Genomic DNA, 55668 nt, shown 5'->3' with positions numbered 1-55668 from the left:
TCGACACCGTGGCTCAGATCAAGGCCGCAACCGGAAAGGGGCAGCCATGATCGTGCACTCGGCGCGCCGCTACACCGCCATCAAACCGTTTGACGAGGCATTGGCCTGGGCCCTGGCCCTGCTGCTGTCCATCAGCCTGGTGATGGTGTATTCGGCGTCGATTGCCTATGCCGAGGCCGATGTTGCCACGCAGAACCGTTATTTCTACCTGATCCGCCACATCATTTTCATGGTGATCGGCCTTTCCGCATCCTACGTGATGTTCCAGGTACCTACCCGCATCTGGCAGAAATACGCCGGCAAGTTGTTCCTGCTGGGCATCGTGCTGCTGGTGCTGGTGCTGATTCCCGGTATCGGCCGGGTGGTGAACGGTTCGCGCCGCTGGATCAACCTGTTCGTGCTCAACCTGCAGCCGTCGGAAATCATGAAGTTCGCCACGGTGATTTACGCCGCCGATTACACCGTGCGCAAAACCCACAAGCTGCACAGCCTGAAAGAAGGCTTTGCGCCGATGTTTGCCGCCATGGTGATGGTGGCCTTCCTGTTGCTGCGCGAGCCGGACTTCGGTGCCCTGATGGTGGTGATGTCCATTGCCATGGGCGTGCTGTTCCTCGGCGGCATCAATATGCGCATTTTCTCGGGCCTCGCGGTGATGGCGGCGGTGGCCATCGTGCTGCTGATCATTTCCTCGCCATACCGGCTCAAGCGGGTACTGGGTTTCATGGACCCGTGGGACGACCCGTATGGCAAGGGCTACCAGCTGTCGCACTCGCTGATCGCCATTGGCCGGGGTGAGTGGTATGGCGTGGGATTGGGCTCCAGTATTGAAAAGCTGTTTTACCTGCCCGAGGCCCATACCGACTTCATCATGGCGGTGATTTCGGAAGAATTCGGCTTTGTCGGCATCTGCGTGGTGATCGGCCTGTATGCCTGGGTGGTGCGACGTGCGTTTCACATCGGCGTGGAATCGAAAAAGCTGGAACGGTTCTTCCAGGCGCTGGTGGCGCAGGGCATGGGCATCTGGCTGGGTATTCAGGTGTTTTTCAACATCGGCGTGAACATGGGCCTGTTGCCCACCAAGGGCCTGACCCTGCCGCTGATGTCGTTTGGTGGTTCGGCCATGCTGATGAACCTCATCGCCATGGCCGTGCTGCTGCGGGTTGATTATGAAAACCGCCGCATCATGCGTGGCTACAAAGTGTAGTCACGCAGGACAAGCGCCGACAGGCGCGTAAGGGCGCAAGCCCGGTGGTGGCGGTTTCTGCGAGGCCGCAGGACGAAGCAAAAATCAGCGCATCATGCGCGGTTACAAGGTTTGATGAAGATGACGAACAGAACGGTCATGGTAATGGCAGCAGGTACGGGCGGACACATTGTCCCCGGCCTTGCCGTGGCCAAAGCGCTGCAAGCGCGCGGCTGGAAAGTGGTGTGGCTGGGTACCGAGCGCGGCATGGAAAACAAGCTGGTGCCGCCCACCGGCATCCCGCTGGAGCGGCTGGCATTCCATGGTGTGCGCGGCAAGGGCCTGATCGGCTCGCTCAAGGGCATGCTGCAGTTGTGCGGTGCGTTCGTGCGTTCGGCGCAGCTGTTGCTGCGTCATCGCCCGGATGTGGTATTGGGCATGGGCGGCTATGTCTGCCTGCCCGGTGGCGTGATGAGCGGCCTGCTGTGGAAGCCGCTGGTACTGGTGAATGCCGATGCCAGCCTGCTGTTGAGCAACAAGGCCTTGCTGCCGTTTGCCCGCAAGCTGGTGTGCGGTTTTGACGGCAGCGCAGCCAAGAGCGGGCCCAAGGCGCTGGTAACGGGTAACCCGGTACGCCAGGAAATCGAAGCCCTGCCGGCTCCGGCACAGCGTATGGCCGGACGCAGTGGCCCGCTACGGGTGCTGGTAGTGGGTGGCAGCCTGGGTGCGCGGGTGTTGAATCAGACCCTGCCGCAGGCGCTGGCACTGCTGCCAGAGGACAAGCGGCCGCAGCTGACCCATCAGACCGGGGAGGCGAACTTTGCCGAGGTGGAGGCAGCCTATCGTGCCGCCGGTCTGGAACAGGATGTGACGCTGTTGCCGTTTATCGATGACATGCCCAGCCGCCTGGCCGACTGCGACCTGATCATCTGCCGCGCCGGTGCCATTACGGTAAGCGAGCTGTGCGCAGCTGGCGTGGCCAGCATTCTGGTGCCGTTGGTGGTGTCCACCACCGCGCACCAGCGTGACAACGCCAAGTGGATGGCAGCGGAAGGCGCGGCCATCCATTTGCCGCAGCAGGAAATGACAGCACAAAAGCTGGCAGACGTTCTGGCTGGTCTTGACCGGCCCCGTCTGCTGGAACTTGCCAGCCATGCCCATGCATTGGCCCGCCCCGGCGCAGCTGCCCGGGTGGCCGATCTGTGCCAGGCGCTGGCGGACGAACAGTAATACGGCAGCCCCAAGCGGCCGGAAGCAACGAGAAAGAACATGAAACACAGGGTCAAACACATTCACTTCGTCGGCATCGGTGGTGTCGGCATGTGCGGCATCGCCGAGGTTCTGCTGAACCTCGGCTACACCGTGTCCGGTTCGGACATGGCCGATGGTGCCGCCACCCAGCGCCTGGCAAGCCAGGGCGCACGCGTGTTCTTTGGCCATGATGCAACCTATATGGAAGGTGCCGATGTGGTGGTGACTTCCACCGCAGTGAAGGCAGACAACCCGGAAGTCCTGCGCGCCCGCGAGCGCCGCATCCCGGTGATTCCGCGCGCCATGATGCTGGCCGAGCTGATGCGCTTCAAGCAGGGCATTGCCATTGCCGGCACCCACGGCAAAACCACCACCACCAGCCTGACGGCATCGGTGCTGGCGGCAGCCGGGCTGGACCCGACTTTCGTGATCGGCGGCAAGCTGACCGCAGCTGGCACCAATGCCAAGCTGGGTTCCGGCGAATTCCTGGTGGCGGAGGCCGACGAATCGGACGCGTCCTTCCTGCACCTGACGCCAGTGATGGCGGTGGTCACCAATATCGACGCCGACCACATGGACACCTACGACCACAGCTTCGACAAGCTCAAACAGGCTTTTGTCGACTTCCTGCACCGCCTGCCCTTCTATGGCCGTGCCGTGCTGTGCGTGGATGACCCGAACGTGCGCGAAATCCGCAGCCGCATCACCAAGCCGGTCACCACTTACGGTCTGGACGATTCGGCCGACATCTATGCCGACAACGTGGTTGCGGCCGGGGGCCAGATGCATTTTGACGTGGTGGTCAACAATGGCAGCCAACAGCGCTTCCCGGTGGTGCTCAACCTGCCGGGCCGTCACAACGTGCTGAATGCCTTGTCGGCCATTGCCATCGGTCTGGAATGCGGTGCGGATATTCCGTCCATCCAGCGCGGTCTGGCCGAATTTGCCGGTGTGGGCCGTCGCTTCCAGCGTTATGGCGAAGTGGCGCTACCTGACGGTGGCAGCTTCACTCTGGTGGACGACTACGGCCACCACCCGGTGGAAATGGCCGCCACGCTGTCCGCAGTACGCGGTGCCTTCCCGGACAAACGGCTGGTGCTGGCTTTCCAGCCGCACCGTTACAGCCGTACCCGCGATCTGTTTGAAGATTTTGTCAAAGTGCTGAACGGCGTGGATGCGCTGCTGCTGTCCGAAGTCTATGCCGCCGGTGAAGCGCCCATCGTGGCCGCCGATGGCCGTGCACTGGCCCGAGCGGTGCGCGTGTCGGGCAAGGTGGAGCCGCTGTTTGTCGAGCAGATTGCCGACATGCCGCGCACCATCATGGACATCGCCCGCGATGGCGATGTGGTGATCACCATGGGTGCCGGTTCCATCGGTGCGGTGCCGGGCAAGCTGGTGGCCGGCAAGCTGTAAGCGCCAGGCGAATTTTGGCGGGAGGGGACAGGCCCTCCCAGTAAGGAAGAGAAATGAAGCAGTACGGCAAAGTGGCAGTGATGATGGGTGGCAGCTCCGCCGAGCGTGAAATCTCGCTGATGAGCGGCAACGGCGTATTGAACGCGCTGCGTTCGCGCGGTGTGGACGCCCATGCCTTCGACCCGGCCGAAAAACCGCTGGCAGCACTGAAAGAAGAAGGCTTCGAGCGTGTGTTCATCATCCTGCACGGCCCGTTTGGCGAAGACGGCACTCTGCAAGGTGCACTGGAAACCCTGGGCATTCCGTATACCGGCTGTGGCGTGATGGCTTCGGCCATCTGCATGGACAAATGGCGTACCAAGCTGTTGTGGCGCGGTGCCGGCCTGCCGATTCCGGAGTTCGAACTGCTGGACGAAAACAGCGACTTTGCCGCCGTGGAAGCACGACTGGGCCTGCCGCTGTTCGTGAAGCCGGCGACCGAAGGCTCCAGCATTGGCGTGACCAAGGTCAAGCAGCCGGGCGAACTGAAAGCAGCGTTTGCGGAAGCCCGCAAGTACGACCCGCTGGTGCTGGCCGAGCGTTTTGTCGGTGGTGGCGAATACACCTGTGCCGTGATTGATGGCCAGGCCTATCCCACCATCAAGATCGAACCGGCCACCGAGTATTACGACTACCAGGCCAAGTATTTCCGCGACGACACGGTATACCGCTGCCCGTCCGGCCTGAGTGAAGAAGTGGAACAGCGCGCCCGCGCACTGTGCCTGCAAGCCTTCCAGGTACTGGGCGGTCAGGGCTGGGGCCGGGTGGATTTCCTGATGGATGAAGCAGGTGGCATTTACCTGCTGGAAGTGAACACCAATCCGGGCATGACCAGCCACAGCCTGGTGCCGATGGCCGCGCGCGCCCAGGGCATCAGCTATGAGGACCTGTGCCTGAACGTGCTGGATATGGTGCATGTGGGATAACCATCAGCTGCTGAAAGGCCTGGCCAATTTCCTGCTGGGTGCCTCGCTGCTGATGCTGTTGTATGCAGGTGGATTCTGGGTGACACACGCACCGGTGTTTCCGGTGAAGAAAATCCAGATCCAGGGACAGATGAAAAGAGTGACGCCGGAACAGCTGCGCTTCATTGCCGAGCACGAGCTGACGGGTACTTTCTTCACGCTGGACATCGACAAGACCCGGGCGGCGTTTGGCAAGCTGCCCTGGGTGCGGGACGCACAGGTGCGCCGGCGTTGGCCGGATGCACTGGAAATTGCAGTGGAAGAACATGTGGCGCAGGCGCGCTGGGGCGAAAACGGGCTGGTGGACAGCCACGGCGACCGCTTCGACGCCGCCAGCGACCAGCAACTGCCGGTGTTTCATGGCCCGGCAGGGGCAGAAAAGGACATGACAGCCATGCTGGCGCGTTTGCGTCAGGGACTGAAACCGACGGGGCTGGCCCCGCAGGAAATCTGGCTGTCACCGCGTCGGGCCTGGCAAGTGGACCTGGATAACGGCATCAAGCTGGACCTGGGTCGGGGTGACGTGGATTTGCGGGTGGAGCGATTCGCCCAGTACTGGAAAGACAAGCTGGCAGCGCTGCGTACCACATCGATTACGTGGACATGCGCTACCCCAATGGATTTGCTGTGCGGATGCCTGATTACAAAGCGCCGCCGGCACAAGTGAAAAAGTAATACCTAGCTGGAGCGACAGGTGAGCAAACCTAAGGAAAGCAAGAACATGCTGGTCGGCCTGGACATCGGAACGTCCAAGATCGTGGCGATTGTCGCGGAGGTCCTGGATGACGGCCAGCTCAACATCATCGGCATGGGCCAGACCCCGTCACGTGGTCTGAAGCGCGGCATGGTGGTGAATATCGAATCCACCGTGCAGGCCATCCAGCGTGCACTGGAGGAGGCCGAACTGATGGCCGACTGCAAGATTCACGAGGTGTTTGCCGGGATTGCCGGTTCGCACATCAAGAGCATCAACTCGCACGGCATGGTGGCCATCAAGGACCGCGAAGTCACCCAGATGGACATCGACCGCGTGATTGAAACCGCACGCGCCGTCACCATCCCGCCGGACCACCAGGTGCTGCACATCCTCACCCAGGAATACAGCATCGACGGCCAGGAAGGCGTGCGCGAACCGCTGGGCATGAGCGGCGTGCGCCTGGAAGCCAAGGTACACATCGTCAGCGGCGCGGTGTCTGCTGCGCAAAACGTCACCAAATGCGTGCGTCGCTGCGGTCTGGAAGTGTCCGACCTGGTGCTGCAACCGATGGCCTCGGCCATTGCCGTGCTGTCGGAAGACGAAAAAGACCTGGGCGTATGCCTGATCGACATCGGTGGCGGCACCACCGACATCGCCGTGTATGCCAACGGTGCCATCCGTCATACCGCGGTGATTCCGATTGCCGGTGACCAGATCACCAACGACATCGCCATGGCGCTGCGCACGCCTACCAAGGAAGCGGAAGACATCAAGATCCAGCATGCCGTGGCGCTGGTGAGCATGGCCGATCCGGGCCAGATGATCGAAGTACCGGGTGTGGGCGAGCGCGGGCCGCGCCAGATGTCGCGCGCCACGCTGGCCGAAGTGGTGGAACCACGGGTGGAAGAACTGTTCCAGCTGGTACAGCAGGAACTGCGCCGCAGCGGCTTCGAGGACCTGCTGTCCTCCGGCATCGTGCTGACCGGCGGTGCCAGCCTGATGCCGGGCATGGTGGAACTGGCAGAAGAAGTGTTCCACATGCCGGTGCGCGTGGGCGTGCCCAAGTATGTAGGCGGCCTGGCCGAGGTGGTGAAGACGCCACGTTTCTCGACCGGTGTCGGCCTGTTGTTGTACGGCAAGGACCAGATCCAGACCCATAGCGGACCCAAAGTGGAAAGCGCGGGTGTGGGCCAGCTGTTTGGCCGCATGAAGGCCTGGTTCGCCGGTAATTTCTAAGCAACGGCGGCCGGGTGGCCGCTGCTGTGATTTTTGTTTTTCGGGCAGCAGTAAATAGTGGAATGCAAGCTCATCTTAAACTTGAGGAGAGGCAAATGAGCGGAATGGTTTTTGAAGTAATGCAAGAGACCGCCAACGCGGCTGTGATCAAAGTGATCGGTGTAGGTGGCGGCGGTTGCAATGCCATCGACAACATGATCAGCAGCCATGTGCATGGCGTTGAATTCATCTGCGCCAATACCGACGCGCAATCCCTGCAGCGCAACAAGTCGCCGCAGAAACTGCAACTGGGCAACAACCTGACCCGTGGTCTGGGTGCCGGTGCCAACCCGGAAGTGGGCCGCAGCGCCGCGCTGGAAGACCGCGAACGCATTGCCGACGCCCTGCGTGGCGCCAACATGGTGTTCGTGACTGCCGGCATGGGCGGTGGTACCGGTACCGGTGCTGCCCCGGTGGTGGCTGAAGTGGCCAAGGAACTGGGCATCCTGACCGTAGGTGTGGTCACCCGTCCGTTCGAGCACGAAGGCAAGCGCCTGAAAGTAGCCCAGAGCGGTATCGAAGACCTGAAAAAGCATGTTGACTCGCTGATCGTCATCCCCAACGAAAAGCTGATGGAAGTACTGGGCGACGACGTGACCATGCGTGAAGCCTTCCGTGCCGCCGACGACGTGCTCAAGGGCGCAGTAGCCGGTATCGCCGAAGTGATTACCTGCCCCGGTCTGATCAACGTCGACTTTGCCGACGTACGCACCGTGATGGGTGAAATGGGCCTGGCGATGATGGGTTCTGCCTACGCCTCCGGCATCGACCGTGCCCGCGTGGCCGCCGAGCAAGCCGTGGCCAGCCCGCTGCTGGACAACATCACCCTGGAAGGCGCACGTGGCGTGCTGGTGAACATTTCCACCGCACCGGGTTGCCTGAAGATGAGCGAATACCGCGAAATCATGGGCATCATCCGTCAGTACGCCGACGAAGATGCACAGATCAAGTTCGGTACCGCCGAAGTGGAAGAAATGCCGGAAGACACCATCCGTGTCACCCTGATTGCCACCGGCCTGGGGCAGCAAAAGCCGGTACGCGAAGAGCGTCCGGAGTACATCAAGATCGTCAAGACCGGCACCGACGACCGTGCGGTGGAAGTCATCAACTACGACGATTTCGATACCCCGGCCATCATGCGTCAGGGCCGTCGCCGCGCTGCGCCGTCCACCGACTTCTCCAACCCGGAAGTGAGCGACAGCTATGACATTCCGGCCTTCCTGCGCAAGCAGGCAGATTAAGAAAGGTCTGCCAGGATAAATAGTTAAATACTATTAACGTGTGATTAGCAATCAATAAAGCATGGCGAAAGCCTGTGCTAGAATCGGGTTTTCCCGATTGCCTGAGAGCTTCACATGATATTCCAGCGCACGCTAAAACAAGCGATCAGCGCCACAGGTGTCGGCTTGCATTCTGGCGAGCGGGTGAAACTCACCCTGCTGCCGGCAGCGCCCGACACCGGCATCGTCTTTCGCCGAACCGACTTGCCCGAGCCGGTGGATGTGAAAGTCGAGCCTGCGCTCGTCAACGACACGCGCCTCTCCTCCACGCTGGTGACAGACACCGGCGTGCGTGTCGGCACGATCGAGCATTTGATGTCAGCCTTTGCCGGCTTTGGCATCGACAACCTTGTCGTCGAGGTGACGGCGGCGGAAATCCCCATCATGGATGGCTCCGCCGCCCCCTTCATTTACCTGCTGCAAAGTGCTGGTGTGGTCGAGCAGTCCGTGCCCAAACGCTTCATCCGGGTGAAACAGCCGGTGGAAATCGTCGAAGGCGACAAATGGGTCAGGCTGGACCCGCTGGACGGCTTCAAGATCACCCTGTCCATCGAATTCAATCACCCGGCTTTCAATCTGGCACCGCAAAAAGTCGAAATCGACTTTGCCAGCAGCTCTTATCTGGATGAAATCAGCCGCGCCCGCACCTTCGGCTTCATGCATGAAGTGGAATACATGCGCCAGCATGGACTGGGCTTGGGCGGCAGCCTGGATAACGCCATCGTGATTGATGATGAATACGTGCTCAATCCGGAAGGCCTGCGCTTCCCCGATGAATTCGTGCGTCACAAGATTCTGGACGCCATCGGCGACCTCTACATTGTCGGCCACCCGCTGATTGCCGCCTTCTCCGGCCATAAATCCGGCCATGCGATGAACAACAAGCTGCTGCGCAAACTGCTGGAAACCCCGGATGCCTGGGAATACGCCAGCTTTGTCGACCCGCTGGACGCCCCGTCCAGCTTCCATCGTCTGCCCGAGGCGGTGTAAGCATGCTGTGGTGGCGGCTGTGGGCGATTGTCATCATCCTGGCGTTTGGCTGGGCGGCCATCTGCTATGCCCTCACCCGCAACCCGCGCTACCTTCAACTCAGCCTGCGGCTGTGCAAATGGACGGGCGGTCTGGGGCTGTTGCTCTCCCTCTTCTGGCTGATTGGCAAATTGATCCGATAGCCGCACACTGCCAGCCATTCAAATCAGATGGCAGTCAGTGCTGCCGCTTGCTGGAGGTTTTGATGTCCGGACTGACGCATTTCGACGCCAGTGGCCAGGCCCACATGGTGGACGTGGGTGACAAAGAGGTCACCCGTCGCCGTGCGGTGGCGCAGGGCAGTATCCGCATGCTGCCTGCCACCCTGGCCCTGATCCGCGATGGCAATCATAAAAAGGGCGATGTGCTGGGCATTGCCCGCATCGCCGCCATCATGGCTTCCAAGCGCACTGCCGACCTGATTCCGCTCTGTCACCCCATCGCGCTCACCCGCGTGGCTGTTGAATTTGCGCTGGACGAAGCCGCCAGCAGTGTCGGTATTACCGTGACTGCCGAGTGCAGCGGCCAGACCGGGGTGGAAATGGAAGCCCTTACCGCAGCCAGCGTCGGCCTGCTCACCATTTACGACATGTGCAAGGCGGTGGACCGTGGCATGGTGATATCTGCCGTGCAGTTGCAGGAAAAAGAAGGTGGCAAGAGCGGGCACTGGAAGGCAGGTGCCTGAGCCACCGGCATCTTCCGCCATGCCGTGTAGCGTTTTATTGCAATGACGGGCAGTCCAGGTCGCCTTCCTTGCATTGCATCAGTTTTTGCAGCTCCTTGATGCGGTTCTCCGTCTTGCCGGTCAGGCATTGCAACCAGATGGTCGGGAAGATGCTGCCACCACTGACCTGGGCGGTTTCAAAGCGGCAAGCAGCATCCCGGTAGCCTATCCAGGCACGCTGGGCAACAGTCAGCCGTTGCTGGTCGTCGGCAGCCAGGCGCTGGCGGTACTGTTTGTAGAGGCTGTTCAGCTGTGTATCCGCCAGGTCATGCGTCTTGGCCGCGCAGACATTCATGTCCGTCTGCGTCATGGCATTCTGGCAGCTGTCGCTGGCAGCCAGCGCCATGCTGCTGCACAGCCCTGCCAGCAGCAGGCCGGTCAGACCGTATTTCATTGATGTTCCCTTTGTATTGTCCGGTTTCAGTCATGCAGCTCGGTCAGTTGCACCTGCTCCGGCCGCGCTTCGCGGCTGATCAATACCACCGCTGCCAGAATCAGCCCGCCACCCAGCACCTGGCTCCAGCCCAGCGGTTCGCCCAGTAACAGCCAGGCCAGCAGGATGGTGACCACTGGTTCTGCGGTGGAAATCAGCGAGGCCTGGGTGGCACCGGTTTGGGCCAGTCCGGACAGGAACAGTGCCAGTGCCGCCACTGTGCCAAAGCAGGCAATGCCCAATACCGACAGCCAGCCGTGCAGGCTGGCCGGGCCGTGAAAACCGGTACTGGCCAGATACACCCCGTAGCAACTGGCAGCGGAAAACACCACCACACAAGCGGACGTCAGCGGATCACACTCGCTGGTGTAACGGCTGCCGGCCAGGATGTACAGCGAATAGATGATGGCCGAACCCAGACCCAGCAGCAGTCCCAGCGGTTGGGCGGAGAGTTCCAGACCGATGGTGATCACCAGCCCGCCCAGCGCCAGTGCCAGCGCCAGCAGGCGTCTGCGGCTAAAGCGTTCACCCAGCAACAGGGTGGACAGCACCAGCACGATGGCAGGAAACAGGTAGAGCAGCAGGGCGATGGTGCCGGCGCTGGCATAGTGCAGGCCGGAAAAATAACAGGCGGCCATGCCGGCATAGCCCATGCTGCCCATGGCGATCAGCACCAGCAGTGCCCGGCCGCGTGGCCACGGCAGCTTCTTCCATAACACCCAGGGCAGCAGCAGGATGCCAGCCAGGAAAAAGCGCAGGAACAGCAGGCTGGGCGTGGACACGCCATCGGCGTAGGCAAAGCGCGCCAGAATGGCCATGCTGCCAAAACCGAGTGCGGAAAGCAGGATCTTGAACTGGGCCAGCGCCAGGGCGCTGCGCGGGGAGGGGGCAGGTGAAGACACAATACGGCCAGATGGGGGAAAGCCTTATTGATACCGCAATTTCACTTGCTTGTCATGACGAATGCACCGCGCTGGTGCAGGCAGGGCGACACAGGCCGTAACAGCCAGGCATCGCCCTGTGGCAGGGCGTCAGCTTTTCAGCGCCGCTGCTTCAGCGCCAGGGCGCGGCACGCAGCAGCTTGACCGCCTGTTCGGCAGATTTCGGTGCAGTCTTCTCTACACACAGGTCCTCGCGCAGGGCGCGGCGGGCCTTGTCATCGTATTCAATCTTGCGCCATTCCTCGCGCATGGATTCAATCCAGCGTTTGTTGATGCTGTCGCCAAAAGCATAGCTGCGGTAGGTATTGGCACTGCACTGGATGCCTTCCACGCTGAGGTTCTCGGCACCGGCCGGGCTTTGCACACGCAGGATCAGCCGTACCACGCCATCCTCACCCACCGTCATGCTCTTGCTGTCGGCAAAGTATTTGTTGGCCACTTCCGGGCCGACATAAAAACCGATCCAGTCCGGTGCCGTCGGGTAAGCCGGAATGCTGTATTTGCCTTCTTCCCAGGGCTTTACGTCTTCCAGCGCGTAGTTGGTGTTGTTGAAGCCCTTGTTGTATTCGCTGGCCTGGGCAGCCAGGGCCAGCAGCAGTCCGGCCAGGGCCAGACCAAATCGGGACAGATTCACGCACATCTCCTGCTCAAGGCTTGGCCGGGTGCTGGATTTGCCCCGGCCGGATGGTATAACGGCGGCGACCGGCTTCGCGGCCGGCCAACCCCCAGGTAAGTTCGGACAAGCTTACATCACCACGGGCCGATACGTTGAGCAGCATCGATGCGCGGGTGCCGTAATCGCGGCCCTGAATGAATACCGGCGACAACACCTTTTCCAGCGCCAGCCCCACCCCGGTGTTGGGCAACTGGCCCGGCCCGGCCGCGGTGGCATCGGCCAGCCAGGCAAAGGCTTCATCCTCGCCGGGCGGACGGCGCAGGCCGCGCAAGTGTTCGGCCAGGCGTTCGCTCTTGAACCATGGGGTGTCCAGCGTGGCATTGGACAGGGTGTGGATGCCGGGTGTCACCCGGGCAATGCGTGCGCCACGACTGTGAAAGTGGAACAGATCGTCCACCTTGCCGTACAGCAGGTTGAACGGTGCATAGTGCTGGTGGTTGTCGCGCAGCCAGTCGGCAAAGGCAAACGGGTCGTCATCGCCGGTGACAAAGCGCTGGACCAGCTCGCCGCGCGAGCGTTCCCCGCTCTTGCCATAGCCTTCGCGGAAGTTGGTCAGCGCGGCAAAGCGGCCACGGCCATCCACCATCAGCCAGCTGCCACCGGCCTGCAGGTCGCGCCCGCCAAGGGTATCGGTATGGCCTTCCCACCAGTCCAGCGCTGCGGCCGGGCGGGCATAGTATTCGTCGCGGTTGGCCAGCAAAACCAGCTGGCCCAGGCCGGGCATCTTGTAGGCAAAAGCAATCACGCACATGGCGGGCATTCCGATTTGGGAAGGGCTTGACGGGTGGCGTAAACTACTCGGATGGATAGCCGGTAGAATACTGCCTTCACCTCTGCATTGTAACGTAAAGACTGAGCGACACGCCCCATGACTCCCGACCGCCTGATTGACCTGTCCGGCCTCAACTGTCCCTTGCCCATCCTGCGCGCCAAGAAGGCGCTGGCCGATATGGCAAGCGGTGCCGTGCTGGAAGTGATTGCCACCGATGCCGGTGCACCCAAGGATTTCGAGGCTTTTTGCCGCCAGACCGGCAATGCCCTGCTGGAGTCCACCACCACGGCGGAAGGCAAGTTCCGCATGGTACTGCGTCGCAAGTAAGCCTGACCGCAACCGATACTGCCAGCCCAGACATAGACCCGACATAGAGCCCGAGCGCATGACGACACTGACCCTGATCCGCCCCGACGACTGGCACCTGCACCTGCGCGATGGCGCAGCCCTGGCTGCCGTACTGCCCGACACCGCCCGCCAGATGGGCCGTGCCATCATCATGCCCAACCTGAAACCGCCGGTGACCACGGTGGAAGCTGCCGCCGCCTACCGTGAGCGCATTCTGGCCGCACTGCCGGCCGGCAGCCGCTTCGAACCGCTGATGACGCTTTACCTCACCGACAACACCAGTGCCGAAGAAGTGCGCAAGGCGCGCGCCAGCGGTTTCGTGCATGGCATCAAGCTGTATCCGGCCGTGCCACCACCAATTCCGACTTTGGTGTCAGCAGTATTGATAAAGCCATGCCGGCGCTGGAAGCCATGGCCGAATGCGGCATGCCGCTGCTGGTGCATGGTGAAGTGACGGACTCCGCCATCGACATCTTCGACCGCGAAGCCGTGTTCATCGAACAGGTCTTCCAGCCACTCTTGGCCCGCCTGCCGTCCCTGCGCGTGGTGTTCGAACACATCACCACCAAGGATGCCGCCGAATATGTGGCCAGCGCGCCGGATAATATTGCCGCCACCATCACCGCGCATCATCTGCTGATGAACCGTAATGCCATCTTTGTTGGTGGCATCCGTCCGCATCATTACTGTCTGCCGGTACTCAAGCGCGAGCTGCACCGCCAGGCGCTGGTCGCCGCGGCCACCTCCGGTTCGGCCAAGTTCTTCCTTGGCACCGACAGCGCACCGCATGCCCGTCACGCCAAGGAAGCTTCCTGCGGCTGTGCCGGCATGTACACCGCCAATGCCGCCATCGAGCTGTATGCCGAAGCTTTCGAAGCGGCCGGCGCGCTGGACAAGCTGGAAGCCTTTGCCAGCCTGAATGGCCCGGCTTTCTATGGCCTGGCCCCCAATGCCGACACCATTACTCTGGTGAAGGAAAGTTGGACCGTGCCGGCCGAACTGGCCTATGGCGACGATGTGCTGGTGCCGCTGCGTGCCGGCGAGGCCATCCACTGGCGCATGCAGGACTGAAGTCAGTCCCGCTTGGCCAGAGTCGAAATAGCTCCCGCAAGGGAGCTTTTTTTATTGGTATTGCCGGGTTGTCGGGCAATCCGTCCGTCTCTGAGCAAAGACTGGCCCTATTTACAGGCTGTAATGAAAGCCGCGTATTTAAAGGCGTTGCGGCTTATTACGCCGCTGACTACCGGTGACGGTACGGCCTGAATACGCAGGCAATTAATGCCGGATGGCTAAATCGCCCATATTGGCGCGGGGAGGGGGGCTGGACTGCCTGTTAAATAAGCCATGCATGCAAGATATTAATACCTGCCAATACCATTACTCATGGGCTGGGTGAGAATAGTTGCTGTTACTGCGGAAATATTGCGCAAAAATGCTGGAAATTAAGGCCTAGTCGTTGAAATGACACGGATTTTGCAAAACGATTGTCATATTGTTTCTGGTGAGGCTTGAGAATTGCAAAAGCGCTGGCGCATAATTTCCCGTCCGTTTCGGACAGTCAAACGGAAAATGCCGGACATAATCCGGGCCAATTACACACCCGCAATAAGCGGGGCTCTACAGAACAGGAGAATAGGCGAATGCATCACAATAAATCGCTCCGTATTACCGCATCCGCAGTGGCACTGGCGCTGGCTGCTTGCTCTGGCCTGGCGCTGGCCGCGCAGGTACCGGCTGGTGTCAAACTGGCTGCCAAACAGGAACTCACCCGCAACACCGGTTCCGAGCCCGAGTCGCTGGACCCGGTACTGGCCGAATCGGTTCCGGCCAACACCATTACCGCCGACCTGTTTGAAGGCCTCACCGCCACCGACAGCTTTGGCAAGGTTGTGCCGGGTGTGGCCGAGTCCTGGAAGCAGACCAGCCCCACCACCTGGGTATTCAAGCTGCGCAAGAATGCCAAGTGGTCGGATGGTTCCGCGGTGACCGCGAGCGATTTCGTCTATGGCTGGCAGCGTTTTGTCGAGCCCAAGACGGCATCTCCCTATGCCTCTACCTACGGCATCTTCATCCTCAACGGCAAGGAAATCACCGAAGGCAAGAAGCCCGCTTCTGCGCTGGGCGTGAAGGCCGTGGACAAGTACACGCTGGAAGTACAAACCCCGTACCCGGTACCGTTCATGCCGTCGCTGGTAGCCAATACCCAGCTGGCTCCGCTGCCCAAGGCCACCATCGACAAGTTCGGCAAGGACTGGACCAAGCCGGGCAAGATGGTATCCAACGGCGCTTTTGCGCTGAAGGACTGGCAGGTCAACAGCAAGGTGGTCGTGGAAAAGAACGCCCAGTACTGGGACGTGAAGAACGTGCAGCTGGGCAAGATCACCTATCTGCCGATCGAAGACCACAACGCCGACGTGAAGCTGTATGAATCCGGCGAAAACGACTGGGTACTGGAACTGCCGTCCGGCACTTACGACAAGTACAAGACCCAGTATCCGAAGGAAATCCGCAATGCGCCTTTCCTGGGCCTGCGTTACTACTCGCTGAACAACAAGGACCCGCTGCTGAAAGACGTGCGCGTGCGCAAGGCACTGTCCATGGTGATCGACCGTGACATCCTGGCCAAGAAAGTGACTGCCGACGGTCAGTCCCCGGCCTACAGCGCCATCGTGGCCGGTACTGCCGGTGCCGATGTCACCAGCTACGACTGGGCAAAATGGCCGATGGCCAAGCGGGTGGAAGAGGCCAAGAAGCTGCTGGCCCAGGCCGGTGTACAGCCTGGCACCAAGCTGAAGTTTGCCTACAACACCAGTGACTACCACAAGAAGATGGCCATCTTTGCCGCTTCCGAATGGAAATCCAAGCTGGGCCTGAATACCGAGCTGGAAAGCCTGGAGTTCAAGGTGCTGCTGAAGAAGCGTCACGATGCCGATTACCAGATCGCCCGTAACGGCTGGGTAGCTGACTACAACGACGCCACCACCTTCCTCGCGCTGGTGCAGTGTGACAACGACCAGAACGACAACAAGAACTGCAATGCCAAGGCCGAAGCACTGATCAAGCAGGGTAGCGATACCACTGATCAGGCCAAGCGCAAGCAACTGTTCACCCAGGCTGTGAAGATGATCATGGATGACTATCCGATGATCCCGCTGCTGCAATACACCGCACCGCGTCTGGTGAAGTCCTATGTGGGTGGCTACGGCAAGAACCCGATGGACCGCTACCGCGGCAAGGACCTCTACATCATCCAGCACTAAGCCTTGCGCTTGACTGAGTGATGCAAGAGGAGGGGGCTGCGGCCCCCGGTTGAACAGAGGCCGGATGTCCGCCAGACGGACATCCGGCTTGTGATGTAGCGCATCATGCCGGCGCGCCTTGCCGTACAGCCATGTTCACAAGACGTGTGCTGCGCTGGCGGACGAGCCTGGCTGGAGTATCCCCATGTGGTCCTATACTTTCCGACGCGTGCTGGCGACCATTCCCACACTGCTGGCCGTCATTACCGTTTGCTATCTGCTGCTGCACCTGACCCCGGGCGGCCCGTTTGACGGGGAGCGCAAGGTGTCTGCCGCCGTGCTGGCCAATCTGCAGGCCAAGTACCATCTCGACCTGCCCTTGTGGCAGCAATACCTGTATTACATCAAGAGCCTGTTGCAGGGTGATCTGGGTGCTTCCTTCCGTTATGCCGACTGGAGCGTGAACGATCTGGTGGGCAAGGCCCTGCCGGTGTCTGCCGCCATCGGTGGCGGTGCCATCGTGATTTCCCTGTTCATCGGCGTGGCGCTGGGCATTGTGGCCGCACTGCGCCAGAACAGCATCATCGACTATCTGGTAATGCTGCTGGGCAATATCGGCGGTGCCTTTCCGTCCTTCGTGCTGGGCCCGGTGCTGGTGATGGTGTTTGCCATCGGCCTGGAATGGCTGCCCGCTGGCGGCTGGGATGATTTCTCGTTGCGCTACATGGTGCTGCCGATGGCCCTGCTGGTGTTCATCAACATTTCCACCATCGGCCGCGTGATGCGCGGCAGCATGATCGAGGTGCTGGGCAGCAACTTCATCCGTACCGCCCGCGCCAAGGGCTTGCCCATGCGCACCATCGTGCTGCGCCATGCGCTCAAGCCGGCCTTGATGCCGGTGGTGTCGGTAATCGGCCCGCTGGCCATTTCCTCCATCACCGCTGCGGTGGTGACCGAAACCGTGTTCGGCCTGCCCGGCCTTGGCAAGCTCATCGTCAATGGTGCCGCCAACCGCGACTACACGCTGGTACTTGGCCTGGTGGTGCTGGTGACGGTGATTACCGTTGTTCTCAACCTGCTCGTGGATCTGGCCTATGCGCTGCTGGACCCGAAGATTCGCTACTGAGCGGGAGCAAAATCATGATGCAAAGCAAACAGAAAGCCATGACAGCGGCGCTGGACAATGGCCTCACCGATGCCGCCGTAGAAGGCCGCAGCCTGTGGCGTGATGCGCGGTTGCGCTTTTTCCGTAACAAGGCGGCTGTGCTCAGCCTGATCGTACTGGCCTTCATCACCCTGGCCTGTGTGTTCGGGCCGATGGTGCTGCCACACACTTATGAAGACACCGACTGGGATGCGATGGGCATCTCCCCGACGCTGGTGAATACTCACTGGTTCGGTACTGATGCGCTGGGGCGTGACCTGCTGGTGCGCTGCCTGATTGGCGGACGCATTTCGCTGATGGTGGGCGCACTGGCCACCATCGCCTCGGTGGCGCTGGGCATTGTCTGGGGTGCGACCGCCGGTTTCATGGGCGGCAAGGTGGATGCGCTGATGATGCGTATCGTCGACATGATGTATGCCGTGCCCTACCTGCTGATTGCCATCCTGATGGTGACCCTGTTGGGCCGCGACTTCTACCTGGTGGTGCTCACCATTACCGTGTTCTCCTGGATGGACATGGCACGGGTGGTGCGCGGCCAGACGCTGGCGATCAAGTCCAAGGAATATGTCGAGGCGGCCCACGCCATCGGCGTGTCCACGCCCAAGATCATCTTCCGCCACATCGTGCCCAATCTCTTGGGCATCGTGGTGATCTACACTACCGTCACCGTGCCGGGCGTGATCCTCACCGAATCGGTATTGTCCTTCCTGGGCCTGGGTGTGCAGGAGCCGATGACCAGCTGGGGCGTGTTGATCCAGGACGGGGCCGGGGTGATGGATGCCAGCCCGTGGATTCTGCTGTTCCCGGCCGGCATGCTGTCGGTCACCCTGTATTGCGCCAACTATATCGGCGACGGCCTGCGCGATGCGCTCGATCCGAAAGATCGTTGAGGTAGCAACAGATGAGTCTATTGAAAGTAAGTAATCTGGGCGTACAGTTCCAGACCAACGACGGCGTGGTCAGCGCCGTCAACGGCGTCAGCTTCGAGCTGGAAAAGGGCCAGACCCTGGGCATCGTCGGCGAATCCGGTTCCGGCAAGAGCCAGACCGTACTAGCCATGATGGGCCTGCTGGCGCGTAACGGCAGAACCACCGGTGAGGCGCTGTACCAGGGCCAGAACCTGCTGGCCATGAGCCCGACCGAGCTCAACCGCATCCGCGGCGACCGGCTGGCGATGATCTTCCAGGACCCGATGACCTCGCTCAACCCCTATCTGACGGTAGAGCGCCAGATGACCGAGGTGCTGGAGTTGCACAAGGGCATCAGCCGCCGCGATGCGAAAAAGCGCGCCATCGAGCTGCTGGACGCAGTGCGCATTCCGGAAGCCGCCCGTCGCATCAATATGTATCCGCACGAATTCTCCGGCGGCATGCGCCAGCGGGTGATGATTGCCATGGCCCTGCTGTGCGAGCCGGAAGTGCTGATTGCCGACGAACCCACCACCGCGCTGGACGTGACGGTACAGGCGCAGATCCTCACCCTGCTCAAAGACCTGCAGCGTGATTTCGGCACCTCCATCGTGATGATCACCCACGATCTGGGCGTGGTGGCCGGCCTGTGCGAAAAAGTCATGGTGATGTATGGCGGCCGCGTCATGGAATACGGCACGGCGGACAACATCTTCTATCAGCCCAGCCATCCCTACACCATCGGCCTGCTGGGCGCCTTGCCCCGGCTGGACCACGACGGCAGCGAGCTGGTGAGCATTCCGGGTAATCCGCCCAATATGGCGCACATGCCCAAGGGCTGCCCGTTCTCCGAGCGTTGCACCCACGCCAGCAGCCGCTGCGCCGACGAACTGCCGGCACTGGCTGCCAGCACCAGCAATCCGCAGGTGCTGCGCGCCTGTCACAAGCCGGTAGCCGAATTGCAGCTGGCCGCACAGGAGGTGGCACATGTCTGAACAAGCCAAGCAGCCGATTCTGTCGGTACGTGATGTCAAAGTGCATTTTCAGGTGAAGGGCGACGGCCGCTGGCCGTGGAGCGCCAGGCGCACGCTCAAGGCGGTGGACGGCGTCAGCTTCGACCTCTACGCCGGTGAAACCCTGGGTGTGGTGGGCGAGTCCGGCTGTGGCAAGTCCACCCTGTCGCGCGCCATCCTCAACCTGATTCCGGCCACCGCTGGTGAAATCGTGTGGATGGGCAAGGACCTCACCCGTGGCAGCGACAAGGACTGGCATGCAGTGCGCAAGGATATCCAGATGATCTTCCAGGATCCGCTGGCCTCGCTCAACCCGCGCATGACCGTCGCCCAGATCATTGGCGAACCGCTGCGCGTGCACAAGCCGGAGCTGTCCGCCGAGGACATCATGCAGCGCGTGCGCAGCATGATGCGCAAGGTGGGCCTGCGCGAGCAGATGATCAACCGCTATCCGCACGAATTTTCCGGCGGCCAGTGCCAGCGTATCGGCATTGCCCGTGCGCTGATTCTGGAGCCCAAGCTGATCATCTGCGACGAACCGGTATCGGCGCTTGACGTGTCGATCCAGGCGCAGATCATCAACCTGCTGAAGGAACTGCAGCGCGAGATGGGCCTGGCGCTGATCTTCATCGCGCACGACCTGGCGGTGGTGAAGCATATTTCCGACCGCATCCTGGTGATGTATCTGGGCCGCGAGATGGAGCTGGCGCAAAAGCATGCCTTGTACGACGCGCCTGCCCATCCGTACACCCGCGCCTTGTTGTCGGCCATTCCCATTCCGGACCCGAAGCTGGAGAAAAACAAGGTGATCCAGATCCTGCAAGGCGATCTGCCCAGCCCGATCAATCCGCCGTCCGGCTGTGTGTTCCGCACCCGCTGCCCGCAGGCCGAGGATCGTTGCAGCAAGGAAACCATCCAGCTGCGCCGTATCAGTGAGCAGAGCCAGAGTTCCTGCCTGCTGGCTTGATGCAGCCAATGCCCGGTCTCCAGCCCCGCTGATGCAAAGCGGGGCTTTTTCTTGCCCGCAAGCTGGCGGAATCAGGCTGTATGTTAATTTTTGCTAAATTACGTTAGCATTATGGCGGTTTTTAAAAAGGAATTTTGATATGAAAAAATTGCCCCTTGCTCTCGTTTTTGCACTGTCCCTGTCTGGCACCGCCCAGGCTTTCGACCTCAACGGCATGCTCAGCTCGGGCAGCGACCTGCTCAAGGCCGCCACGCTCAGCGACGCGGACGTGAAGAACCTGGCGGCCGAATCCAGCGCCGCCATGGACAAGAAGAACAAGGTTGCTCCGCCTTCCAGCGCATATGGCAAGCGCCTGGCCAAGATCGTCAAGGGTCTGGACAGCGAAGACGGCACCAAGCTCAACTTCAAGGTTTACCAGACCAAGGACGTCAACGCCTTCGCCATGGCCGATGGCACGGTGCGCGTGTACAGCGGCCTGCTGGACAAGATGGATGACGACCAGGTGCGTTTCGTCATCGGCCATGAAATCGGCCACGTGAAACTGGGCCATACCAAGAAAGCCATGCAACTGGCTTACTCTGCCTCCGCAGCCCGCAAGGCAGCCGGTAGCAGCGGCAACAGCACTGCCGTGGCCCTGAGCGAGTCCGATCTGGGCAACTTTGCCGAAGCCATCGTCAACGCCCAGTTCTCGCAATCGCAGGAAAGCGATGCCGATGCCTACGGCGTGGGCTTCCTCAAGCGCCACAACTACAATGTGCAAGGTGCACCGTCGGCCCTGCGCAAGCTGGCCGAGCTGTACGGCAACGACAGCAGCATGCTGGCCAGCCACCCGGCTCCGGGCGAACGTGCTGCCAAGGTGGAAAAGCTGATCGCCAACTGATCAGGCAACTGACACAAAAAGGCCTCCGCATGGAGGCCTCAGGCTGCTGACAAAGTTATTTGGTTCGATTGCACTGGACCCGGCGAAGCCGGGCCTTCCGACTGAGTAATTGATTCCGCAGCCTTCCCATCTATTCCCAATCCCCCCGCCCTTGCCCTGCAAGGGAGCCCCGCTTTCCTTCCAGAAAGCGAGAGGGGTTTGTCAATAATCTGAAGCCTCCGCATGGAGGCCTTTGTGCATATTTGAGTCAGCGCGGTTCAGCGCTTCTTTGGCGGCTTGGCCAGTTGTTTCAGCGCATGGGAAACCGCCACCAGCCCGAAGCTGGCGGTCACCACCATGCCGGCACCAAAGCCTGCGCAGGACAGGCCCTGCGGGCCACGGCTGCTGTCGGCATCGCAGCTTTGCGTGTCGGGATAAACCAGCTGTTCGGTAGAGAATACGCAGGGAACATGCAGCTTCTTGCCGGCATCGCGCGGGAAACCGTGATAACGGCGCAGATTGTAGCGCAGCTTGGACAGCAGCGGGTCGTACGTCACCTCGCCCAGGTCGGCCAGCTTGATCAGGGTCGGGTCCATCTGGCCACCGGCACCGCCGGACACGATGAACGGCTGGCGACGGCGCACGCACCAGGCGGCCATGGCAGTCTTGACCCGCAGATTGTCGATGCAGTCGATGATGAAGTCGAAGCTCTGGCCCAGCATGGCATCCAGATTGTCTTCGGTCACGAAGTCCTCGATTTCCTGCACCACGCAGGCCGGGTTGATGGCGTGCACGCGTTCGGCCAGCGCCGTCACCTTGGCCATGCCGTAGTGCGGGTCCAGCGCCGGCAGCTGGCGGTTGGTGTTGGATTCGGCAATATTGTCCAGATCAATCAGCGTCAGGCGACCGATTGCGCTGCGGGCCAGCGCCTCCACCGCCCAGGAACCCACGCCACCTACTCCCACCACACAGACATGGGCTGCCTGAAAGCGGCTGAGTGCATCGGGGCCATACAGGCGGCCAATACCGCCAAAGCGGCGGTCAAGATCTGCGTCGTGCGACATCTGCTGTATATCCGGAACCAAAAAACGGCCAAGCATAACCAAGAGCGCCGGGGCTGACCAGTGTTTGCCCGGAAAAAAGCAAGCAGCTGATTTACTGGAACTTTCCGCATGCTTTCCTATTCTTCTGCATAGGTCCGTCACGAATGCATGTCGGCATTCCTCTGATCCGGGCCGGCCTGAGTGATCTCAAGGGAGTTCCCCATGAAGCACCCGAGTTTCGATATCGATCTGGACAAGCACTACAACGCCACCGTGGTGATTGCCTGCGTGGCCTGCGGTCATGAAAACCGCCATCATCTGAAATCCCTCTCCCCCGACCACAGCCTGCGCTGCCAGTGCGGCAGCGACATCTCCATGACGCACACCGCCATGCAGGCGGCCCAGCGCCGTGTGAGCGCATTGAAGCAGGCCTATCGAATAGCCTGATGGAGTGACGCCGACAATTTGTGTATCACCCCCGGCAAGCAGTTTGCTGGCACAATCAGGCAAGGCCTGATCTGGCATTTCCCTACACGGCGGCCCATGTGGCCGCCGCTTTCATTTGCAGGAGCACAGCATGCAGTGGATTGATATGCGCAGCGATACCGTCACCCAACCTACCCAAGCCATGCGTCATGCCATGGCCCATGCCGTGGTGGGCGACGATGTCTATGGTGACGACCCGACCGTGGCTGAACTGGAAAACCTGGCCGCCCGCTTGCTGGGCAAGGAAGCCGCCTTGTTTGTGCCTACCGGCAACTTTGGCAACCAGCTGGCCATCTTCACCCACTGTCAGCGCGGCAACGAGGTGATTCTGGGTGACGACTGCCATATCGTGTGGCACGAAACCGGCGGCGCGGCGGTGATTGCCGGGGTGCAGTTGCGCACCATTGCCGGTGACAAGGGAGTGATGGACCCGGACGAAATCGCAGCGCGCATCCGGGTGGGCCACGATGTCCACTGGCCGCAAACCGGGCTGATCTGCCTGGAAAACGCCCACAGCAATGGCCGGGTGATTCCGCTGGACATCATGCAGCGCACTGCCGACATTGCCCGCCGCCACGGCGTGCCGGTGCATCTGGATGGCGCCCGCGTGTTCAATGCTGCGGTCCATCTGGGCTGTGAGGTGCAGGACATCACCCGCCATGCCGACAGCGTGATGTGCTGTCTGTCCAAGGGACTGGCCGCGCCGGTGGGCTCCATCCTGGCCGGTTCGGCCGATTTCATCGCCCGTGCCCGTTACAAGCGCAAGCTGCTGGGCGGCGGCTGGCGTCAGGCTGGCGTGCTGGCCGCGCCGGGCATTCTGGCGCTGACCGAGATGACTCAGCGGCTGGGAGAAGACCATGCCAATGCCCGTTATCTGGCCGAGCGCCTGCATGGCATGCCCTGCATCGAAGTTGAGCTGGACGATGTCCACATCAATATGGTGTGGTTCCGTTTTCTGGCCGATATTGATGTCAGCGAGCTGATGACCGCGCTGACTGCGGTCGGCATCAAGGTCAATCCGCCCGAAGGTGGCCGCATGCGGCTGGTGACGCACTGGCAGACCAGCCGCAGCGACATCGACCGGGTGCTGGATGTGTTCCAGCGCGTATTGAGCGACTGAGTGCCGCTGACCAGAATCTGCTGCGCCATGTCGGGATACTTGCCGGAGGAACCATGAAACACTTGCTGACAGCCTTGCTGTTCTTCTGTTGTGGAGCGGTGCAGGCACAGGAACAGATGCTGACACTGCAAACCCGTCCATCAGTCACGCTGCGCATGTTGCTGCTGGAGCCGGAAGGCAAACCGCAGGCCAGCCTGATTCTGTTTACCGGCGGCGATGGGGTGCTCAGGCTGGGGGATGACGGCCAGCTGCATGCGGGAGCCGGCAATTTCCTGGTGCGTACCCGTCAGCAGTGGGCCGCGCAGGGCTTTCAGGTGGCGGTGGTGGATGCCCCGTCCGACCACCCGGACAATCTCAACCGGGGGGATTTTCGCAGCAGTGCCGAACACGCACAGGACATTGCTGTGGTCATCGCCCAGCTGCGCCAGCGGGCCGCTGTGCCGGTATGGCTGGTGGGCACCAGTCGCGGTACCACCTCAGCTGCCGCCGTCGCCATTCGCCTGCAGGACAAAGTGGATGGCGTGGTGCTGACCTCTACCATCAACCGCGATCGGGGCAGTGTGGCAGACCTGGCCCTGCCACAACTGACCCAGCCGGTGCTGGTGGTGCAGCACCAGCACGACCAGTGCAAGGTGACGCTCTATCAGAACGTCCAGCCAGTGATGGATGGCTTGCAATCATCCCGCAGCAAGGAACTGCTGCTGGTGGATGGCGGCATGGACAAGGGCGACCCGTGCCAGCCGTGGGCAGCGCATGGCTATAACGGTATCGAAGCAGAAGTGGTGGACAAGGTGGCGCGCTGGATTCGTCAGCATTGACTTGCCAACCCGGCCTGCACCAATCGGGAGGGCAGGCCGGTCTGATCCGCATGTTTCATGAGGCGTGCTCAGTTATACACAACGGTCACCATACTTCTGACCGGCTCGTTGCGGACATCGCCAGCACGATCCTCAGTGGTGACAATGCGGCTGATCTGCACTGATTGGGTTGCCGTCGCATCGGCACAGTAGGGTGTTGGTGCCGCCTGGCGTGCCATCCGGTAGCTGGCAGGTTTTTGTGCATAGCTCACCCAGGTGGCAGCCGGAATGGCGCAGGGGGTTTTGACAATCGCTCCCTGAAAAGTGATGGTGCCGGTGGAGGCAAATGCTGCTTGCGCGAGCAGCAGGGAGGCCAAAGTGGTGGCAGCGATGAATTTTTCATGATGAGCTCCTTGCTGAGATTTTTTCCTGATCAATTCAGAAATTTCTACCGAATTTATAGGACTCATCAGTGCTGTTGCGCAATAGCTGTTATTAAACAAATATTTTAAAAATCAGCAATATTCTTTAATTAAAAATCTAATTTTAAATGGCAAATTATCAATTATTGATTTTATTGTCATTTTATTCAGTCATTTTAAATGAAAATCAATTAAATCAGAGCGGCAGAGATTCGCTTATAGTCATCAAATTTTAATTTGCTACCGTACCAAAGACAGATGCCGCTTTATGGCCAAGCCTCACGCGGCTGCGGCAAGCCAGGCTGTCGATGCTAAGCTGTGCGCCTGTTTGCATTTCTGGTTCTCCCATGTCCCACCTCCCCGATACCCACCAGTGGCTGGAAAGCCTGGACGACCCCGCCGTAGACAGCTGGGTTGCCGCACAAAACAAGCGTACCCAGGCGGTACTGGATGCTGATCAACGCTATGCGCCCTTGCGCCAGGAAATCCTGAGTCATCTGCGCGATACCCGGCAGATTCCCTTCTTCTCCGAACACGCCGGCTGGCTGTACAACTTTCATCAGGATGAACATCACCCGCGCGGCATTTACCGCCGCACCACGCTGGCGGACTACCAGGCGGCCAGCCAGCAGTGGCATACCGTGCTGGACGTGGATGCCATTGCTGCCGCTGCCGGCAAGGATTGGTATCTGGACGGGGTGGCGCACTGCACGGTGCAGCCCTCCCGCGTGCTGGTGCATTTGAGCGAGGGCGGCGGCGATGCCAGCCTGGCCTGGGAATACGATCTGGAAACCGCCAGTTGGGTGGAGCAGGGCTTTCGCTTTCCGCACGGCAAAAACCATATCGCCTGGCGTGACCCCGACAGCGTGCTGGTGTGCCCCGGCTGGAAGGGCGCACCACTGAGCCGTTCCGGCTATCCGCGCGAAGTGTGGCTGGTAGAGCGGGGGACCGATGGCCAGCACCAATGGCAGCAGCTGTTTGTGGCGGACCAGGAGGCCATGATGGTGGCCGCCTGGCGTTATCTGGACGGGCCGGATGGCTGGCTGGACCTGATCGAAGCAGCGGACGGCTTTTACAGCAAGACTTACCACCTGATCGGCGCCGCCTTGCAGACCCACCCGCTGCCTTTGCCGCCCAAGGCGGATATCGAGGCGTATCTGCATGGTCAGTTCATTGTCAAACTGGCGGAAGACTGGTGTTGGCAGGACAAAACCCATGCCGCCGGCAGTCTGCTGGCGGTGCCACTGACATGTCTGCTGGGTGATGAGGGCCGTATTCAGCAACTGGTGGCTCCGGCTGCCAGACTGGCGGTGGAGTCGGTGGAAACCACCCGCAGCAGCGTGGTGGTGAACCTGATCGACAATGTGCGCAGTCGTCTGCTGGCTTTCGACTGGCAGGATGGCAGCTGGCATGCCCGCAGCCTGCCGGTGCCCGACAGCGGCGTCATCGAATTTGCCGACCAGCCCTGGAACAGCGATGTGCTGTGCTACAGCTTCAGCGACTTCCTCACGCCCACCGGCCTGTACCGGCTGAATGTGGCCACCGGCGAGCAGGACTGCCTGCGCCAGCAGCCTGCTGCATTTGATGCCAGCCGCTTTATGGCCGAGCAGTGCTGGGCCTCCGCGCCCGATGGCGTGGACATTCCCTATTTTGTGGTGCGCGCCCGCGATACGGTACTTGATGGCCAAACCCCGACGCTGTTGTACGGCTATGGCGGTTTTGAAGTGCCGATGATGCCCTACTACGTGGAAAACTTCGGCGCACACTGGCTGGAAAAGGGCGGTGCCTTCGTGCTGGCCTGCATTCGTGGTGGCGGGGAATTCGGCCCCGGCTGGCATCAGGCCGCGCAGGGTATCAAGCGCCCGGTGTCGTTTGATGACTTCTGCAGCGTGGCCGAGGCCTTGATTGGCAGCGGCCTGACCAGCCCGGACAAGCTGGGCATAGAAGGCGGCAGTAATGGTGGCCTGCTGGTGGCCGCCTGCATGGTACGTCGCCCAGAGTTGTTCAAGGCTGTGGTGTGCGAGGTGCCGCTGCTGGACATGCTGCGTTATACCGAGCTGCTGGCCGGTGCCAGCTGGATAGACGAATACGGCGACCCGGCCGACCCGCAACAGGCAGCAGCCTTGCAGGCCTATTCGCCCTATCACCAGCTGCAAGCCGCTGCGCGCTACCCACTGCCCTTGTTCACCACCAGCACGCGCGACGACCGGGTACACCCCGGCCATGCGCGCAAGATGGTGGCGCAGATGCAGGCGCTGGGGCATCCGGCCTTGTTGATGGAAACCGATGCCGGTGGCCATACCGGCAATGCCGGTCAGGAGCAGACCGCAGCGGAACTGGCGCGGGTGCTGGTGTACCTGTATCAGCAACTGATGGATTAAAGCCATCGTCATCGGCGGGCGGCGGTGCTAGTCTGGGCGATTCCCGCCCTGTGGAGAAGCTTGCATGATCACGCTTTACACCTTCGGACCGGCATTCGGCCTGCCCGACCCCAGCCCCTTTGTCATCAAGGTCGAGATGCTGCTCAAGCTCTCCGGCCTGCCTTACCGCAAGCAGCGCGGTAGCATGCGCACCGCGCCCAAGGGCAAGCTGCCTTATATCGACGACGCCGGTGCGCAGGTGCCGGACTCGACCCTGATTCGCCTGTATCTGGCCGAGCAATACGGCATTACCCTGGATGCCGGCCTGTCCGATGCCGACAAGGCCGTGGCCTGGAGCGTGGAGTGCCTGTGCAGCGACCATCTGTACTGGTGTGTGGTGCATGAACGCTGGCTGGATGACGCGGTGTTTGCCCGCGGCCCGGGGGTGTTTTTCCAGCGTGTGCCATTCTTGCTGCGCGGCATGGTCATCCGCATGATCCGGCGCAAGGTGCGTGGCAATCTGCACGGCCAGGGCCTGGGGCGTTTCAGCCCGGCGGAACGCCAGCGCCTGCTGCAACTGGATATCGCCAGCTTGGCTACCCTGCTGGCGGACAAGCCCTACATGCTTGGCGCGACCCCCAGCTGGCTGGATGCCACGGTATTTGCCTTTGTCGCCTCGGCCCTGCTGGCCACGCTGGGTGACACCCCCAGTCGGCAGGTGGTCAGCCAGTATCCCAATCTGGTGGACTATGTGAGCCGCCTGCGCCAGCAGTACTTCCCGGAATGGCAGGTGTAGCGATGACTGGCGTGATTCTTGCAAGCCATGCAGACCCCCGTCAGCCCGAAAGCCTTGCCATGAGTCGTGACATCCTGATCCGCCCCGCCACACCTGCAGATGCCGCGGCCATGGCTGCCATCTACAACCCCTATGTGCTGGATAGCACCATCAGTTTCGAGGAAGAAGCGGTGACGGTGGAGGACATGGTGGCACGGCTGGCCAAGGTGGAAGAGTACGGCCTGCCCTGGCTGGTGGTGGAACTGCATGGCGAGTTGCTGGGCTACGCCTATGCCACCCGCTGGCGGGTGCGTCCCGCTTACCGTTATGCGGTGGAAACCTCGGTGTACTTTGCTCCCGAGGCCCGCGGCCAGGGCCTGGGCGGGCGCCTGTACCGCAGCCTGTTGCAGCATTTGCGCGGTTTGGGGCTGCACCTGGCCATTGCCGGCATTGCCCTGCCCAACCCCGGCAGCATTGCCCTGCACCAGAGCCTGGGTTTTCAGCAGGTGGCGACATTCCACCAGGTTGGCTGGAAGGCGGAACGCTGGCTGGATGTCGGCTACTGGGAACTGCGCCTCAATGAAGGGCCACCTGGTGCCTGAGCTCGCTGCCCTGTTGTGACCCGTTGTTTCACCAGACTGGTGCATGGCGGCAATTGCGCCAGCGTCCACTTTGTGAGAAATTTGATCAAATAATTTCTCAGTGGAGCGAAAGACATGGGCAAGGCCAGTGACATCATCGTGTTTCAGCGCAACCCGGTGCGGGTTGAACAATTCAACGCCCCGGCAGACCGGCAGCTGGAAGGTGAATGCGCCCAGACGGTAGAAAACCACTATTCCGACCCCAGCGGCCAGTTTCACGCCGGTATCTGGAGTGGCGGTTGCGGACGCTGGCGTGTGAAATACCACGAACACGAATTCTGTACCTTGCTGGAAGGCTATGTCCGCCTGACCGACCTGCAAGGGGACAGTGTCGAGCTGTATGCCGGCGATCACTTTGTCATTCCCGCCGGTTTCGAAGGCGAGTGGGAAGTGCTGGAGCCCGCCCGCAAGACCTACGCCATTTTCGAGCCCAGGTAAGCCATTCCGGCCAGACAGAAAAAAGCCCCGCAACGGCTGATGCCGTGGCGGGGCTTGCTCATGGTGAGGCTGGCTGTCATTCGCCCAGGCTTTGTTCCAGCTGTTGCAGGCGCGCCTTGAGTGCCGTCACTTCGGCTTCCAGTGCCGCTACACGGCCGGTCAGGCCGACATCAATCACCGCGTTGCTGACCGTTTCGGCCAGCACCGGTTCTCCACTCAGCAAATGGCACCAGCGCGCTTCGCGCTCGCCCGGTTGCCGCGCCAGCTTTTGCACCAGCGGCGGGTATTTGTCGGCCAGGGCTTCCAGCGCGGTTTCCACTTCTTCCACGCTGGTAAAGCCATATACCCGTCCGGCACGGGTGCGGATTTCGGCGCTGGTCTGCGGGCCGCGCAGCATCAAGAGGGCCAGGGCGGCCAGTCTGGCGCCGTCGATATTCCATTCATAGTTCAGCCGGTGTTCGTACTTGGCCACCCGGCTGCCGGCGGGCAGGCGCTCGGCAATCAGTTTTCTGGTCTGCAAGCTGTCCAGCGCCCGGCTCAGGTCGGCATCCGACAGCTGCATCACCGGCTCACGGCTGGTGAGCTGATTGCAGGCGGATGACAGACTGTTGAGCGTCAGGGGGTAGCTGTCCGGCGTCAGGGCCTGTTTTTCGACCAAGGCGCCCAGTACGCGTACTTCGGCGGCATCCAGTTGATGTGTGTCCATGGCGGTGCTCCTTATGGCAATGCGCACATCATCGCACCAAGCACGGCAAGGCACCAAGCCGACTTGCAGTACGGCCTTGCACCGGCGTGAGGCTTGACAGGCCGCAGCGGACTGGCCACCCTGTCGCCTTTTGAAATGCAAGCAAGGAAAACGGGATGAAGCGGGTAGATCTTCTGTTGGTGGAACAAGGACTTGCCACTTCGCGCACGGCTGCCCAACACCTGCTGGAATCCGGCCGGGTCAGCCTGAACGGGCAGGTCATCAGCAAGGCCAGCAGCAAGTTTCCGGCGGGGACGCCGCTGGAAGTACGGCCGGACCCGTCCGACCGCTTTGTCTCTCGCGGCGGACAGAAGCTGGATGCCGCCCTGCAGGAAGCCGGGCTGGATATCCATGGCTGGCGGGTGCTGGATGTGGGCCAGTCCACCGGCGGGTTTACCGACTGTGTGCTGCAGGCCGGTGCCGCTTATGTGGTTGGTGTGGATGTGGGCCACGACCAGTTGCATCCGCGCCTGTGGGATGACCCGCGCGTGCGTTGCTTTGAAGGGGTGAATGCGCGTGAGCTGGACCGCCAGCGCCTGTTGCAGGCCAATGACGGTTTGCCCTTCGACCTGATGGTGTGCGATGTGTCCTTTATCTCGCTCACCCTGATCCTGCCGTCTGCCTTGCCCTTGCTGGGCGAGAACGGCTGCCTGCTTGGCCTGGTGAAACCCCAGTTCGAGGTGGGGCGCGGAGCCTTGGGGCATGGCGGCATCGTCCGCGATGAAAGCCTGTTTGCCGGGGTGCAGGACAAGATCACCGATTGTCTGGACGAGCTGGACTGGAAGGTGGAGCGCTGGTTTGACAGTCCGATTACCGGTGCCGATGGCAACAAGGAATTCTTTGTGCTGGCGCGTCCGCTGTTCTGAACCGGCAAAGAAAATCCGCAGGGGCGTGGGCCGCTGCGGATGGCACCCGCCACCTTGCCTGTGGCGTTGTGGTGCGGTGGGATGAAAAACGCTGTGTCAGTCCTCGCTGCCGCGTACCACCAGCAAGGGACAATGTGTCTTGCGCATCACGTTTTCGGCAAAGCTGCCCAGCAGCAGATGCGCGAGGCCGGTACGGCCATGCGTGCCGATGACGATGAGTTCGGCATGGCGGCTGTCGGCAAAGCGGATCAGTGATTCGGCCATATCCTTGCCACCCTCCCAGCTTTCCGCAATATGGCATTCCACCCGGCCAATACCTTCGTTGATGATGCGTTTTTCTGCTTTCTCCAGCAGCTCGCGCGCCTGCCTGAAAGCCAGTTCGTGCAACTGGTGGGTATCCAGCGCGCCCACGCCTTCAATCGCCATGTCGCGCAAGCTGGCGACATGTACCAGCGATATCGACGATTTGGCTATTTTTGCAATGCGAATGGCTTCATCCAGTGCTTTTTCTGCCGTCTTGCTGCCATCTACGGCAATCACGATATGTTGATACATGGCATACTCCTCTTCTATACCGGCGGTAAACCAGCTGCGCTGGCCTGTACTGTACGCAAGGCATGCCATGATGTCGGCATGGGTGGCGACAGCATCTTGTGTTTGGTTTTAGCATACTCGGGAGCAGACTGGCGTCTCTCGAACTAATTGGCAGGCAGTTGATCTATCACAAATATTAAAATAAGCACATAAGTCGACGCCGACTGATGTTGCGAATTTCATTCTTTTTTCAGGGGAAATTTCTACGCCATGCTGACTTTCGTCCTGCTAAGCCTGTTGAGCATCATCCTGTTGCTGCTGTGGCTGCGTCACACCGGCAAACGCAACAAGCAGGGCCGGGCTGTGGACAGCCGCATTTATGCAGCCCATACCCAGTCACGCCCGGTGGAGCCGCTGGAACACAGCACCGGTCAGGCTTTTGGCCTGTTGCTCAAGGCGGCACGTGGAGATCGGTCGCAAGTGGAAAAGTGGATCAGCGCCACCCAGCAGCAAAGCATGCCGCCACTGGACCGGGACCGCGCCATTGCCGAACTGGCCCAGCGCCTGCAGGCCAGCCGTCGCTGAGCGCGGCCAGTCGTCTAATCACCCAGCACCACGCCTTCCCGGCGCGGATCGGCCCCGCCGACATAGCCACGCGGGGTTTTGATGATGGCCGACAGGCCACTGGTCATCTCCACCTGACGGACCACATGCCCCATGGCTTGCAAGGTACTGGCCTGTGCATCCAGACCGCGTCCGCTTTCCAGTTCGGTATCTCCATTGCGGTTGCCATAGTGTGGCAGGCTGACCGCTTGCTGCGGGTCCAGTTTCCAGTCCAGCAGGCCCAGCAGTGTCTGGCCGACATAGCCGATGATCTGGCTGCCACCCGGTGAACCGGTGGCCAGCAGGAATTGTCCCCGGGCATCAAATACCACGGTGGGCGACATGCTGCTGCGCGGGCGCTTGCGTGCTTCCACCCGGTTGCACCGGCGTGCCGTCTTCATCCGGACGGAAAGAAAAATCGGTGAGCTGGTTGTTCAGCAAAAAGCCCTTCACCATCAGCCGGCTGCCAAACTGGTCTTCGATGGAGGTGGTCATGCTGACCACCCGCCCGGCACCATCCGCAATGTTCAGATGCGAGGTGCATGGGAATTCCGGCGCGTTGTCCCGGCCGTAACGGCTGAGCCGGATGCCGGAAGGCTCGCCCGCCGTGGCGCGTCCCATGCTGCGGGACGGGTTGATAAGCTGGCTGCGCTGTTGCAGGTAGTCCGGCGCAATCAGGGCCTGGCTGGGCACGCTGACAAAGCCCGGGTCGGCCAGATAGCGGTTGCGGTCGGCAAAAGCCAGCTTGTTTGCCTCGGCAAACAGGTGGATGGTGTTGCTGCCGGTGGGCGACATGCCGGACAGCGGGAAGCGCTGCAACACGCCCAGCATCTGCAAGACGGCAACCCCGCCAGAGCTGGGTGCATCCATGCCACATACCTGCCAGCTGCGATACGGGCCACACAGCGGTTTGCGTTCGATGGCCTGGTAAGCGGCCAGATCGGCCGCCAGCATGCGGCCGGGGTTGACCGGGTGATGGTTGACGGCATCGATGATGGCCCGGCCGATCTCTCCTTGATAAAACGCTGCCGGGCCTTGCTTCGCCAGCAGCTCCAGCGTGGCGGCGTAGTCCGGGTTTTTCAGCAGGGAACCAACCGGCAACGGACTGCCATCAGCCTGATAAAAATAAGCCCTCGCCTGCGGGTCTTGCTGCAAGAAGCGTTCCGAACCCAGCAAGGTGTGCAGGCGCGGTGACATGGCAAAACCGTTGCGTGCCAGCGTAATGGCAGGCTGGAACAGGCTGGCCCAGGCGAGCTTGCCGCCGCGCTGGTGCGCCAGTTTCAGCATGGCCACCACACCGGGCACGCCAACCGAACGACCACCTACTACTGCGCGGTAAAAATCCATCGGCTGGCCGTTTTTTTGCAGGAACAGGTTTGCCTCGGCAGTGGCGGGGGCGGTTTCCCTGCCGTCAAAGCTGGTGAGCTTGCGGCCATCGAAATACAGCATGAAAGCACCACCGCCAATGCCGGAGGATTGTGGCTCGGTCAGCCCCAGCACCAGTTGTGCGGCGATGGCTGCGTCAATGGCACTGCCGCCACGGCGCAAGATATCGCGTGCGGCTGCACTGGCGTAGGGATTGGCCGTGCTGACCATGCTGTGGCGGCTGTAAACGGCAGGGCGGGTCTGAAAGCCGCTGGCCGCTTCCGGTGCTGCGGTATCGGCCAGTGCGCACAGCGGCACCAGCAACAAGAGCAGGGCGGTAAAACGCATGTCATTCCTCGGGGGCGGGGTTGGCAGTCTGGTCCGGACAGGACAGCAGCATGGTGGCTCAGGCGTTCGGCAGGGTCAATCCAGCGCGGTTGGCAACAAAAAAGCTGCCAGTCGCAACAGGGCGGCTGGCAGCTTGGCAGGCTGACGGAGGATCAGGCCAGCGTGGTCAGGTACTGGCGCTCCCAGGCGGTGATCTGGTTGTGATAGTAGCTCAGCTCGATGTCCTTCACTGCCAGATAGGCATCGGTGAATTCCTGACCGAACAGCCGCTTGGCGGTGTCGTGCGCGGCCATCAGGGCGCAGGCGGCATCCAGGGTGTTGGGCAGGGTGGCGGCATCGTCGTTGTTGAAGACATTACCGATGGCGGCCTCACTCGGGCTGCGCTTTTCTTCCACGCCCAACAAGCCGGCGCCCAGGCTGGCGGCCAGCGACAGATAGGGGTTGGCATCGCAGCCGGGCAGGCGGTTTTCCACGCGGCGCGCGGCCGGGCCGGATACCGGCACACGGATGCCCACCGAACGGTTGTCCACGCCCCAGCTGACATTGACCGGCGCGGCCAGACCCTTGACGAAGCGGCGGAAGGAGTTGGGGCTGGGGCAGAACAGCGGCATCAGGTGCGGCAGGTATTGCTGCAGGCCGCCAATGTAGTGGAAGAAGTCCGGGCTGGCTTCGCCATCTGCCAGGCTGAACACATTGTTGCCCTGGCCATCCACCACGCTCTGGTGCAAGTGCATGGAACTGCCGGGCTGACCGGACAGCGGTTTGGCCATGCACACCACGTTCAGCCCGTGCTGATAGCCGATTTCCTTCAGCGCGTACTTGAACAGGAAGGTCTGGTCGGCCAGTTCCAGCGCATTGCCGTGCTTGAGGTTGATCTCGAACTGGCTGGGGCCCATTTCATGGACATAGGTATCGGTGTCGATGCCCAGCTGTTCACAGGCGCGATACAGGTCGTCGAAGAAGCCTTCCAGATCGTTCAGCGTGGAAAAGCTGAAGGCATCGAAGCCGCTCTCACGCCGGCCGGTGCGCAGCGCCGGTGCCTGATAGGGCTGATTGGCGTCGGCATGGGCGGCGAAAATGTAGAACTCCAGCTCGGGAGCCACCACCGGGGTCCAGCCGCGTGCCTGATAGCGGGCCAGGATGTTTTTCAGTGCCGAGCGCGGGGCCAGCGGCGACAGGCTTCCGTCATGGTCGATGTTGTCGCACACCACCAGCGCACGCGGGGTTTTGGCCCAGGGTACCGGGCGCAGGGTGGCAAAGTCCGGGCGCAGTACCACGTCCGGATCGTTCTCGCCGTAAAAACGGTAATCGGGGAATTCGCCCACGCAAGTCTGGATGGCCACGGCGCGGGCAATGCGCAATTCCTGGCCTTTGATCAGCGCCTGAGCGGGCAGGGTTTTGCCACGCGGGAAGCCGCTGACATCGGCAAAGGCCAGTTCAACGTCGCGGACGTTTTGTTGCGTCAACCATTCGGCCTGAGCGGCCGTGATGGAGAGTTGGGACATGCAGGTCTCCCTTGGAGCGTTCTCGATTGTTTTATCTATCTGCCTGTCTGTCATGCATTTTTTTGATTTTGCGGGCTTGGCCCTGTGGGCATTATGCCACCGGCAGGGGGGAGGGCAAGCGTGGCGTCGCCTTGTTGATCGGATGTGGCCCAAATACAAGGCTGTTGTATGTGGCAGGCCACAGTATGATCACAAACGGCAGCACGTGTTTGGTGTGGAATGCGCGGCATTCTGGCCGCACAAGAGCGGATGGATGGGAGTCTATCGGGAAGAGTCATCAGGCAAAGGCTTTACCAGGCAGACTGGATGATGCCGGGGCCTGTCGCGGTCTTGGGCTGTTTGCTCGGCACACATGGGGTGGTGCTATCGTGTGATCACAAATTCATCAAGCCTGCGGAGCAGTGCAGCGCTGATGTCAGCCAAGGGCGGCGTGGTGGGAATGAAACGGGAAGGCCGTGCTGACAACCAGCCTTCCCGAATCATCCCGGCAATGCCAGGTTCAGCCCTGTATCTGCAAATCACCCGGCCAGGCTGTCTGGCATCCGCTTGCCATGGGGCGGGTTTGCCGCGTCACAGCCGGAAGCGGGATACCGAAGCGTTCAGTTGCCGGGCGTGGTTGTCGATGTTGTGCATGGCTTCCACCGCCAGTTGTACCGAGGACTGGGTTTCTTCCACCACCCCGGCCACCTGTTCCACGCTGACGGCAATATTGGCACCGGCCTGGCTTTGTTCGGTCATGGCGCTGACCACGGCGTGCAGGCTTTCCAGTGCGGCATGGGCCTGACGGCTGATGGTGTCCAGCGTTTCTGCCGCCTGGTTGGCCTTGCCTACCCCCAGTTGCACTGCCGGGCGGATTTCTTCCATGCGGCCAGCTACCGTGCCGGTTTCGTTGACCACTGCCTGGACGATATGGGTGATTTCATCGGTGGCGGTCGCGGTACGCTCGGCCAGTTTGCGCACTTCGTCGGCCACCACGGCAAAACCGCGGCCCATTTCCCCGGCGCGTGCCGCTTCGATGGCGGCATTCAGGGCCAGGAGGTTGGTCTGGTTGGCAATGTCGCGAATGGTTTCGGCAATGCCGCTGATATTGCGGGTGCGTTCGGCCAGGCTGCCCACCATGTCGCTGACATCGCCCACCTGGGTGGCAATGGACTGGATACCGCTGGCCGCTTCCTTGGCCACCACTTCGCCTTCGCGCGCCAGCTGGCTGGAGCGGCGTGCGCCCTCTTCCGAGCCGCCGGCATTGTCCTTGACGTGATCAATGCTGACCGACAGCTGTTCGATGGAGGCCGCTGCGGATGCAGTGGAGTTGCTGGCAATGCCGGAAACCTCGTCCACTTTCTGCATTTGTTCCGACAACTGCTGGCCGGCCACGCCGATGTCGTCGGTGGACTGGCGGATCTGGCTGATCATTTCCCGCAGCTTTTGCTGCATTTCCTGCATGGCGGCCAACAGGCTTTCCGGCGGGCCATTGACCTCGATCCGCTCGGTCAGGTCGCCCTGGGCGATATGGCGCACCACCTGCGCGGCATAGGCCGGCTCACCACCCAGCGAGCGCACGATGCTGCGCGACATGGCGGCACCCAGCAGAATCAGCGTCACCACGGCCACGGCGCTGAGCACCAGCAGCACCGTGCCTTGCTTCCAGAACAGGGCGTCAATGTCGTCAATGAAGAAGCCAGTGCCAACCGTCCAGCCCCATGGGTCGAAGCGCACCACGCCATTGAGCTTGGGCAATTGCTCCTTGTTGGCCCCGCGCGAGGTGAGGATGGTGACGATGCCGTAGTGGTCCTTTTGCAGCGCTTCGTCATACACCGCTACCGTAGTGCGGCCATCGGGTACGGTGCTGCCCATGTCCACCTTGCCCTCACGCTCGGTCTTGGGGTGCAGTACCAGACGGTTATCCTTGTCGCGGGCAAAGAAGTAAATGTCATCCACTTTCAGTGCCTTGAGCGTCTTGCGCGCCTGGTCTTGCGCCTGCTGGCGGCTCAGCTTGCCGCTGGCTTCCTGCTTGGCATAGTAGTCCAGCGTGTTTTCCGCCATGCGCAACAGCATGGTGATCTGCTCGCGTTTTTCACTCTGCAGCGTGCTGCGCGTGATGTACAGGGACGATGCCGCCAGCGCGATCAGGGCAAAAAGGCTGGCTGCAACGATGATGATGAGGCGGGTATTGACTCGCACGGTTGTCTTCCCGGTTGGCTGTATTGGTTTTGTCAAACACCATCATTGCCCCTTGTCCTGCTGCGCTTTTCCGGGCTACCAGATCGGGCAGCGCAGCTTGTCATTAGGGCAATGACCGGTGAGGGTGATGCTGTAAGTCCGTATTTGCGTTCGGCATTGAAAATATACCGTGGCATTTTTAATACTAAACCGTGTTCGCCGGGGAAAATAACTGCTGAAAACCCCAATCCGGCAAACGCTTGTGTCGTTTTTTCAACTCTTTTGTTTATAGCTCCTGTTTTGCCAGGGCGGCAGTGAAAACCGCAAAATCACGTTCTACCTGATCCGCATAAGCGGTGGCATAGCTGGCAATGGCCTGGTCGAATTTGTCCGACTGGCCGATATAGCCGGCCAGTTCGGCCGCGCGGCCGCTGGATTTGGCATGTGCCCTGGCCAGTGCCCAGGCGCAGGCCTGGCCAAAGGCAGCCAGGCTGTCCGCGCTGGCGAATGACTCCAGTGACGGTGCGGCCTTCATGTCGCGCAGCTGGCGCACATAGAAGTGCCGTTCACCCGGCCCGCTCGTCCAGCCCAGAAACACATTGCTGGCGGCCTGCATCAGCCGTTGGCCAAACACCACCCGCTTGCCCTGATGACCATGCACGCAGGCGGCGGTGTAAGGCTCCAGTACCGAACGGCGCGCTTCTTTCAATTGCAAGAACAGCGGCTGGTCGTAGTTGTCCTGCAGCAGCATCACCAGGCAGCGCGTCCCCACGCTGCCCACGCCCACCACCTTGAAGGCCGCGTCCACCAGCCGGAAACGGTCCAGCAGCGTCTGGCGATCTTCTTTAAGGGTGGTGCGGTAGGCCGACAGCATGGGACGCAGCAGATCGTGGGCATGCCCTTCGCCCAGCCAGTGTTCGTCATTGCCCCATACCTGGTCTTGCTGCTGCATGTGGAAAATGACCGGCGGATTGTCCTGCAGGCGCAGATTGCCATTGTCCAGCACCGTCATCTTGGGCAGCAGCTTTTCCTGTGTCTGGTTTCTGGCCTTGTCCGCCAGCTTTAGCAATTGCTGGCGTACCGTGTCGTTGGGCGAGCGTTCCAGCAATTGCTCAAAACCCACCTTGCTGTACCACAACTCCAGTTGGCTGATACGGGCGTAGTCCTGCATGCGGCGGCGGTAGGTGCCCACCAGCTGGTACACCGCCTGCGCGCCGCTGACGGTACCAAAGCCGCGCTGGCGGGCGGCCAGCACCACGCTGACGGCCAGGCGTTTCAGGTCCCATTCCCAGGGGCCGTGATGGGTTTCGTCGAAATCGTTGATGTCGAACATCAGCTGCCGTTCCGGCGAGGCAAAAAAACCGTAATTCATCAGATGGGCATCGCCGCACACTTGCAGGTGGATGCCACTGTCAGGGCCGGCGGCAAGGTCCGCGGCCTGGATCATGGCCATGCCGCGGAAAAAGGCAAACGGGGAGGCCTGCATGCGCTGGTAGCGCAGGCCAATCAGTCCGGGTACGCGGTCCGCCGAACTCTGGCGCAGCATGGCCAGCACATCGCGGCTGGGGCTGAGTACACATTCTGCCTGCCGGGTGCGCGGGCAGTGTTCACGTCTGGCCTTGCCGGCGGCAAGTCCGTTTTCATATTGAGGATGGGTAGTGCTGGGCATGGCAGGCAACCTGATAGATGACAGTCAGCCCCAGTGTAATGGTTAAGTCATGAAATTTTGATGATTGGCGGCATGGCGCGCTGCTTGCGGCGGCTTCAGTCCTGCAGCAGGAAGCGGGCAATGTGCTGCTGATAGCGCCGGGCGGCGTCCGGATGGGCTTGCCAGTGGGCAGCCAGCAGGTGGCCGGCACCGTCAATCAGCAAGCGGCTGCGGCTTTTGGCCTGACTGGCGCTGTCATGCAGCCGCTGGCTCAGCGCGCGGGGAATCACGGCATCGTGTTCTGCTTCCACCAGCAGCAGATGGCCGCGAAAACCAGCCAGCCTGTCCCAGGCATCGCTATCCAGCCAGCTGTTCTGCTGGCGCAGCACGCGCTGAACGCCGGGCCGAACGGGACGGCAAAGGCATCTGGCGTGTAAGCGCCGGGTACTTGCAGGATCAGGTGGCTGCATTGAATGTCGTCCAGCAGCCGGATGGCGATATAAGCGCCCATGCTGCTGCCCAGCAAGGCCAGGGGCTGTGTGTGCAGCCCACCGGCAACCAGCACGGTTTCGGCCTGGCGGACACGGTGTGCCAGGCTGGAGCCAGTCAGGCTGCCGCCGGTGTCGCCATGGCCGACAAAATCAAAGGCGTGCTGGCAATGCCTTGTTGTTGCAAGGTCTGACGCAGGGGCTGAAAAGGCGCGCGCTGACCATTGCCAGCACCGTGCAGCAACAGCAGGTGGGTGCGTGGTTGCGCGCAATGCAGTTGATCGCCGTGCAGCAGATGGTCGCCACAGGGCAGCGGGAACAAGGACATGGCGGTGAAAGGGGGAGGGCAAAACGGGAATCTTGCCCCTTGTACAGGTATTTGTCATGTGGATGTTATCCACAGAAACATCCACAGGCTGTGCACAGTATCCACCGCTACAGGTGTTGCCTTGCGCTTTGTACACAGCGTGTTGCGTCGTCAGTGGTGGGGCTTGTCACACAAATGTGCATGAAAACACAATTTATCCACAGCTTGTGCAGAAACTATTCAGGCTATCCACTGATCTGTGCCGGTTTTGCATATTATCCACAGCCATCCGGCAGGACGGCTGGGTTGTCATGGCAGGCCTGGGATTGCCTGTGTGTTCATTCGGCGCAACGTTTGATCATCCGTTGCCAGGGCGGGGTGAGCGGGATGCCGTTCTGGTCCACCTGCACCTGACTTCCCGATGCTTGCGGTGTGATGCTGACTTGCAGGCTGGTGTTGTTGCTGACCGGATTGAGCAGACGGATGGCGGCGGCACCGTCACTGGCGGTGTCCCGTTTCACATAATCGTCTGGAATCTTCAGCCGGCGCATGCCCTGCTGCAAGCATTCGGCGACTTCTGCCGGGGCTTTGGCGGACTGTAATTGCAAGGTGCTTTCTGCCTGCGCGCTGATGCTGGCGGAAAAAATGCCAAGGCAGGCCAGGGCAGGCAGGATGCGGGACAGGGTCTGTGGTGGCATGGGTTGGTTTCCCGACAATAAAAACGGATGGAGTGCTGTGCCTGGGGGCTGGTTCCACCCTCCGGGCGGGCAGATGTTAAGGAGTTTTGAACAGCCCGGCATGCCAGGCGGTGGACAACAGCAGCAACAGCAGCAGCAAGGCCAGTTGCCGGCGGCTGGCGCGGTATAGCCGACTGCGCAGCTCATCTGCGGGCAAGCGGCCCCTTTCCAGTCGTTCGCGGCATTGGCGCAGCAGGGACAGGCTGCGCCATTCCTGCATGAACAGCAGCAGGCAGCCCAACAGTTTGGCAAGGGCCACTGGCGACAGCCTGCCGGAAATCCACAGCTGCTCCGGGTGCTGGCCCAGTATCATCAGGCCGCTTGCCAGCCACAGGCATAGCGCCAGATGCCACCAGTTGTTGGCGCGCAGGCTGCGCTGCCAGGCCGGGGCATCGGGCTGATCAGCCAGATTGCGCCCGCGTGCGGCGATGGCACCCAGGCCGCAGCCCAGCGCCAGCAGATGAAGCGTGGCAAGCAGCCATTGCAGCATGATGACCCCCCGGTCTGCCAAGTTTTCCTACACTAGAGAAGCCGTTGCGGGCTGGCAAGCGGTGGCCGGATTTTGTCCGGGCCCCCGGACTGCCTGTGGGGAAATTGCCGCTGCTGGTGCATGTGGCAGGCACAAAAAACCGGCCGGAGCCGGTTTTTGCTGCGATCAGTCCGGCTTAGCCGCGCACCTGACCGTCACCCAGCACCACCCATTTCTGGCTGGTGAGGCCTTCCAGTCCTACCGGGCCACGGGCGTGGATCTTGTCGGTGGAAATGCCGATTTCCGCGCCCAGGCCATATTCGAAGCCGTCGGCAAAGCGGGTGCTGGCGTTCACCATCACGCTGGAGGAGTCCACTTCGCGCAGGAAGCGACGGGCGCGGCCGTAGTCTTCGCTGACGATGGCATCGGTGTGATGACTACCGTAGTGGTTGATGTGCTCGATGGCTTCGTCCAGATCCTTCACCACTTTGATGGCCAGAATCGGGGCGGAGTATTCGGTAAACCAGTCCTCTTCCGTCGCCGTCAGTACCTGGTCACCCAGGATGGCACGGGTGCGTTCGCAGCCACGCAATTCCACGCCTTTTTCCCAGTAGGCCTCAGCCAGACGCGGCAGGATGAATTCGGCAAACGCGGTGTGCACCAGCAGGGTTTCCATGGTGTTGCACGGTGCATAGCGCTGGGTCTTGGCATTCATCGCGATATTGAATGCCTTGTCCGGATTGGCGGTGTCGTCGATATAGACATGGCAATTGCCATCCAGATGCTTGATCACCGGTACGCGTGCTTCGGCACTGATGCGGGCGATCAGGCTCTTGCCGCCACGCGGCACAATCACGTCGACGTATTGCTGCATGGTGATCAACTCGCCCACGGCGGCGCGGTCGGTGGTTTCCACTACCTGCACCACTTCGGCGGGCAGACCGGCTACCCGCAGGCCTTCGCTGACACAGGCGGCAATGGCCTGGTTGCTGTGGAAGGCTTCCGAGCCGCCACGCAGGATGGTGGCATTACCGGATTTCAGGCACAGGCCGGCGGCATCGGCGGTGACATTGGGGCGGGCTTCGTAAATGATGCCTACCACGCCCAGCGGCACACGCATCTTGCCCAGCTGGATGCCGGAAGGGCGGTAGCAAAAATCGTCCATTTCACCCACCGGGTCCGGCAGGGCGGCGATCTGGCGCAGGCCTTCGGCCATGCTGGCCACGGTGGCGTCAGACAGGGCCAGACGGTCGATGAAGGCGGCGTCCAGCCCGGCGGCGCGGGCAGCGTCCAGGTCTTGCTGGTTGGCCGCCAACAGTTTGGCGCTGTCACGCACGATGGCATCGGCCATGGCATTGAGTGCCTGGTTTTTCTGGCGGGTATCAGCCTTGGCAATGGCGCGGCTGGCTTTGCGCGCCGCCTGGCCGACGCGCTGCATGTAGTCCTTCACATTCATGGCGGATGTCCTGAATCAGATCTTGTCGGGGTAGTCAGCCAGATTACCCCAAAACCTGCTGCCGTATCCAGTCAGCCGCCAGATGGATATTGTCGGACAGTGGCTTATTCCACCAGTGCGCAGGGGTGGAAATCCAGCGCGGTGAAGTCATCCGCCACTTCCTGGCCGAATTCCAGAATGGTTTCGTCGTCCTCGATGTAGTGCCAGTTGAGGGTGACGTAATTGCCTGCCACTGCTGCGTCATTGAACAGGCTGAACAATTCCAGCAACACCTTGGTGCTGGAACTGTTGAAGTAGGCCAGCTGCACGTCCACCGTGACCTGGGTGGATTGCAGGGTGGGCAGGTAGGCTTTGATGGCCTGCATGATGGGGCCGAAGAAGGCGTGGGCGTTTTCCGGATAGCTCTCGCCGCGCAGGCTCAGCTGGTGGCGGTCAAACTGGAAATTCACTTCCGGGGTGGACGAAGTGGGCGCGATATACAGGTTTTGCATGATGGCTGCTTTTAAATGGTGGCTTTGAGGTAGAAGGTGGTGAAGGGTTTGCCGTCGTTTTCTTCAACAAAATCGAATTCGATGGGATTGCTGGAGTCACGCGCCACGGTAAGAAAACCAAGGCCGGCGCCCTTGCTGCCGGCTTCGCCTTCCGCGCGCAGCTTTTCCTTGTAGCGTGCCTTGATTTCTTCATTGGTCATGGTGCGCAGCGGTTCCAGCTTGGCGCGGATGTGCTCCACGCCTTCCGGGGTGATGGGGTTGGCGCAGACCACGTAAAACTGGCCGTCGGTTTCGCCCACCCACAGGGAGCCCATGCGGATTTCATGGTCGGCGGCGCTGCTGGCGCTCAGATGGTCGGCGGAGTAATGCACCACGTTTTGTGCCATTTCCACGAAGACGGAAAACAGCTTGCGGCGGGCGGTCTGGCTGGCGTCCAGGCTGGCCAGCCGCAGGCGCAGCGAATCGCCCATGGCAGTGACAATGCTTTGCGAGAAGTAGCCGGTATAGAAAAACACCACGTTTTCCTGGCGGGCCAGTTCCTTGAATCGGTGAAAGTCGGTCAGGCTCATGCTGTGCTCACTTGCAATGTTGATGGGTCAGGCCAGGTGGACGCCGAACAGGCTGACGTCGTCGCGGCGGCTGTTCTCGCCCTGCCACTTGAGGAAGGCGTCGATCAGCAGTTTTTGTTGTTGCTGCATCGGCTTGCCAGCGTGCTTGAGGATGTTTTCCTTCAGCCGCTTTTTGCCAAAGCAAATGCGCTTGGGGCCGCCGATCTGGTCGATGATGCCGTCGGTGCTGATATACAAGCGGCTGCCCGGCGGCAATTGCACCTGGTGGTTGTCCCAGTGATAGTCCAGCGGGGTGCCGACATAGCCCACGCCCTTCTTGTTGCCGTCCAGTGTGTCTACTTCGTCCTTACCCGGCTGCAGAACAAACAACGGCGTCTTGGCCGAGGCGTAGGTAAGGGTGCGGCTGGCGTTGTCGAACCAGCAGAAGGCTCCGTCCATGCCGTCGTCCGAGTTCAGTTCCGGGTGATCGGCAAGGCCGGCTTCTTCCGGGGTGAGCTGGCCCAGCGACTGCTTGACCTGCTGGTTGATGGCGCGTAGCAGGGCGGCCGGGTTGTGCAGGTCGTGGCTGCTCAGTACCTGTTTCAGGGTGGAGGCCATGATCAGCGTCATGAAGGCACCCGGCACGCCATGGCCGGTGCAGTCGATGACCGCCACAAAGAAACCGTCCGGCCGTTTGACGAAGTAGTAGTAGTCGCCACCAACGATGTCGCGCGGGGCCCATACCATGAAGTAGTCGTCCAGCGCGGCGGCCATGTCGCGGCGCGAACTTTGCAGGAAAGACTGCTGGATCACGCTGGCGTAGTTGATGCTCTCCATCATCTGACGGTGCTTTTCTGCCTGCTGGTCGGCCAGCGCCTGCATCAGCGACACCCCCTGGCCCATGCCGGCATACGCATTGTCCAGATTGATCAGGAAACCGTCGGACAGCACCTTGCGGTCTGCTTCCAGCGCCATGAAGGACAGCTCGGTGATGGGTGTGAGGTAGTCCACGATCAGCGGGCTGGCATTCATGAACGAGGTGCAGGGCTTGCGGCCGAAAATTTCGCGATGGAAGGGCCGTGCCAGCGTGCTCATGAAGGTATTGCGGTTGATGATGCCGACCGCGCGCTGCTGTTCCACCACCGGAATGTTGGCCAGTGATTCGTCCTGCGAGAACAGCTCCAGTACGTGGTAGTTGTTGTCAGAAGGGCTCACGGTTGGCGGCGTTTGCAACAGATGGCCAGCCATTGTGGCGGTGTGTGCGGGCTGGGGCGTGCTGTCTAGCGGCATGGTGTGTCTCGGCAAGAAGTGACTGGCGGCAGTCTAGGATTCCCGCATGATGATTCGGTTACGACACCATGAATTTTGCTTTATCGCTAATCAAATACGTATCAATTGGTAATTATCTGTTGCAAGTGAAGTTACGGTAATTGCAGGGCCAGGGCTGTTGCTTTGGGCCCACCGGCCAGCTTGCACGGATGGCTCTGGCTGTGATCAGGCTTGACCCTGTGAGGCAAAGGGCTTATTTTGTTAATCTAGCAACCGCTTGGTTGATAAATAAAACAATGAACTAGCCTACATCCTCGGGAGACTGCATGAGCGCCTATCAAGAATTCCACCGCCGTTCCATCGAGCAGCCAGATGTCTTCTGGGGTGCCGAGGCACAGCGGATTCACTGGCACAAGCCCTGTACGCAGGTGCTGCAATACGACAATCCACCGTTTCGCCAATGGTTTGCCGGTGGCGAGACCAACCTCTGTTACAACGCGGTAGACCGCCACCTGGAAACCCGGCCTGACCAGGCCGCGCTGATTCATGTCTCCAGCGAAACCGGTGCCGAAATCACCTACACCTATCGCCAGCTGCACGAAGAAGTCAGCCGCTTTGCCTCCATCATGCAGGCACAGGGCGTGGGCAAGGGCGACCGGGTACTGATCTACATGCCGATGATTCCCGAAGCCGTGTTTGCCATGCTGGCCACGGTGCGGCTGGGTGCGATTCACTCGGTGGTGTTTGGCGGCTTTGCCTCGGCCAGCCTGGCCACCCGCATCGAAGACGCCGCGCCCAAGCTGCTGGTGACCGCCGATGCCGGCATGCGCGGTGGCAAGGTGATTGCCTACAAGCCGCTGGTGGACGAGGCCATGGAGCTGGCAGGTGCCGCCGCCCCGGCCAAGGTGATTCTGGTCAACCGTGGCCTTGCCGAAGCGCCGATGATGAAGCCGGGGCGCGATCTGGATTACGCCACCCTGCGTCAGCAGCATCAGGACGACCGCGCCGAGGTGGTGTGGGTCGAGTCCAACCATCCCAGCTACATCCTGTATACCTCCGGCACCACCGGCAAACCCAAGGGTGTGCAGCGCGACACCGGCGGCTATGCCGTGGCGCTGGCGTCCAGCATGGAATACATCTACGGCGGCAAGCCGGGGGAAACCTTCTTCTCCACCTCGGACATCGGCTGGGTGGTGGGCCATTCCTACATCGTGTACGCCCCGCTGATCTGTGGCATGGCCACGCTGGTGTACGAAGGCCTGCCGATTCGTCCCGATCCGGGCATCTGGTGGCAGCTGGTGGAAAAATACCGCGCCACGGTGATGTTCTCCGCCCCCACCGCCATCCGTGTGTTGAAGAAGCAAGACCCTGAATGGCTGCACAAATACGATCTGTCCAGCCTGCGTGCCCTGTTCATGGCGGGCGAGCCGCTGGACGAACCCACCGCCAGCTGGATTTCCGAAGAACTGAAAATCCCGGTGCTGGACAACTACTGGCAGACCGAAACCGGCTGGCCGATGCTGACCGTGTGCAATGGCGTGGAAGCCCTGCCCACCAAGCTGGGCAGCCCCGGCTTGCCGGTGTATGGCTATAACGTGAAGCTGCTGGACGAGGCTACCGGCGAGGAAGTGCCGGCCGGCGAGAAGGGTGTGATTGCGGTGATTCCGCCGCTGCCGCCGGGCTGCATGAGCACGGTGTGGGGGCAGGACGAGCGTTTTGTGAACACCTATTTTAGCCTGTTCCAGGACCGCAAGGTGTACTCCTCCTTCGACTGGGGCATTCGCGATGCCGACGGCTACTTCACCATTCTTGGCCGCACCGATGACGTGATCAACGTCGCTGGCCACCGCCTGGGTACGCGGGAAATCGAAGAAGCAGTGTCCGGTCACTCCGCCATTGCCGAGGTGGCGGTGGTGGGCGTGCATGACACGCTGAAGGGGCAGGTGCCGCAGGCCTTTGCCGTGCTGCGCGACCCGTCGGTACTGAAAGACCCGGAAAAGAAAGCCGCACTGGAAAAAGAAGTGATTGCCAAGGTGGCATCCCAGCTGGGGGCCATTGCCAATCCGGCACGGGTGTATTTCGTCAACCAGTTGCCCAAGACCCGTTCCGGCAAGGTGCTGCGTCGCTCCATCCAGGCATTGGCCGAAGGGCGTGACCCGGGTGACCTGACCACGCTGGACGACCCGACCGGGCTGGAGCAAGTGCGCGAGGCGGTGCAGTCCTAGACGGACGATTGATTGGGTGGAAGCAGCCGGTACGGGTCAGTTTCCGGCTGTGGATTCAGCCGCATCCTTTGCAGGATGCGGTTTTTTTATGGCGCTTGCATCAGGTGCGGAACACGCCAACGGCCGCATGCAGCGCCTTGGCATGGCTGCTCAGCTGGTCGGACGCGGCGGCGGAAGCTTCTACCGTGGCCTGGTTGGCCTCGGTCATGTTGGCCACCACTTCGATACGCTGGGCCATGTCGCTCATGGCGGTTTGCTGCTCATGCAAGGCCAGGCTGATGCCCTGGATGTGCTGGGCGATCTGGTCGGTATTCTGGCGGATGCCGCTGATGGCTTCGCGTGCCTTGTGGGTTTGTTCCACCCCGTGATTGGACGCATCCACGCTGCTTTGCATCACCCCCACCACGCTGCCCATGCCCTGGCGGATGGTGTCGATCTGACCGGAAATTTCCACCGTGGCCACGCCGGTACGCTCGGCCAGCTTGCGCACTTCATCGGCCACCACGGCAAAGCCACGGCCCATTTCCCCGGCGCGTGCCGCCTCGATCGCGGCATTGAGCGCCAGCAGATTGGTCTGATCGGCAATGTCATGAATGGTGCGCGTAATGGAGGCAATGGCGTCGGTCTGCTTGTCCAGGTCGTCAATCGCGCTGGCGGCACTGCCGATGCGCTCGGCAATGTGGCTGATGTCGCTGGCGGTGGCATGGATCAGCTGTTCGCAATCGCTCACCATGGCGCCGGCATTGCGGGCTTCGTGGCCGACGTCGTCGCTCTGGCTGCCCAGCTGCTGGATGCTTTGCAGCACTTCTTCCACCGACACGCTCATCGAGCGGGTGGATTCGCTTTGTACCGTGCTGCTTTGCTGCAGATTGTGGGCGGCACCGCTCATGCTGTCGGCGCTGCTGTCCAGTTCGCCAGACAAGGTGCGGATATTGCTGGTGATATTGCGCAGCTGGCGTTGCATGGTGGACAGGCTGTCCATCAGGCTGCCCTGGCTGGCGGACGACAGCTCGATGCGCTGGCTCAGGTCGCCGCTGGCAATGCGGTTGGCCACTTCCATGGCAAGGGCGGGTTCGCCGCCCAGTACGCCAAACACGCGGCGGTACAGCAGTACTCCGCCCAGCACCACCACCACCACCAGCATGGCGGTCAGGCCCAGCATCATGTTGCGCAGATCATTCGCCGTCTTGTTCATCGCGGCATAGGCCGCGTCATCGGCCTTGTGGATGTGCTCGTTCAGGGCTTCAACCTGTTTGGTCAGTGCTTCGGCGCGGTCATCAAAGCCGCTGCCCTTTTCCTTCATCAGCACATTGCCCGCTTCGCGTCCGCCATCGATATAGGCCTTGGCCATGCGCTTGCCCACCGCGTAAAACTGGTCCAGCGACTGTTGCATGCCATTAACCTGGCTGCTGAGCTGCGGATCGAGGCTGATCATGGCCGGCAGGTTTTTCTGCAGGGCCTGGTAGTGCTCTTCCGCGTCCTTGTAGCCATCGGCGTCGCCGGTGGCACTGACATCGGTCAGAAACTGCTGGATCTGCACCACGTGGTAGCGCACGTCCGTCATGTGCTGCACCAATGCATTGGTGACGTCCTGCTCGTAATGGGCGCTCTGGTCTATGCGTTGCAGGCTGAACAGTGTGATGCCGCCAAGAGCAAGCAGCAGGACGACAACAATGGCGATAAAGCCGGTCAGGACGGGTTTTAGCTTCTGGTTCTGGTGAGTCATGGCGTGAATCCGTGCGGGGGTGAGGCTGAGCCTGTTGTAATGTTGATTTGCCGGTTTGCTTGAAGGTGTGTGCTGGCTAAACGGCACTGACCCTGTTACAGACCGGGGATTTTCCGGGAATGCCTGTGTAATGACAATCATAATTGTCAAACAATGGCTTGCTTGGGCCGGAAGGACGGGTTGCGGCCCGGCGTATCCTGACAAATCGCCCGCCTGATGGTGGCGGGCCGACAGGCTTCAATCGTGCCCGCTTCCGAGCGAGGCTTTCAGCTTGTGCATGCTGAACCACACCACCAGTGCCACCAGCGGAATGGCGATGCCGGTGAGCAGCTCCACATTCAGATGGATGCCGACGGACTCCACCGCAGCCAACAGGTGGTGCAGCAGGCTCACCATGTAATAGGTCAGCACCCCCACCGACAGGCCTTCCACCGTTTCCTGCAAGCGCAGTTGCAGGGCGGCGCGGCGGTCCATGCTGGCCAGCAAGGCGCGGTTCTGTTCTTCATGCAGCACTTCTACCCGGGTACGCAGCAGCGCAGTGGTGCGTTGCAGGCGGGCGGTGATGCGGTCTTGCCGCCGCAGCACGGTGTCGCAGGTGTTCATTGCCGGGGACAGCCGCCGTTCCATGAATTCACGGAAGGGCTGCATGCCGGAGATGCGCTGTTCGCGCAATTCGCCAATGCGGGCTTCCACCAGGCGGTAGTAGGCCTGTGAGGCGGAAAAACGGTACTGGCTTTCCGAAATCAGCTGTTCCACGCGGGTGGCAAGGCCGGTGAGCTCGGATAGCAGTTGTGCGTCCGAGCCATTGCCCTCGCCACTGGCCATGCGTTCGGTGATGGCACGCAGCGCGATGCCCAGATTGTCGAGATCACGCATTTGCTTCTTGGCAATGGGCAGCGCCAGCAAGGTGAGCATGCGGTAGGTTTCCAGCTCGAACAGCCGTTGCAGCATGCGGCCGGACTGGTTGGGGCCCATGGCGCGGTCCACCACCACATAACGGGAGAAGCCTTCGGCCAGGCGGGCATCGGGATGCAGTCGCAAGTCGGTATAGGCCGCGCCGTTGCCATCGCCGATTTCGGCCCCAATCAGCTCGCGGCCGCCAAACCAGCGGCTGGACATGTCGGCCAGCTCGGTTTCCCGCTCAGCCGGCAACAGCACCGCGTGCAGTGCCACCAGCACCACGCCGGGCAGCTCGCGCAGCCAGGCTGAAGGAATGCGGTCCAGCGGGGTGCGGTCGAACGGGTCGTTGCAATCGCCACTGACAATAAAGGTGTAACGGGCAAATTCGGCATGCAAGGACCAGCGCACCAGCAAGTCGCCTGCGCTGGCCGAGTAATAAGCCTGGCTGGGCAGGGGCGCAGGCAGGCCCATGCGCTGGGCCAGATCGGCCAGTGCCGCGCGTTGTGGTGCGTCGTCAAAGTCGTAATACAGGCTGAGCGAGGTCAGCCGGGCAGGCGAGGGAATGGCGGCATAGGGCCGGGCATGCGCCTCTTCGTTCAGTTCACGGCGCAGGTGATGCGGGGTGAGTGTGGTCATGACAGATCCTGAAAAAGAAACGGTTTCAGGACTGGGGTGGCCGCCAGCCTGCCCAGTACTCAAACCGCTTGCGCGCATCAGCATACCCGAACGTCGCCCTGGCATACCATGCAATTACCACGCCAGCGTGCCAGAGCCGGCACTGAGCACCATTCAGCAAGGCCTGGCGCTGTGATGGTGCCATTCAGGGCTAGCGGGCTGTGTTGGTTTCCGGACAGCCAGCATGGCCGAGTGGAAACTTGCTTGTCACCCGCCACAGGATTGATAGATTAATTTTGTATAAGTGTAGGTAATAATATTATTAAATCGAATAAAGCTGTCGGGTTAGCATGATGCAACCTCACCATTCTGGAGTCCATCATGAAATTGCGCGCGTTTGCCGGTGTTCTGGCAGCTTTGCTATCCGCTCATGTTCTGGCTGATGCCAGCTTGCTGAATGTGTCTTACGACGTGATGCGCGATTTCTACAAGGACTACAACCCGGCCTTCCAGAAAGCCTACAAGGCGAAGACCGGGGAAACCGTCACCATCCAGCAGTCGCACGGCGGTTCCAGCAAGCAGGCCTTGTCGGTGGCCAATGGCCTGGCGGCGGATGTCATCACCATGAACCAGGCCTCGGACATCGACCTGCTGGCTACGCGCGGCCTGATTCCGGCCAACTGGTCCAGCCGCCTGCCCAATGCATCGGTGCCGTTTACTTCCACCACGGTGTTCCTGGTGCGCAAGGGTAATCCGCACAAGGTGCGCGACTGGAATGACCTGGCCAAGCCGGGTGTGCAGGTGATCATCCCCAATCCGAAAACCTCCGGCAATGGCCGCTATACCTATCTGGCGGCCTGGGGTGCCGGGCTGAAGCAGCCGGGCGGCAGCGAAGCCAAGGCGCGCGCACTGGTGACGGGCATCTTCAAGAACGTACCGGTGCTGGATGGCGGTGGCCGTGCCGCCACCACCACCTTCATGCAGCGCCAGATTGGCGATGTGCTGGTGACCTTCGAGAACGAAGCCGAGCTGATTGCCCGTGAATTCGGCCGTGGCAGCTTTGAAATCGTCTACCCGCCGCTGTCGGTGCTGGCGGAAAACCCGGTGGCCATTGTCGACAAGGTGGTGGACAAGAAAGGTAGCCGCAAACAGGCGGAAGACTATCTGCGCTTCCTGTGGAGTACCGAAGGCCAGACCATTGCCGCACAAAACTATCTGCGCCCGCAGGACAAGGCCGTGGCGCAGAAATTCGATGCCCAGTTTCCCTATGTGAAAACCTTTACCGTGCAAAGCGTGTTCGGTTCCTGGGCGGCGGTCAATCAAAAGCACTTTGCCGATGGCGGCGTGTTTGACCAGATCTACAGCAAGCGTTAAGCGGAGTAACTGTGAGCAATATCCTCAATCTGCGCCATAGCGTGCTGCCGGGTTTCCGGCTCAGCTTCGGCATTACTTTGTTCTGGCTGGCGCTGATCGTGCTGCTGCCTTTTGCCGCGCTGGTGTATTCCACCGTCGGCATGGGCTGGGACGGTTTCGCCGCTGCAGTGGGCAGCCCGCGGGTAATGGCATCCATCCGGTTGTCTTTTGCCACTGCCGGTCTGTCCGCCCTCATCAACCTGGTATTCGGCTTTCTGGTGGCCTGGGTGCTGGTGCGCTACCCCTTCCCCGGCAAGCGGCTGGTGGATGCGCTGGTGGACCTGCCCTTTGCCCTGCCTACCGCAGTGGCCGGTATCGCGCTGACCACCCTGTATGCGCCCAATGGCTGGATCGGCCAGTTTCTGGCTCCGCTGGGTCTCAAGGTGGCGTTCACCCCGCTGGGCATCATCGTGGCGCTCACCTTCATCGGCCTGCCCTTTGTGGTGCGAACCGTACAGCCGGTGCTGGAAGACCTGGAAAAGGAACTGGAAGAAGCCGCTACCTGCCTGGGTGCCAGCCGCTGGGACATTTTCCGCCGGGTGATTTTTCCGGCCACGCTGCCCTCGCTGATTACCGGTGGCACCATGGCCTTTGCCCGCGCCACCGGTGAATACGGCTCGGTCATTTTCATTGCCGGCAATATTCCGATGGTGTCGGAAATCGCCCCGCTGATCATCGTCTCCAAGCTGGACCAGTTCGACCAGCAAGGCGCTACCGCGGTGGCACTGGTGATGCTGGGTATTTCCTTTGTCTTCCTGTTGTTGATCAACCTGATCCAGTGGTGGGCCGCACGCCGCCACGGTGCGCGTTAAGGGGTAAACATGGCCACTCTGACGACTGAAAGCCGCCCGGTACGCTATGCCCTGACTGCCGTGGCGCTGGTATTTTTGTTCCTGTTCTTGCTGTTGCCCCTGATCGGCGTGTTCTGGGAGGCGCTGCACAAGGGCTGGCAGCTGTACCTGAGTGCGCTGGTGGAGCCGGAAGCCCTGTCCGCCATCAAGCTGACGCTGATTTCCGCCGCCATCGCGGTGCCGCTCAACCTGGTGTTTGGTGTGGCGGCCGCCTGGGCGATTGCACGCTTTGAATTCCGCGGCAAAAGCCTGCTCACCACGCTGATCGACCTGCCGTTTGCCGTGTCGCCGGTGGTGGCGGGGCTGATGTTCATCCTGCTGTTCGGTGCCAATACTGTTGCCGGTAGCTGGCTGCAGGACCACGGCCTGCAGGTGATTTTTGCCGTGCCGGGCATCGTGCTGGCCACGGTATTCGTCACCTTCCCTTTTGTTGCCCGCGAGCTGATTCCGCTGATGCAGTCGCAAGGGGCGGATGAAGAGCAAGCCGCCATCGTGCTGGGGGCCAGCGGCTGGCAGACCTTCCGCAAGGTGACACTGCCCAATATCAAGTGGGGTCTGCTGTACGGGGTCATCCTCACCAATGCCCGCGCCATGGGCGAATTTGGCGCGGTCAGCGTGGTGTCCGGCCATATTCGTGGCGAAACCAACACCATCCCGCTGCATGTGGAAATCCTTTACAACGAATACAACTTTGTTGGTGCCTTTGCCTGCGCCTCGCTGCTGGCCTTGCTGGCGCTGGTGACCCTGCTGGTGAAGTCGCTGGTGGAATGGCGGCTGCACCGCCAGCAACAGGCCTCCACCCTGCGTACTGCCGAAGCCCGCATGCAAGCCCAGGCGGCACAACCCTGAACCGAATGATGTGAACCGCTGCCACAGGCGGCGGCCGGAGAACCACGATGAGCATTGAAATCCGCAATATCCGCAAACAGTTTGGCCAGTTCACCGCACTGGACAATGTCAGTCTTGATGTCGCTTCCGGCGAGCTGCTGGCGCTGCTGGGGCCGTCCGGCTGCGGCAAGACCACCTTGCTGCGCATCATTGCCGGGCTGGAAAAGCCGGATGCCGGCCAGGTGCTGTTTGGCGGAGCCGACGCCACCAATACCCATGTGGCTGAGCGTCAGGTGGGCTTTGTGTTCCAGCATTACGCCCTGTTCCGCCATATGACGGTATTCGACAACGTGGCCTTCGGCCTGTCGGTGAAGCCGCGCCGCGAACGCCCGTCGCAAGAGGAAATCCGCGAGCGGGTGATGAAGTTGCTGAAGATGGTGCAGCTGGACTGGCTGGCCGATGCCTATCCCGGCCAGTTGTCCGGCGGCCAGCGCCAGCGTATCGCCCTGGCCCGCTCGCTGGCGGTAGAACCCAAGGTGCTGCTGCTGGATGAACCCTTTGGTGCGCTGGATGCCAAGGTGCGCAAGGACTTGCGCCGCTGGCTGCGCGACCTGCACAACGACATGCACATCACCAGCGTGTTCGTGACCCACGATCAGGAAGAAGCGCTGGAAGTGTCCGACCGCGTGGTGGTGATGGATCACGGTCATATCGAGCAAGTGGGCCGTCCGGATGATATCTACGAACATCCGGCCACGCCTTTCGTCACCCAGTTCCTGGGCGATGTGAACCTGTTCCACGGCCGGGTGGATGCCGGTCAGCTCACCATTGGCAATTACGAGCAGGCACTGAGCCAGCATCAGGATGCCGACGGCGACGCTGCCGTGGCCTATGTACGCCCACATGATCTGGACCTCAGCCTGCAGGCCGAAGGTGCATTGGCGCAAGGCCGGGTCGAGCACATTCACGCTGTCGGGCCGGTGGTGCGGGTGGAGTTGCAGCAGGCCGATGGCCAGACCATCGAGGCCGCAGTCAGCAAGGAGCGCTTCCGCGCGCTGGGCATCGTACCGGGCGATACCGTGTACGTGACGCCGCGCAAGCTGGCGGTATTCCTGAAAGATGCCTCCGGCCAGCAGGACTATGTGATCTGATTCCGTTTTGCCGGAACACTAAAAAGCCGCCCTCGGGCGGCTTTTCTCATGGGGCGTTGTGAGCGCGATGGCAGTACGGCACCCGCTCAGACTCAGGCTCAGACAAACAGCTTGCTGAACACCCAGTACAGGCTGGCCGACAGGGCAATGGCCACCGGCAGGGTCAGCACCCAGGCCATCAGCAGATTGCGGATGGTATCGATTTGCAGGCCGGAGCGGTTGGCCGCCATGGTCCCGGCGACGCCGGAAGACAAGACATGGGTGGTGGACACCGGCAGGCCAAAGGCATCGGCAGCCCCAATGGTGCTCATGGCCACCAGCTCGGCAGAGGCACCCTGGGCATAGGTCAGATGGGTTTTGCCGATTTTCTCGCCCACGGTCACCACGATGCGACGCCAGCCCACCATGGTGCCCAGGCCCAGTGCAATGGCCACGGTCACTTTCACCCAGGTGGGAATGAACTTGGTGGCAGCATCCAGCTCGCCCTTGAAGGTTTTCAGATTGGCCTGCGTGGCCTGATCCAGATGCGCGTCCTTGCTTTGCAGCAGCAGGCGAATGGATTCCGACGCCAGGTACATGTCATTGCGCACATTGCCCACTGATGCCTGTGGTACCGCTGCCAGCGTGCCGTGGGTTTCGATCTGTTTGCCGATCTGGCCGGTAACCGCCGCCAGCGCCGGCACCACATCGGATTCCCAATGCTGGTTGCGGATATAGCGGGTCAGCACCATGCGCGGCTCAAGCGGCGCTGCTGCCGGAGCCGCCTGTTGCAGCGACTGTCGGGTGGCCTGGGCCACCAGTACGAACTTGCCCATTTCGCTGGCAGGCAAGGCGCGGTTCAGGCCATAGGACAGCGGTACGGTGCCGACCAGAATCAGCATGATCAGGCCCATGCCTTTCTGGCCATCGTTGGAGCCGTGGGCAAACGATACGCCGGAACAGGTCAGAACCAGCAGGCTGCGAATCCACCACGGCGGAGCCTCCTTGGTTTCCGGTGCTTCAAACAGCTGCGGCTGTTTCACCAGACGCTTGAGCAGTACCAGCAGCAGGGCAGCACAGAAAAAGCCCACCAGCGGCGACAGCAGCAGCGAATAGCCCACCTTGCTGACCTGGGTCCAGTCCACCCCGCTGGTGCCATCGCGGCCATGCATCAGCGCATTG

General features: G+C 61.2%; 56 protein-coding genes and 1 pseudogene (1 of these 57 only partly in view). 33 read left to right on the top strand and 24 right to left on the bottom strand.

All coding sequences use genetic code 11. The features are described 5' to 3' along the window. The 11 genes from murD to moaC form a co-directional block, all read left to right on the top strand. Positions 1–50, top strand: the 3' end of a protein-coding gene (gene murD, locus AWT75_RS08050; RefSeq protein ID WP_062788743.1) for a UDP-N-acetylmuramoyl-L-alanine--D-glutamate ligase. The gene continues 1327 nt to the left of window position 1, outside the view; 50 of the gene's 1377 nt are visible here — the last part of the coding sequence; the start codon falls outside the window, past its left edge; its stop codon occupies positions 48–50. Beyond that, complete coding sequence (gene ftsW / locus AWT75_RS08045; protein ID WP_045846490.1) at positions 47–1204, top strand: putative lipid II flippase FtsW; 1158 nt, start codon at positions 47–49, stop codon at positions 1202–1204. Before murD ends, ftsW begins: the two co-directional genes overlap by 4 nt. 120 nt (positions 1205–1324) lie before the next feature. After that, positions 1325–2413 (top strand): undecaprenyldiphospho-muramoylpentapeptide beta-N-acetylglucosaminyltransferase, encoded by a 1089-nt coding sequence (murG, locus tag AWT75_RS08040; protein ID WP_062788801.1) that lies wholly within the window; start codon positions 1325–1327, stop codon positions 2411–2413. A gap of 39 nt (positions 2414–2452) precedes the next feature. After that, the gene (murC, locus tag AWT75_RS08035; protein ID WP_062788740.1) at positions 2453–3847 is read left to right on the top strand and encodes a UDP-N-acetylmuramate--L-alanine ligase; all 1395 of its coding nucleotides are present in this window, start codon (positions 2453–2455) and stop codon (positions 3845–3847) included. Positions 3848–3900: 53 nt separating this feature from the next. Then, positions 3901–4812: a D-alanine--D-alanine ligase gene (locus tag AWT75_RS08030; RefSeq protein WP_062788738.1), complete on the top strand. Its 912-nt coding sequence runs from the start codon at positions 3901–3903 to the stop codon at positions 4810–4812. Continuing rightward, positions 4802–5518, top strand: a complete 717-nt coding sequence (locus AWT75_RS08025; protein ID WP_239689511.1) for a cell division protein FtsQ/DivIB — start codon at positions 4802–4804, stop codon at positions 5516–5518. The genes AWT75_RS08030 and AWT75_RS08025 overlap by 11 nt, the downstream gene beginning before the upstream one ends. Before the next feature lie 54 nt (positions 5519–5572). Next, positions 5573–6784, top strand: coding sequence for a cell division protein FtsA (gene ftsA, locus AWT75_RS08020; protein WP_218645090.1), 1212 nt, complete (start codon positions 5573–5575; stop codon positions 6782–6784). A 95-nt stretch (positions 6785–6879) separates the two neighbouring features. Continuing rightward, positions 6880–8064: a cell division protein FtsZ gene (ftsZ, locus tag AWT75_RS08015; RefSeq protein ID WP_045846485.1), complete on the top strand. Its 1185-nt coding sequence runs from the start codon at positions 6880–6882 to the stop codon at positions 8062–8064. Positions 8065–8181: 117 nt separating this feature from the next. Beyond that, positions 8182–9093, top strand: coding sequence for a UDP-3-O-acyl-N-acetylglucosamine deacetylase (gene lpxC, locus AWT75_RS08010; RefSeq protein WP_062788799.1), 912 nt, complete (start codon positions 8182–8184; stop codon positions 9091–9093). A 2-nt stretch (positions 9094–9095) separates the two neighbouring features. Continuing rightward, positions 9096–9275 (top strand): hypothetical protein, encoded by a 180-nt coding sequence (locus AWT75_RS08005; protein WP_045846484.1) that lies wholly within the window; start codon positions 9096–9098, stop codon positions 9273–9275. A gap of 62 nt (positions 9276–9337) precedes the next feature. Continuing rightward, on the top strand, positions 9338–9817 hold the full coding sequence (gene moaC / locus AWT75_RS08000; protein ID WP_045846483.1) for a cyclic pyranopterin monophosphate synthase MoaC: 480 nt from the start codon (positions 9338–9340) through the stop codon (positions 9815–9817). Between the two features lie 34 nt (positions 9818–9851). Here the strand turns inward: moaC and AWT75_RS07995 are convergent, their stop codons facing one another. The 4 genes from AWT75_RS07995 to AWT75_RS07980 form a co-directional block, all read right to left on the bottom strand. Beyond that, positions 9852–10250: a lysozyme inhibitor LprI family protein gene (locus AWT75_RS07995; RefSeq protein ID WP_062788735.1), complete on the bottom strand. Its 399-nt coding sequence runs from the start codon at positions 10248–10250 to the stop codon at positions 9852–9854. A gap of 26 nt (positions 10251–10276) precedes the next feature. After that, positions 10277–11191, bottom strand: a complete 915-nt coding sequence (locus AWT75_RS07990; protein WP_062788733.1) for a DMT family transporter — start codon at positions 11189–11191, stop codon at positions 10277–10279. 151 nt (positions 11192–11342) lie between these two features. Then, positions 11343–11864 carry a CNP1-like family protein gene (locus tag AWT75_RS07985; protein WP_161937734.1) on the bottom strand — a complete coding sequence of 174 codons (522 nt, stop codon included), beginning with the start codon at positions 11862–11864 and terminating at the stop codon, positions 11343–11345. A 13-nt stretch (positions 11865–11877) separates the two neighbouring features. Further along, complete coding sequence (locus AWT75_RS07980) at positions 11878–12657, bottom strand: NRDE family protein (protein ID WP_045846479.1); 780 nt, start codon at positions 12655–12657, stop codon at positions 11878–11880. A gap of 117 nt (positions 12658–12774) precedes the next feature. Between AWT75_RS07980 and AWT75_RS07975 the strand changes: the two genes are divergently transcribed. From AWT75_RS07975 to AWT75_RS07940, 8 genes and pseudogenes are all read left to right on the top strand, one after another. Continuing rightward, on the top strand, positions 12775–13005 hold the full coding sequence (locus tag AWT75_RS07975) for a sulfurtransferase TusA family protein (RefSeq protein WP_062788728.1): 231 nt from the start codon (positions 12775–12777) through the stop codon (positions 13003–13005). A gap of 58 nt (positions 13006–13063) precedes the next feature. Further along, positions 13064–14097: pseudogene (gene pyrC, locus AWT75_RS07970) on the top strand (dihydroorotase). Between the two features lie 569 nt (positions 14098–14666). Continuing rightward, positions 14667–16286, top strand: coding sequence for a peptide ABC transporter substrate-binding protein (locus AWT75_RS07965; protein WP_045846476.1), 1620 nt, complete (start codon positions 14667–14669; stop codon positions 16284–16286). A gap of 184 nt (positions 16287–16470) precedes the next feature. After that, entirely contained in the window at positions 16471–17391 is a 921-nt protein-coding gene (gene oppB, locus AWT75_RS07960) for an oligopeptide ABC transporter permease OppB (protein WP_045846475.1), read from the top strand. A gap of 14 nt (positions 17392–17405) precedes the next feature. Continuing rightward, complete coding sequence (locus AWT75_RS07955; protein ID WP_082696008.1) at positions 17406–18320, top strand: ABC transporter permease subunit; 915 nt, start codon at positions 17406–17408, stop codon at positions 18318–18320. Positions 18321–18331: 11 nt separating this feature from the next. Further along, on the top strand, positions 18332–19333 hold the full coding sequence (locus AWT75_RS07950) for an oligopeptide/dipeptide ABC transporter ATP-binding protein (protein WP_062788725.1): 1002 nt from the start codon (positions 18332–18334) through the stop codon (positions 19331–19333). After that, on the top strand, positions 19326–20318 hold the full coding sequence (gene oppF / locus AWT75_RS07945) for a murein tripeptide/oligopeptide ABC transporter ATP binding protein OppF (protein ID WP_062788723.1): 993 nt from the start codon (positions 19326–19328) through the stop codon (positions 20316–20318). The genes AWT75_RS07950 and oppF overlap by 8 nt, the downstream gene beginning before the upstream one ends. A gap of 139 nt (positions 20319–20457) precedes the next feature. Beyond that, a complete protein-coding gene (locus AWT75_RS07940; RefSeq protein WP_045846472.1) occupies positions 20458–21198 on the top strand; it encodes a M48 family metallopeptidase in 741 nt (246 codons plus the stop codon). 257 nt (positions 21199–21455) lie between these two features. Here AWT75_RS07940 and AWT75_RS07935 read toward each other — a convergent pair whose 3' ends face one another. After that, positions 21456–22241: a tRNA threonylcarbamoyladenosine dehydratase gene (locus AWT75_RS07935; protein WP_062788795.1), complete on the bottom strand. Its 786-nt coding sequence runs from the start codon at positions 22239–22241 to the stop codon at positions 21456–21458. A 201-nt stretch (positions 22242–22442) separates the two neighbouring features. On the opposite strand from AWT75_RS07935, the gene AWT75_RS07930 reads away from it, so the two are divergent. The 3 genes from AWT75_RS07930 (at position 22443) to AWT75_RS07920 (ending at position 24644) form a co-directional block, all read left to right on the top strand. Next, the gene (locus AWT75_RS07930; RefSeq protein ID WP_045846471.1) at positions 22443–22667 is read left to right on the top strand and encodes a hypothetical protein; all 225 of its coding nucleotides are present in this window, start codon (positions 22443–22445) and stop codon (positions 22665–22667) included. A gap of 130 nt (positions 22668–22797) precedes the next feature. Next, the gene (gene ltaE, locus AWT75_RS07925; protein ID WP_062788720.1) at positions 22798–23826 is read left to right on the top strand and encodes a low-specificity L-threonine aldolase; all 1029 of its coding nucleotides are present in this window, start codon (positions 22798–22800) and stop codon (positions 23824–23826) included. Positions 23827–23879: 53 nt separating this feature from the next. After that, positions 23880–24644, top strand: coding sequence for an alpha/beta hydrolase (locus AWT75_RS07920; RefSeq protein WP_062788718.1), 765 nt, complete (start codon positions 23880–23882; stop codon positions 24642–24644). A gap of 68 nt (positions 24645–24712) precedes the next feature. Here the strand turns inward: AWT75_RS07920 and AWT75_RS07915 are convergent, their stop codons facing one another. Beyond that, positions 24713–25093, bottom strand: a complete 381-nt coding sequence (locus tag AWT75_RS07915) for a hypothetical protein (protein WP_153013271.1) — start codon at positions 25091–25093, stop codon at positions 24713–24715. Positions 25094–25392: 299 nt separating this feature from the next. On the opposite strand from AWT75_RS07915, the gene AWT75_RS07910 reads away from it, so the two are divergent. The 4 genes from AWT75_RS07910 to AWT75_RS07895 all read left to right on the top strand — a co-directional run bounded on the left by AWT75_RS07910 (position 25393) and on the right by AWT75_RS07895 (position 29259). Next, complete coding sequence (locus tag AWT75_RS07910) at positions 25393–27426, top strand: prolyl oligopeptidase family serine peptidase (RefSeq protein ID WP_062788713.1); 2034 nt, start codon at positions 25393–25395, stop codon at positions 27424–27426. Positions 27427–27490: 64 nt separating this feature from the next. Further along, positions 27491–28201: a glutathione S-transferase C-terminal domain-containing protein gene (locus AWT75_RS07905; protein WP_062788711.1), complete on the top strand. Its 711-nt coding sequence runs from the start codon at positions 27491–27493 to the stop codon at positions 28199–28201. 59 nt (positions 28202–28260) lie between these two features. Beyond that, complete coding sequence (locus AWT75_RS07900) at positions 28261–28782, top strand: arsinothricin resistance N-acetyltransferase ArsN1 family B (protein WP_193394068.1); 522 nt, start codon at positions 28261–28263, stop codon at positions 28780–28782. A gap of 114 nt (positions 28783–28896) precedes the next feature. Next, positions 28897–29259, top strand: coding sequence for a cupin domain-containing protein (locus AWT75_RS07895; protein ID WP_045846465.1), 363 nt, complete (start codon positions 28897–28899; stop codon positions 29257–29259). Positions 29260–29335: 76 nt separating this feature from the next. Here AWT75_RS07895 and AWT75_RS07890 read toward each other — a convergent pair whose 3' ends face one another. Continuing rightward, positions 29336–29965, bottom strand: a complete 630-nt coding sequence (locus tag AWT75_RS07890) for a YceH family protein (RefSeq protein WP_062788708.1) — start codon at positions 29963–29965, stop codon at positions 29336–29338. A gap of 155 nt (positions 29966–30120) precedes the next feature. Here AWT75_RS07890 and AWT75_RS07885 point away from each other — a divergent pair, with 155 nt between their 5' ends. Further along, positions 30121–30870, top strand: coding sequence for a TlyA family RNA methyltransferase (locus AWT75_RS07885; protein WP_062788705.1), 750 nt, complete (start codon positions 30121–30123; stop codon positions 30868–30870). Positions 30871–30966: 96 nt separating this feature from the next. Here AWT75_RS07885 and AWT75_RS07880 read toward each other — a convergent pair whose 3' ends face one another. Beyond that, entirely contained in the window at positions 30967–31425 is a 459-nt protein-coding gene (locus AWT75_RS07880) for a universal stress protein (RefSeq protein ID WP_045846462.1), read from the bottom strand. Positions 31426–31674: 249 nt separating this feature from the next. Here AWT75_RS07880 and AWT75_RS07875 point away from each other — a divergent pair, with 249 nt between their 5' ends. Beyond that, positions 31675–31989: a hypothetical protein gene (locus AWT75_RS07875; protein ID WP_062788703.1), complete on the top strand. Its 315-nt coding sequence runs from the start codon at positions 31675–31677 to the stop codon at positions 31987–31989. A 14-nt stretch (positions 31990–32003) separates the two neighbouring features. Here the strand turns inward: AWT75_RS07875 and AWT75_RS23445 are convergent, their stop codons facing one another. From AWT75_RS23445 to AWT75_RS07815, 13 genes are all read right to left on the bottom strand, one after another. Further along, positions 32004–32351, bottom strand: coding sequence for a gamma-glutamyltransferase (locus AWT75_RS23445; protein WP_275575702.1), 348 nt, complete (start codon positions 32349–32351; stop codon positions 32004–32006). Next, positions 32329–33720, bottom strand: a complete 1392-nt coding sequence (locus tag AWT75_RS07870; RefSeq protein WP_204376902.1) for a gamma-glutamyltransferase family protein — start codon at positions 33718–33720, stop codon at positions 32329–32331. The genes AWT75_RS23445 and AWT75_RS07870 overlap by 23 nt, the downstream gene beginning before the upstream one ends. A 152-nt stretch (positions 33721–33872) precedes the next feature. Next, entirely contained in the window at positions 33873–35225 is a 1353-nt protein-coding gene (locus AWT75_RS07865; RefSeq protein WP_062788700.1) for a glutamine synthetase family protein, read from the bottom strand. Positions 35226–35795: 570 nt separating this feature from the next. Continuing rightward, on the bottom strand, positions 35796–37406 hold the full coding sequence (locus tag AWT75_RS07860) for a methyl-accepting chemotaxis protein (RefSeq protein WP_062788698.1): 1611 nt from the start codon (positions 37404–37406) through the stop codon (positions 35796–35798). Between the two features lie 265 nt (positions 37407–37671). Next, entirely contained in the window at positions 37672–39054 is a 1383-nt protein-coding gene (locus tag AWT75_RS07855; protein WP_062788696.1) for a DUF2252 domain-containing protein, read from the bottom strand. 95 nt (positions 39055–39149) lie between these two features. Further along, the gene (locus AWT75_RS07850) at positions 39150–39422 is read right to left on the bottom strand and encodes an alpha/beta fold hydrolase (protein ID WP_062788693.1); all 273 of its coding nucleotides are present in this window, start codon (positions 39420–39422) and stop codon (positions 39150–39152) included. Then, positions 39320–39907 (bottom strand): serine aminopeptidase domain-containing protein, encoded by a 588-nt coding sequence (locus AWT75_RS23805; RefSeq protein WP_420835419.1) that lies wholly within the window; start codon positions 39905–39907, stop codon positions 39320–39322. The genes AWT75_RS07850 and AWT75_RS23805 overlap by 103 nt, the downstream gene beginning before the upstream one ends. Positions 39908–40166: 259 nt before the next feature. Beyond that, the gene (locus AWT75_RS07840) at positions 40167–40526 is read right to left on the bottom strand and encodes a hypothetical protein (protein ID WP_062788689.1); all 360 of its coding nucleotides are present in this window, start codon (positions 40524–40526) and stop codon (positions 40167–40169) included. Positions 40527–40602: 76 nt separating this feature from the next. Next, positions 40603–41055 (bottom strand): DUF2214 family protein, encoded by a 453-nt coding sequence (locus AWT75_RS07835; protein WP_062788687.1) that lies wholly within the window; start codon positions 41053–41055, stop codon positions 40603–40605. A 175-nt stretch (positions 41056–41230) separates the two neighbouring features. Beyond that, entirely contained in the window at positions 41231–42490 is a 1260-nt protein-coding gene (locus tag AWT75_RS07830; RefSeq protein WP_062788685.1) for a glutamate-5-semialdehyde dehydrogenase, read from the bottom strand. Between the two features lie 104 nt (positions 42491–42594). Then, positions 42595–42981, bottom strand: a complete 387-nt coding sequence (locus tag AWT75_RS07825) for a DUF1987 domain-containing protein (protein ID WP_062788683.1) — start codon at positions 42979–42981, stop codon at positions 42595–42597. A gap of 11 nt (positions 42982–42992) precedes the next feature. After that, entirely contained in the window at positions 42993–43550 is a 558-nt protein-coding gene (locus AWT75_RS07820; protein ID WP_062788682.1) for a SiaB family protein kinase, read from the bottom strand. Between the two features lie 27 nt (positions 43551–43577). After that, positions 43578–44744, bottom strand: a complete 1167-nt coding sequence (locus tag AWT75_RS07815; RefSeq protein ID WP_197077155.1) for a PP2C family protein-serine/threonine phosphatase — start codon at positions 44742–44744, stop codon at positions 43578–43580. A 380-nt stretch (positions 44745–45124) separates the two neighbouring features. Here AWT75_RS07815 and AWT75_RS07810 point away from each other — a divergent pair, with 380 nt between their 5' ends. Beyond that, positions 45125–47023 carry a propionate--CoA ligase gene (locus AWT75_RS07810; protein WP_062788681.1) on the top strand — a complete coding sequence of 633 codons (1899 nt, stop codon included), beginning with the start codon at positions 45125–45127 and terminating at the stop codon, positions 47021–47023. A 100-nt stretch (positions 47024–47123) separates the two neighbouring features. On the opposite strand, the gene AWT75_RS07805 is transcribed toward AWT75_RS07810, so the two are convergent. Then, positions 47124–48749, bottom strand: coding sequence for a methyl-accepting chemotaxis protein (locus tag AWT75_RS07805; protein WP_062788679.1), 1626 nt, complete (start codon positions 48747–48749; stop codon positions 47124–47126). Positions 48750–48986: 237 nt separating this feature from the next. Next, on the bottom strand, positions 48987–50285 hold the full coding sequence (locus tag AWT75_RS07800; RefSeq protein WP_062788677.1) for a DUF3422 family protein: 1299 nt from the start codon (positions 50283–50285) through the stop codon (positions 48987–48989). Positions 50286–50645: 360 nt separating this feature from the next. Between AWT75_RS07800 and AWT75_RS07795 the strand changes: the two genes are divergently transcribed. The 4 genes from AWT75_RS07795 to AWT75_RS07780 are packed head-to-tail and all read left to right on the top strand — an operon-like array spanning position 50646 to position 54507. Next, positions 50646–51638, top strand: coding sequence for a sulfate ABC transporter substrate-binding protein (locus tag AWT75_RS07795; RefSeq protein ID WP_062788675.1), 993 nt, complete (start codon positions 50646–50648; stop codon positions 51636–51638). 20 nt (positions 51639–51658) lie between these two features. Continuing rightward, on the top strand, positions 51659–52489 hold the full coding sequence (gene cysT / locus AWT75_RS07790) for a sulfate ABC transporter permease subunit CysT (RefSeq protein WP_153013272.1): 831 nt from the start codon (positions 51659–51661) through the stop codon (positions 52487–52489). Between the two features lie 9 nt (positions 52490–52498). Then, positions 52499–53377: a sulfate ABC transporter permease subunit CysW gene (gene cysW, locus AWT75_RS07785; RefSeq protein ID WP_062788673.1), complete on the top strand. Its 879-nt coding sequence runs from the start codon at positions 52499–52501 to the stop codon at positions 53375–53377. 47 nt (positions 53378–53424) lie between these two features. After that, positions 53425–54507: a sulfate/molybdate ABC transporter ATP-binding protein gene (locus AWT75_RS07780; protein WP_045846443.1), complete on the top strand. Its 1083-nt coding sequence runs from the start codon at positions 53425–53427 to the stop codon at positions 54505–54507. Between the two features lie 98 nt (positions 54508–54605). Here AWT75_RS07780 and AWT75_RS07775 read toward each other — a convergent pair. Continuing rightward, on the bottom strand, positions 54606–55668 hold a 1063-nt coding region (locus tag AWT75_RS07775), incomplete at its 5' end, for an inorganic phosphate transporter (RefSeq protein ID WP_062788671.1).

The sequence above is a fragment of the Aquitalea pelogenes genome, from assembly GCF_001515305.1.
GTDB lineage: Bacteria > Pseudomonadota > Gammaproteobacteria > Burkholderiales > Chromobacteriaceae > Aquitalea > Aquitalea pelogenes.
Note: the sequence above shows the minus strand (reverse complement) of the source record. Positions and strands in the feature narration are given on the sequence as shown.

What these genes read in the sequence shown, in the direction of transcription:
- AWT75_RS07875 (WP_062788703.1), top strand. Translation starts at nt 31,675, where the DNA reads ATGCTGACTTTCGTCCTGCTAAGCCTGTTGAGCATCATCCTGTTGCTG.
- AWT75_RS07940 (WP_045846472.1), top strand. Translation starts at nt 20,458, where the DNA reads ATGAAAAAATTGCCCCTTGCTCTCGTTTTTGCACTGTCCCTGTCTGGC.
- AWT75_RS07900 (WP_193394068.1), top strand. Translation starts at nt 28,261, where the DNA reads ATGAGTCGTGACATCCTGATCCGCCCCGCCACACCTGCAGATGCCGCG.
- AWT75_RS07835 (WP_062788687.1), bottom strand. Translation starts at nt 41,055, where the DNA reads ATGCTGCAATGGCTGCTTGCCACGCTTCATCTGCTGGCGCTGGGCTGC.
- AWT75_RS07825 (WP_062788683.1), bottom strand. Translation starts at nt 42,981, where the DNA reads ATGCAAAACCTGTATATCGCGCCCACTTCGTCCACCCCGGAAGTGAAT.
- AWT75_RS07890 (WP_062788708.1), bottom strand. Translation starts at nt 29,965, where the DNA reads ATGGACACACATCAACTGGATGCCGCCGAAGTACGCGTACTGGGCGCC.
- AWT75_RS07885 (WP_062788705.1), top strand. Translation starts at nt 30,121, where the DNA reads ATGAAGCGGGTAGATCTTCTGTTGGTGGAACAAGGACTTGCCACTTCG.
- AWT75_RS07780 (WP_045846443.1), top strand. Translation starts at nt 53,425, where the DNA reads ATGAGCATTGAAATCCGCAATATCCGCAAACAGTTTGGCCAGTTCACC.
- AWT75_RS07950 (WP_062788725.1), top strand. Translation starts at nt 18,332, where the DNA reads ATGAGTCTATTGAAAGTAAGTAATCTGGGCGTACAGTTCCAGACCAAC.
- AWT75_RS07975 (WP_062788728.1), top strand. Translation starts at nt 12,775, where the DNA reads ATGACTCCCGACCGCCTGATTGACCTGTCCGGCCTCAACTGTCCCTTG.
- AWT75_RS07895 (WP_045846465.1), top strand. Translation starts at nt 28,897, where the DNA reads ATGGGCAAGGCCAGTGACATCATCGTGTTTCAGCGCAACCCGGTGCGG.
- AWT75_RS07805 (WP_062788679.1), bottom strand. Translation starts at nt 48,749, where the DNA reads ATGACTCACCAGAACCAGAAGCTAAAACCCGTCCTGACCGGCTTTATC.
- AWT75_RS07915 (WP_153013271.1), bottom strand. Translation starts at nt 25,093, where the DNA reads ATGAGTCCTATAAATTCGGTAGAAATTTCTGAATTGATCAGGAAAAAA.
- moaC (WP_045846483.1), top strand. Translation starts at nt 9,338, where the DNA reads ATGTCCGGACTGACGCATTTCGACGCCAGTGGCCAGGCCCACATGGTG.
- cysW (WP_062788673.1), top strand. Translation starts at nt 52,499, where the DNA reads ATGGCCACTCTGACGACTGAAAGCCGCCCGGTACGCTATGCCCTGACT.
- ftsW (WP_045846490.1), top strand. Translation starts at nt 47, where the DNA reads ATGATCGTGCACTCGGCGCGCCGCTACACCGCCATCAAACCGTTTGAC.
- AWT75_RS07920 (WP_062788718.1), top strand. Translation starts at nt 23,880, where the DNA reads ATGAAACACTTGCTGACAGCCTTGCTGTTCTTCTGTTGTGGAGCGGTG.
- AWT75_RS23805 (WP_420835419.1), bottom strand. Translation starts at nt 39,907, where the DNA reads ATGACAAATACCTGTACAAGGGGCAAGATTCCCGTTTTGCCCTCCCCC.
- AWT75_RS07870 (WP_204376902.1), bottom strand. Translation starts at nt 33,720, where the DNA reads ATGCGTTTTACCGCCCTGCTCTTGTTGCTGGTGCCGCTGTGCGCACTG.
- AWT75_RS07865 (WP_062788700.1), bottom strand. Translation starts at nt 35,225, where the DNA reads ATGTCCCAACTCTCCATCACGGCCGCTCAGGCCGAATGGTTGACGCAA.
- ftsA (WP_218645090.1), top strand. Translation starts at nt 5,573, where the DNA reads ATGCTGGTCGGCCTGGACATCGGAACGTCCAAGATCGTGGCGATTGTC.
- oppF (WP_062788723.1), top strand. Translation starts at nt 19,326, where the DNA reads ATGTCTGAACAAGCCAAGCAGCCGATTCTGTCGGTACGTGATGTCAAA.
- AWT75_RS07820 (WP_062788682.1), bottom strand. Translation starts at nt 43,550, where the DNA reads ATGAGCCTGACCGACTTTCACCGATTCAAGGAACTGGCCCGCCAGGAA.
- AWT75_RS07980 (WP_045846479.1), bottom strand. Translation starts at nt 12,657, where the DNA reads ATGTGCGTGATTGCTTTTGCCTACAAGATGCCCGGCCTGGGCCAGCTG.
- AWT75_RS07995 (WP_062788735.1), bottom strand. Translation starts at nt 10,250, where the DNA reads ATGAAATACGGTCTGACCGGCCTGCTGCTGGCAGGGCTGTGCAGCAGC.
- ltaE (WP_062788720.1), top strand. Translation starts at nt 22,798, where the DNA reads ATGCAGTGGATTGATATGCGCAGCGATACCGTCACCCAACCTACCCAA.
- AWT75_RS07965 (WP_045846476.1), top strand. Translation starts at nt 14,667, where the DNA reads ATGCATCACAATAAATCGCTCCGTATTACCGCATCCGCAGTGGCACTG.
- AWT75_RS07880 (WP_045846462.1), bottom strand. Translation starts at nt 31,425, where the DNA reads ATGTATCAACATATCGTGATTGCCGTAGATGGCAGCAAGACGGCAGAA.
- AWT75_RS07935 (WP_062788795.1), bottom strand. Translation starts at nt 22,241, where the DNA reads ATGTCGCACGACGCAGATCTTGACCGCCGCTTTGGCGGTATTGGCCGC.
- AWT75_RS07800 (WP_062788677.1), bottom strand. Translation starts at nt 50,285, where the DNA reads ATGACCACACTCACCCCGCATCACCTGCGCCGTGAACTGAACGAAGAG.
- AWT75_RS07840 (WP_062788689.1), bottom strand. Translation starts at nt 40,526, where the DNA reads ATGCCACCACAGACCCTGTCCCGCATCCTGCCTGCCCTGGCCTGCCTT.
- AWT75_RS07930 (WP_045846471.1), top strand. Translation starts at nt 22,443, where the DNA reads ATGAAGCACCCGAGTTTCGATATCGATCTGGACAAGCACTACAACGCC.
- oppB (WP_045846475.1), top strand. Translation starts at nt 16,471, where the DNA reads ATGTGGTCCTATACTTTCCGACGCGTGCTGGCGACCATTCCCACACTG.
- AWT75_RS07955 (WP_082696008.1), top strand. Translation starts at nt 17,406, where the DNA reads ATGATGCAAAGCAAACAGAAAGCCATGACAGCGGCGCTGGACAATGGC.
- AWT75_RS08030 (WP_062788738.1), top strand. Translation starts at nt 3,901, where the DNA reads ATGAAGCAGTACGGCAAAGTGGCAGTGATGATGGGTGGCAGCTCCGCC.
- AWT75_RS23445 (WP_275575702.1), bottom strand. Translation starts at nt 32,351, where the DNA reads ATGTCGCCCACCGTGGTATTTGATGCCCGGGGACAATTCCTGCTGGCC.
- murC (WP_062788740.1), top strand. Translation starts at nt 2,453, where the DNA reads ATGAAACACAGGGTCAAACACATTCACTTCGTCGGCATCGGTGGTGTC.
- ftsZ (WP_045846485.1), top strand. Translation starts at nt 6,880, where the DNA reads ATGAGCGGAATGGTTTTTGAAGTAATGCAAGAGACCGCCAACGCGGCT.
- AWT75_RS07830 (WP_062788685.1), bottom strand. Translation starts at nt 42,490, where the DNA reads ATGAATGTGAAGGACTACATGCAGCGCGTCGGCCAGGCGGCGCGCAAA.
- AWT75_RS07910 (WP_062788713.1), top strand. Translation starts at nt 25,393, where the DNA reads ATGTCCCACCTCCCCGATACCCACCAGTGGCTGGAAAGCCTGGACGAC.
- AWT75_RS08025 (WP_239689511.1), top strand. Translation starts at nt 4,802, where the DNA reads ATGTGGGATAACCATCAGCTGCTGAAAGGCCTGGCCAATTTCCTGCTG.
- AWT75_RS07855 (WP_062788696.1), bottom strand. Translation starts at nt 39,054, where the DNA reads ATGCCCAGCACTACCCATCCTCAATATGAAAACGGACTTGCCGCCGGC.
- AWT75_RS07810 (WP_062788681.1), top strand. Translation starts at nt 45,125, where the DNA reads ATGAGCGCCTATCAAGAATTCCACCGCCGTTCCATCGAGCAGCCAGAT.
- AWT75_RS07905 (WP_062788711.1), top strand. Translation starts at nt 27,491, where the DNA reads ATGATCACGCTTTACACCTTCGGACCGGCATTCGGCCTGCCCGACCCC.
- murG (WP_062788801.1), top strand. Translation starts at nt 1,325, where the DNA reads ATGACGAACAGAACGGTCATGGTAATGGCAGCAGGTACGGGCGGACAC.
- AWT75_RS07795 (WP_062788675.1), top strand. Translation starts at nt 50,646, where the DNA reads ATGAAATTGCGCGCGTTTGCCGGTGTTCTGGCAGCTTTGCTATCCGCT.
- AWT75_RS08005 (WP_045846484.1), top strand. Translation starts at nt 9,096, where the DNA reads ATGCTGTGGTGGCGGCTGTGGGCGATTGTCATCATCCTGGCGTTTGGC.